Source organism: Methylomonas sp. MgM2, assembly GCF_054172045.1.
Map to the genome: position 1 here is coordinate 1 of NZ_JBSYXO010000036.1, position 42,233 is coordinate 42,233.

Genomic DNA, 42,233 nt, shown 5'->3' on the forward strand with positions numbered 1-42,233 from the left:
GCACCGGCCGGCCAGCTCTTCAAAGAGTTCGGCTTTACCGTCGAAAATGTCGTTGCCAATGTGGAAGCTGTGCTTTAGAAGGTGACAAGTTGAGGCTTGAGTATTCAAGCCTCAGTTCGGTTTTAACGACTCATAGGTGATAAACGTGAAAATAAATCAAATAATAAAAGCAGTCCTGGCTTCTTTAGTATTTGCCAGTTCTTCTGTGTTAGCGGCGTCAGACTACCCGGCTTCAGATTTTCAACCAAAAGTGGTTTTTAGTGATCCAAGCGCCCAAAACGCTGAGGCTTCGTCTACTTCCGCCTCTGCTGCGGCGAAAGTTGAAGAAGTTGACCCAAACTTTCCAGCGGCAAATTACCAGCCGAAAGTGCTTTTCAGCGATACTAAATACAAGCATAGTTCTGCTGCACCAAGTGCTCCTGGATTCAAAGGCTCCAAAGCATCATCCGCTTCTGAATCTTCGAGCGTTTCAGAATCGGCCCAAGCGGAAAAACCTGCGTCTTCCAATACGGCTTTGATAGGCTTAATCGTCCTGGCTGCCGCCGGATTCTTTGTGTTTAGCAAGAAATCAGGTGGAAAAGCCGGAGGTCAATCGGCGGCTGGGGAATATGTCGCGGCCGCAGGTGGTGCTACCGGTGTTGAAAAATATTTGGAAAAAATGGGCGGTAACAAAACGGGTGTGGCCAAGTATTTGGAAAAACAAACCGAAAATCCAAAGACTGGCGTTGCAAAATATATGGCTAAACAAATAATTAGAGATCGAGCAGCCGCTGAAGCTAGACAAACAGGGGTAGAAAAATATCTGCGCGACAAAGCCTGATTACCTTGTTGGCCGCTCTTATCTTAATCTCTAAGTTAGGAAAAGTGCCCAAGGTTTGTTTAATGTAGGTATTTAATCAGAGATCGCCACTATTTGCTCCCGATGGTCCGTATATATGGACGAAGGCTGCGATGAGTGGCGATTTTCGTTTACCTACTGCCGTTAAACGGACGATATAAGATTTTATCGTTACATCCAATTAGTACTGCAGAGATTGGCTGGCAGCTAATTTAGCAGAATCGAACAAGAACTTTAATTACAAACGAGGATATTTCCATGGCAAGAAATTTACTTGAGCAACTTCGCGAAATGACCGTAGTTGTTGCGGATACCGGCGACATCCAAGCGATTGAAACCTTCAAACCGCGCGATGCGACCACGAATCCATCCCTGATCACCGCTGCCGCACAAATGCCGCAATATCAAGGTATCGTTGACGATACGTTGAAAGGTGCTCGTGAGACTTTGGGTGCCGGTGCTTCGGCGGCCGAAGTCGCGTCATTGGCATTCGATCGCCTGGCGGTTTCCTTCGGCCTGAAGATTCTGGAAATCATCGAAGGCCGCGTTTCCACCGAGGTTGACGCACGTTTGTCCTACGACACCGAGAGTACTATCGCCAAGGCGCGTGACATCACCGCGCAGTATAAAGCGGCGGGCATCGACACCGAAAAACGTATTCTAATCAAGATCGCCGCCACTTGGGAAGGCATTCAAGCCGCAGCCGTTCTGGAAAAAGAAGGTATTCACTGCAACCTGACTTTGTTGTTCGGCATGCACCAAGCAATTGCTTGCGCCGAAAACGGTATTCAACTGATCTCGCCGTTTGTTGGCCGCATCTTGGACTGGTACAAGAAAGACACCGGGCGCGACTCCTATGCACCGCACGAAGATCCAGGCGTTCTGTCTGTTACCGAAGTGTACAACTACTATAAAAAATTCGGGTACAAAACCGAAGTCATGGGTGCCAGCTTCAGAAATATCGGCGAAATCACCGAGCTGGCCGGTTGCGATTTATTGACCATCGCGCCTTCTTTGTTGGCCGAGTTGCAATCAGTCGAAGGCGATTTGCCGCGTAAACTGGATCCCGCTAAAGCAGCGGCGTCTTCAATAGAAAAAATCACGGTCGATAAAGCGACATTCGACCGTATGCACGAAGAGAACCGCATGGCCAAGGAAAAATTGGCCGAGGGTATCGACGGCTTCGCGAAAGCGCTGGAAACACTGGAAAAATTACTGGCGGACCGTTTGGCGGCTTTGGAAGCCTAAAGACGCTCAAATCGCGCGCGGTTGACCGTGCGCGATGTTTTCACAATTCCCAAGGCCGCCGAATCGAGTACGCGGCCTTTGTTTATTATTGATAGGATAAGTTTCATGACAAAAATTTTAGATGCCGTAAAACCAGGCGTTGTCACCGGTGAAGATGTACAAAAAGTCTTTGCGATTTGCAAAGAAAACAATTTTGCGCTGCCGGCGGTCAACGTGATTAGCACCGATACCATTAATGCGGTGTTGGAAGCCGCTGCGAAAGCAAAATCGCCCGTCATCATTCAGTTTTCGAACGGCGGTGCGGCTTTCGTTGCCGGTAAAGGTTTGAAATTAGAGGGCCAAGGCTGCTCGATTGCCGGTGCCGTTTCCGGTGCTCACCACGTTCACCGAATGGCGGAACTGTACGGCGTGCCCGTCATCCTGCACACAGACCATGCAGCGAAAAAATTACTGCCTTGGGTGGACGGCATGTTGGATGAAGGCGAAAAATTCTTTGCGGACACCGGCAAGCCGTTGTTTAGCTCGCATATGTTGGATCTGTCCGAGGAAAGCCTGGAAGAGAACATCGAAATCTGCGGCAAATATTTAGCGCGTATGGCTAAAATGGGTATGACCCTGGAAATCGAACTGGGTTGCACCGGAGGCGAAGAAGACGGCGTCGACAATAGCGGTATGGACCACTCGGCGTTGTACACCCAACCGGAAGACGTGGCCTACGCTTACGAACACTTGAACAAAATCAGCCCCAACTTCACGATCGCAGCGTCTTTCGGCAACGTGCACGGCGTTTACTCACCAGGCAACGTCAAATTGACGCCAACAATTCTGGATAACTCGCAAAAATACGTATCCGAAAAATTCGGTCTCCCGTCTAAAGCGTTGACCTTCGTATTCCACGGCGGCTCCGGTTCTTCTGCTGAAGAAATCAAAGAATCCATCAGCTACGGCGTAGTGAAAATGAACATCGACACCGATACCCAATGGGCAACCTGGGAAGGCGTGATGAACTATTACAAGAAAAACGAAGGCTATTTGCAAAGCCAAATAGGCAACCCGGAAGGAGCCGACAAGCCGAATAAAAAATACTATGATCCGCGAGTATGGCAACGTGCCGGTCAAGAAGGCATGGTTGCCCGTTTACAACAGGCCTTTCAAGAGTTGAACGCAGTCAACTCCTTATAACGCACCAATAAGCACGGCAAAGACAATCATAGGTCTTTGCCGTCATTTCTTGGATTGTGTAATGTCAAAATATTGACGCATGTAAACCGTCCAAAGCGCTATTCGTTTCCCCCTTTCCTTTAAAGCTAACGTAATCGTTTGGCTGTTTCTTCTAATACAATGTTTTTTCGACTATTATCAATAACGCAGTTGATTGATGATCCCGAATAAAAGTTAGGCTTTGCTATTGGCCTAATTAGTGCTTTTAAATTATCAAAGGTAGAAAATGGCCGAAAATAAACCGGTGGAAAGCGAAAAAAAATCCTCGAAAAAACTTGTTCTGATTGTTGTTCTTGGTGTGCTGTTGTTGGCAGGTGCGGGTGCCGCCTACTACTTTTTAATGTATAAACCCGCCGAATCGAACCATGATGCGGAACGTAGCGAACAGATCGAGCAACAATCGGAAATTAGTAACGCCAAACAAGAGGAACAGGGCTTCTATTACGCGCTAGACGCGCCGTTGATGGTCAATTTCCCACCGGGTTCCAGCGCTAGAATCGTTAAAGTTGCCGTAACCGTATTGGTCAAAGACGAATCAAGTGTGGCTACCTTAAAAAAACATGAGCCTATGATACGCAATAACTTATTGATGACGATTAGTTCGATCGGCGCTGACAACATGAAAACTTTAGAAGGCAAACAGGAGTTGAGGGCAACGATGCTAACAGAAATAGGAAAAGTCATGGAAAAGATGGCTGGAGCGAATACCGCTAAAGACGTTTTTTTCACCGAATTCGTAATGCAATAAATGTCAACTGCAGACTTACTTTCGCAAGACGAAATTGACGCACTGCTCCATGGTGTCGATGATGGGGATATCGATACGGTTCCAGACGAGGATCAGGAGGAGGCAAGAGCGACCCGCTTATATGACTTTAATAGCCAAGAACGTATCGTACGCGGCCGGATGCCGACCTTGGAAATGGTCAATGAACGCTTCGCACGCTATTTTCGGATATCGTTATTTAACTTTCTTCGGCGGGCCGCCGAAATTTCGGTATCAGGCATTCAGGTGCAAAAATTTTCGGAGTTTATTCAGAGCCTGTTCGTTCCAACCAACTTGAATGTCATTCGTATGTCGCCGTTGCGAGGCCGTGCCCTGATCATCATGGAGCCGCGCCTGGTGTTTACCGCAGTCGATAACTTTTTTGGCGGCGGCGGTCAGTTTTATAACAAGGTGGAAGGACGCGAGTTTACGCCGACCGAAATGCGGATCATCCGCTTGATTTTGGATCTGGTTTTCAAAGACCTGGCCGAGGCGTGGAAGCCGGTGATGGATGTGAATTTCGATTACGTCAATTCGGAGGTCAACCCTCAATTCGCTAATATTGTAAGTCCGTCGGAAATCGTCGTAATCTCAACGATTCATGTAGAACTGGAGGGTGGCGGAGGCGATATTAACATGGCCTTGCCATACACGATGATAGAACCGATTCGGGAGTTATTGGATGCGGTGACTAGCGATAGAGGTGAAATTGATGGACGCTGGCAGGAATCGCTCAGAACCGAGATTATGCGCAGCCAGGTCACGTTGAGCAGCAATCTGATAGAGAAGGAAATGTTAATCAGCGATGTGATCGAATTAAAAAAGGGCGATGTAATCCCATTCGAGATGCCTGAAAGCGTGCTGTTGGATGTGGAAAATGTGCCCGTGTTTAGAGGCAAGCTCGGCTTGTCCGATGGAAATTACGCGATTGAGATCATTGAAAAAATCTCCTCCGAAAATCAGTGATAGTGTTGATAGATCAAAAATATGAGCGAAAATGACGAATTGAATGACGAATGGGCGGCAGCGATGAACGAGCAAGCCGGCGGCGAGGCGGATTGGGAGCAGGCGATGAAAGAACAGCAGGCCGGCACAGCGAAAAGTAGCGGCTACGAAGCGGCGGAGTTTCCGAATCTTGACGATCATCCTCAGAAGCCTCAAGGCAACGCCGATGAAGTCAAGTTGGACGTGATTCTGGATGTTCCGGTTACGATGTCGTTGGAAATTGGTAGGACAAAAATCAATATACGGAATTTGTTGCAGTTGAACCAAGGCTCCGTTGTCGAGTTGGATCGTTTTGCCGGCGAGCCCATGGATGTACTAGTCAACGGTACATTAGTGGCTCACGGAGAAGTGGTGGTCGTAAACGATAAATTCGGAATCCGCCTCACCGACATTATTAGTCCCTCCGAACGAGTTAGAAAATTGGGTTGATGTCGATAAATAGCCGATTTACGTTAATCATCGGGATTTTAGCTAACTTTGCCAGTTACGCGGGCGAAGAAAATCTGCAGCGGCAAACAAAGGCCGGCGTGGTTTCCTACGCCGATGTCCTGCAATGGATGCTCAGCTTGGGCGCCGTTTTGTTGATATTCGGGCTATTCGTTTGGATGCTACGCAAGGCAGGCCAATTTTCAATTCACGGTAAAAGCGACTTGGCCATTATTGCCGGTTTATCTTTAGGTATGCGGGAAAAATTGGTTCTGGTAAAAGTTGGAAAAAAACAACTATTGCTCGGCGTTACTCCGGGACGCGTCGACAAACTGATGGAGCTTGAGGGTGAGGAACGTCTGTTCCAGAGTCGGGCGGACATAAGCGGTGCCGGAACATTCGCAAACAGATTGCAGCAAGTCTTACAGAGTAAGGCGGATGTATAAGCGTACCGGGCTCAGGTCGATCTTAGCGTTGATGACCTTACTGGCGCCTGCAGAATTATGGGCGGCAGCGCCGGGAATAGAAGCCATCACCGTTACGACTAATCCCAAAGGCGGCGAGACTTATACGGTCACGATCCAAATTCTAGCTATCATGACGATGCTGACTTTATTGCCGGCATTGTTGTTAGCCATGACCTCGTTTACCCGCATCATGATTGTTCTGGGTTTGTTGAGACAAGCATTAGGCGCCCAGCAAGCGCCCAGCAACCAGGTCTTGCTGGGCTTATCGCTATTCTTGACTGTCTTTATTATGATGCCGGTTTTGGATAAGGTGAATGAAACAGCCGTTCAGCCTTATTTAGAGGAAAAAGTAGACGCAATCAACGCATTGCAACTCGCTTCCGAACCGTTCAGACAATTCATGTTAAGACAAACTCGCGAAAGCGATATCGAGATGTTTGTCAGAATTTCCGGCAAGGATAACATCGATAAGCCCGAAGACCTGCCGTTTTCATTATTGGTGCCGGCATACCTGACCAGTGAGTTGAAAACCGCATTTCAGATCGGATTCCTGATTTTCCTGCCTTTCCTGGTGATTGACTTAGTGGTAGCCAGCGTTCTGATGTCTATGGGGATGATGATGTTGTCCCCAATGATCGTATCGCTACCTTTCAAGATTATGCTGTTTGTTTTGGCCGACGGCTGGTCGCTAGTGCTGGAAATGCTGGCCGCAAGTTTTTACGTATAAGCAGAGAGCACCCAAATGACGCCGGATACCATCTCTATCATCGCTCAAGAAACGGTTTGGGTGGCTTTGAAATTGATGGGGCCGATATTATTGTCGTCGTTGGCGGTTGGTCTGGTGATATCGATGTTTCAAGCCGCAACCTCCATCCAGGAACAAACCCTGACGTTCATCCCGAAACTGGCTACGATTATTTTAGTGTTGATGATTGCCGGCCCGGGCATGCTGCAAATGCTGATCGATTATTTTCAGGATTTGGTGCGCGAAATTCCTAATTTAATAGGATGAATATTCAAGAAGACGAGTTGATTGCTTATCTCGCTTCATTCGTCTGGCCCTTCGTGCGAGTAAGCTCCATGTTCATAACTATCCCTGTTATTGGCGTACGTTCGGTTCCGGGGCGCATAAGGGTGATGTTGAGCCTATTAATTACTTTTGTGATATCACCCGTTTTACCGCAAATGCCCGTCGTCGATCTATTTAGCGCTGACGGGCTGATAGTGACCGCTCAGCAGCTGATATTGGGACTGTCGGCCGGCTTTATTTTGCAGATGGTGTTTTCCATCGTGTTAATGGCCGGCCAATTGATCGCTTATAGCATGGGCTTGGGATTCGGATCGTTGGTTGATCCGGTCACCGGTGTGCAAACGCCGGTGATCGCGCAGCTTTTTGTGATTGCGTCTAGCCTATTGTTTTTGGCCGTTGATGGACATCTGCTTTTGATCGAAATGTTGGCACAGAGTTTTACGACATTGCCGGTTTCGGCGGTTGGCTTGGATAAGGCCGGTCTATGGCGGTTGATTGCCTGGAGTAGCCAGATTTTCGCGGGCGGGGTGTTATTGGCTTTACCGATCATGGCGGCTCTTTTGTTCGTCAATATCAGCTTTGGGATTGCCTCTAAAGCCGCTCCTCAGCTGCAGCTTTTCGGTGTCGGTTTCCCGATAACCATCCTGTTGGGGATGGCGTTGATTTGGGTCGGGTTGGCGACGGTATTGGAAGGTTTTACCGAGATGTTACACGAAGGCTTCATGTTGATTAGTCAGCTGTTAAGGATCAGTTGATGGCGGAAGATACCGGTCAAGATAGAACCGAAGACCCTACCGCGAAACGGCTGGACGAATCGCGGAAAAAGGGTCAAGTGCCTCGCTCGAAAGAGCTCAATACTTTCGTGACTTTGATAGTCAGCGCTGCGTTGTTCGTTTTTACGGGGCAGTCGATGGTGAACGGTTTGCTGAAGATGATGAAACACCAGTTTGAACTGTCTCGTCCCGTCATATTCGATCCGGCAACGCCTGTAAACTATTTCAAATTAGCCGTGACCGAAGGATATATGGTCATTTTGCCGTTGATGATTGTCCTGTTAATCGCGGATTTATTAACGCCGATGCTGATGGGGGGCTGGAACTTTTCCAACGAAGCATTAGGGCCAAAATTCTCAAAGCTGAATCCGCTTGAAGGCATAAAAAGAATCGTCGGTATTCAAGGCGTCGTCGAACTGATCAAAGCCATTATAAAGGTGTTATTAATTGGCCTTGTCGCTTGGAATCTGTTTGATTTTTATCTTGATGATTTCATGAGTTTGAGTCGCTTGACTTCCGAGCGGGCGATCCATCGCGCCGGCGAGATCATTGTCATTTGCGTATTGGTGTTGAGTTCCACTTTCTTGCTGTTGGTGTTGATCGACGTACCTTACCAGTTATGGAATCATCATCGGCAGTTGAAAATGACTAAACAGGAAGTGCGCGATGAAATGAAAGAGTCCGAAGGTAGTCCCGAAGTCAAAAGTAAAATTCGACAAATGCAGATGCAGGCCTCGCAGAGACGGATGATGGAAGCAGTGCCCTCGGCCGATGTAATTGTGACCAATCCCAGCCATTTTGCCGTGGCCTTAAAATACGATCCAAACAGCAGCGGCGCGCCAATTTTGGTGGCGAAGGGGGTCGATTTGATCGCTGCCCAAATTCGTAATATCGCGTTGGCTAATAAAGTAACGCTGGTGGCGGCGCCTGCTTTGGCGAGGGCTTTATATTATTCAACCGAACTCAATCACGAGATTCCGCGAGGATTATTCTTAGCCGTGGCACAAATACTGGCCTATGTGTTCCAATTGCGGACGGCGACGCAGCAAGGCTGGGGTAAGCCGGCGCCGCCGATTGATATTCAAGTGCCCGATGAATTCAGGCAATAAGTTCGAGTCGAGCCGACCATGGATTTTGCAAAAATCGTAAATACATTGAAATCTTTGACGGGACTGGGTCTTGGCGCGCCTTTAGTCATCGTCATGCTGTTGGCGCTGTTGGTGTTGCCGTTGCCGGCGTTCATGCTGGACTTGTTTTTCACCTTCAATATCGCCTTTTCATTAATCATTCTATTGGTGGTTATCTATGCGATGAAACCTTTGGAATTTGCGGCGTTTCCGACGGTTATCCTGGTTGCTACCTTATTGCGGTTGGCGCTTAACGTCGCGTCGACCCGAGTCGTTTTAATGAAAGGACATGAAGGCGGGGATGCGGCAGGCAAGGTGATCGAGGCCTTTGGTTCATTCGTGATCGGCGGCAACTTTGCCGTGGGCATCGTCGTTTTTGCGATTTTGGTCGTCATCAATTTCGTAGTGGTTACCAAAGGCGCCGGGCGAGTCGCCGAGGTCAGCGCAAGGTTTACGCTGGACGCAATGCCGGGTAAACAAATGGCCATCGACGCCGACTTGAATTCCGGATTGATCAATCAGGACGAAGCTAGGGCGAGGCGTGAAGAAGTCGCGGCCGAGGCGGACTTTTATGGATCAATGGACGGTGCCAGTAAATTCGTGCGCGGCGACGCCGTGGCCGGCATCATCATTTTATTCGTCAATATGATAGGCGGTCTGGCGATCGGCGTCGGCCAGCACGACATGAGTTTTTCCGAGGCGACCAATGTTTACGTCTTGTTGACTATCGGTGACGGCTTGGTCGCGCAAATTCCGGCACTGCTGTTATCCGTGGCCTCGGCCATGGTGGTTACCCGGGTTCGGGGTAGCAAGCAGGATCTGGGCAATCAGGTTTCCAGTCAATTATTCGATGACCCTAAAGCCCTGATTGTCGCTGCAAGTGTGATGGGCCTGATTGGAATCATTCCGGGTATGCCGAATTTGGTGTTCATATTATTGGCGTCGGCCCTGGCCGGGGCCGCTTATCTGATCGATCGCAGACGTAAGCTTGAAGAAGAAAAAGCCCTGGAGATGGCGCGCGTCGTTACGCCGCAGCAACAGATGGCGAAAGCCGAAATCAAGGAATTGGGCTGGGATGACGTCATGCCGGTCGATACTATAGGTTTGGAAGTAGGATATCGTCTGATTCCATTGGTCGATAGGAACCAAGGCGGTCAGCTGATGACGCGTATAAAAGGGGTTAGAAAAAAACTTTCCCAAGAACTCGGTTTTCTGATTCCGTCGGTACACATCCGCGACAACTTGGATTTGTCGCCGACGGCTTATCGCATTTCGTTGATGGGCGTTACCGTCGGCGAAGCCGAAATCCTGCCGGACAAAGAAATGGCTATCAATCCCGGGCGCGTGTTCGGAAGCCTGCAAGGAGCCGCTTGTAAGGATCCCGCTTTTGGCCTGGATGCTGTCTGGATAGAGCCGTCCCAAAAAGACCACGCTCAAACGTTAGGCTACACAGTGGTCGATCCCGGTACAGTAGTTGCCACGCATCTGAGTCATATTTTACAAACAAATGCGCACGAGCTATTCGGTTATGAAGAGGCGCAGCAGTTAATGGACAATCTGGCTAAAGTAGCGCCTAAATTAGTGGAAGATCTGGTGCCTAAAACATTGCCATTGGGTATTGTGGTTAAGGTATTGCAGAATTTATTGCAAGAACGCGTTTCAATACGCGATATCCGGACGATCGCCGAAACTTTGGCGGAGTACGGCAGCAAGAGTCAAGATCCGGACATCTTAACCTCGGCAGTCAGAACAGCGCTCGGGCGATCAATTGTTCATGAAATCAACGGGATACAGACGGAGATTCCGGTGATCACACTTGATCCGAGTTTGGAACAGATATTGCACAGGTCCTTGCAGACGGCAAGTGAGGGCGGTGCAGGGTTGGAGCCGGGTTTGGCCGAACAAATGCATCAGTCATTGGAAGAGAGCGCACAACGCATGGAAATAGAAGGACAGGCACCGGTATTATTGGTTTCCTCTTTTATCAGACCCTGGTTGGCGCGCTTCGTCCGTCATTCGATTCCCGGCTTGCATGTGCTGGCATACAACGAGATACCACAGGATAGGCAAATCCGAGTAGTTTCCACTGTTGGCCAGAGTGCTTAACGATTAAAGAGGACAAGCGATGAAAATTAAACGCTTTTTTGCATCAGATATACGTCAGGCCATGCGTATGGTCAAAGAGGAGTTGGGCGCCGATGCCGTCATCATGTCCAATCGCGCAGTCGATGGCGGAGTCGAAATCGTCGCCGCGCGCGATTTCGACGAACAGCTTATTCATAAAAATCTGAAAAAGCAGCAAGAAGATGAGCTAATCGCAAAGCGTTTGAAAAAATACGATTTGCCCGAATTTGCCGGCGATAACAAGCCCGCCCATTTGCTGAGCAGCGCACGTAAGCGCGGTAATGAATCGGAAAGTCAGCTAAAACGCAACATGGATCAATATTTGGGTTATGCCGAAAAAGTGCAACTAGCCGCGTCGAACGTACAACAAATTACTGAAAAGTTGAAAACGGCGGAAAAAAAACCGGCATGGGCCGCTTCCGATGTCATGCGTAAGGCTGACCCCATGGGCATCAAGCCAGTGCCGGGAGCCGTCTCGCAGGATAAATTCATCGAGGAAATGCGCAAGGAAATGAAAGATATGCGGGCTATGTTAGATGAGAAATTATCTATCATTACCCATTTGCCGCGGTCCGACGAGCAACCGATGCGGCAAGAATTGTTCGATCGCTTAACAGACTGCGGGTTTTCCAGAGCCCTGGCTAATAAGATTACCAACCGATTAGGCAGCCACAAACAATTGGATGCCGCGTGGACGAAGGCGCAGGAAATGCTGGCCGGAGCGGTGCCCGTGGCGGACGATCATCTTATAGAGCATGGCGGGATTGCGGCATTGGTTGGTTCAACCGGGGTTGGTAAGACAACCACAATTGCCAAATTGGCCGCGCAATTTATCCTTAAACACGGTACCCGGGAAATCGCTTTGATCACCACGGACAATTATCGTATCGGAGCGCATGAGCAAATCAATACCTATGGCAAAATATTGGATGTACCCGTGCGTGTAGCCGGCGATGCAGACGAATTGCGTCGGCACATTGACAGTCTCTCCGAAAAGCGCTTGATTCTTATCGATACCGCCGGGATGAGCCAACGGGATCTCCGCCTGGCGGAACAATTGAAAACCTTGCAGCACGGTGATTTGCCGATTCAATCTTATTTGGTTATGTCCGCTACCACGCAATACAAAGCCGCTTTAGAAATTATGGATGCGTTCCGGATGCTTGAGCCACAAGCGACTATACTGACTAAATTTGACGAGGCGGCAAGCAAGGCCACGGCGTTGTCGGCATTAATCGAAAGACGCCTGCCATTATCGTTCGTTACCGACGGCCAACAAGTACCGGAAGATATTTATACGCCGGATGCCGAAACGCTAGTGCAGCAATGTATGTTAATAGATAGTGATGATCAGGGCCTCGAGTCCGTAAATTATGATAATTGGCTGGCGGAAAGTCATGCATAAATCGTTCGACCAGGCGGCTGGGATTAGGCAAATGAAACATATGAAACCGATTCGAGTGATCGCCGTGACCAGCGGCAAAGGCGGTGTAGGTAAAACCAACATATCGGTCAATATCGGGGTGGCGATGGCTAAAGCGGGGCGACGCGTAGCCATATTGGATGCCGATATGGGCTTGGCCAATGTCGATATTCTGTTGGGCATGTTCCCGGAATTCAATCTTTCCCATGTGTTAAGCGGCGAAAAGACCTTGAAGCAGATTATGATGACCGGGCCGGCCGGCTTAAAAATCATTCCCGCCTCTTCAGGTATTCAGCGCATGTCCGATTTGTCCAGCATCGAACAAGCCGGAGTGATAAGGGCTTTTAGCGAAATAGATAATGATTTGGACGTGCTGATCGTCGACACCGCGGCGGGTATTTCAAGCACCGTTGTAAACTTCGCGCGCGCTAGCCAGGAAATTATCGTGGTGGTTTGCGACGAACCCACCTCGTTGGCGGATGCTTACGCCTACATCAAATTATTGAATCGAGATTACGGGCTGAATAGCTTTCACGTCATTACCAACATGGTGCAGTCGGCCGAGCACGGGCAGGCCTTATTCAGTAAGTTGAATAAAGTCACTGACCGATATCTGGATGTGGCTTTACAGTTTGTCGGAGCGGTACCTATTGACGACTATCTGAAGAAATCCGTACAGAAGCAAACGCCGGTGGTCGAAGCGTTTCCTCAGAGTAAGTCGGCGTTGGCGATCAAGAACTTGGCGCGTAAAATCGATAATTGGCCTATCAAACATAAGGCCGGCGGGTATTTGGAATTCTTTATCGAACGTATGATTCAGTATAGCGCGCGGGAGGATGTGGCGTGAACGGAGCGGCAATGTACGCTGCGATGCAAGTTGGGAACACCGATGAGATGGTCGTCCAGCATGCGCCGTTGGTTAAACGCATTGCCTATCATTTAATCGGACGTTTGCCCGACACGGTACAAATAGAAGACTTGATTCAAGCCGGTATGCTTGGACTTTTGGAGGCCGTTAAACATTACGACGCCGGTCAAGGCGCTAGTTTTGAGACCTATGCCGGCATCCGCATACGCGGGGCGATGTTGGACGAATTGCGCCGTGCCGATTGGACGCCGCGCTCGGTACATAAAAAAGCGCGAATGGTCGCGGGTGCGATTCGCGAAGTTGAAAACCAACTGGGCCGCGACGCGAAGGATAGCGAAGTCGCGGTCCATTTGGGCATAGATCTGCAAGAATACCGTCAGATTCTGCAAGATGCGTTATCGTGTAAAACGTTTAGCGTCGAAGAATTGGTTCAGGGTGAAGACAGTGTCATTGACGAGATCCATGACGAAAGCCAACCGGAAAACCTACTCATTCAACAGGGTTTTCAGCAAGCATTGGCCAAAGCCATCGCCGAATTGCCCGAAAGAGAGCGCTTGGTGGTCTCGCTTTACTATGATGAAGAATTAAATTTACGTGAAATCGGTGAGGTGTTGGAAGTCAGTGAATCAAGAGTCAGTCAGATCTGTAGCCAGGCTATGTTGAGGCTCAGGGCAAGGCTTGCGGATTGGATAGACCGAAAAGATAATAGCGCAAAGGATTGATTTAAAAAGAATTATTTGAGCCGACATGGTTGTGGCGCTAAAATTAAAGACTTTGCAAGCAACATTAAATAATCTGGCTGGAGATTATCCTTGGATACAAACATGAAAATTCTGATTGTCGACGATTTTTCGACAATGCGGAGAATAATAAGAAATCTACTGAAAGATTTGGGATTTACCAATACCGTCGAAGCGGATGACGGTAAGACGGCATTGCCTATATTGCAAAAAGGCGGCATCGATTTTTTGATTACGGACTGGAACATGCCCGGCATGACCGGAATCGACTTGCTGAAAGCGGTCAGAGCCAATCCGGATTTGGCCGACATTCCGGTGTTGATGGTTACCGCGGAAGCGAAGCGTGAGCAGATCATATTGGCGGCACAAGCCGGTGTGAACGGTTATGTGATTAAACCTTTTACCGCCGCAACTCTGAAAGAAAAAATCGAAAAGATATTTGAACGTATCGCGGGCTGAGCAGGAGATTGAACGATGAGCGACGATCTTCTGAGATTGGCGAAAGATCTGGTCGTAGCGCTGGAAAACGGCGACCAAGCGGCTGCCGACGGAATACTGGATGAATTAGCGGGTTTTCGGGAAACGCAGTTGTTCAAGGAAATCGGGCGGCTGACTCGTCAGCTACATGACACCATGGTGAGTTTTAGCGTGGATGCCAGAATCGCCGCCATGACAGAACATGATATCCCGGATGCGAAAGAGCGCCTGCATTACGTCATTACGATGACCGAACAGGCGGCCGATCAAACGTTGACGGTAGTGGAAAACTTATTACCGATTTCGCAAACCCTGAACGAACAAGTGGAAAGACTATCGAGCAAGTGGGGGCGTTTTTTGGATCGTGAGATGCCGCTTGCCGAGTTTAAAGCAATGAGTGCGGAAATGACTGAATATTTCAAGCAGTCAAGGCGGGATTTGGTTCATGTTCAATCCGGTTTGAACGATATTTTGATGGCACAAGGTTTTCAAGATATTACCGGACAGATCATCCGCCGCGTGATCGAGCTGGTGCAAGAGCTGGAAGTCAGCATGGTCAAACTGATTAGTGTTTCAGGACGCAAAGCTGCGGCAAGCGAAGCCGGCGAAAAGCCCGGCGAATTACCCGGCCCCGTGGTTCCGGGGGTCGACGATAGGGAAGGCGACGTGGCCACCAGTCAAGTGGATGTTGACGATCTATTATCCAGCCTAGGGTTTTAGGGATATAGCATGGCAATTGATCTAGACGACGAAATATTGCAGGATTTCCTGGTCGAAGCGGGGGAGATTCTGGAGCAATTAAATGAACAATTAGTTCAGCTGGAACAATCGCCACAGGATTTTGATTTACTCAACGCGATCTTTCGGGGCTTTCACACCGTAAAAGGCGGCGCAGGTTTTTTGAGCATTAATGCTTTAGTCGAAATCTGTCATAGTGCCGAAGACGTGTTTAATACGCTGCGTCAAGGCGACCGGAAAGTTACGGCGGACTTAATGGATGTCATCTTGCAGGTGCTCGATATCGTCAACGACATGTTTATCGATGTCCGCGCCGGCCGGATGCCGGCCGCTGCGCCGGCCGATTTATTGGCTAGGGTAAAATCTTACGCGATTAGCGATGCCGGTGAGGCGGAGCACATGGATCAGCCCCCCTCGGTTGCGCCGGAGGAAAATGCGCCCGTTCCGGAAACAGAGTCGGCCCAAGATTTAGTGGCGCAAGAATTTGACGCCATGCTGGATGCAAACGAACTGCATGCTTCGACGGAAGCAGGTGCCGATTCTGATGACATCAGCGAACAGGAATTTGAAGATCTGCTGGATGCTTTGCATGGTAAGGGCGGATCGCCCACGCCTAAACATTCGCCCGCAGCCGGTGACGATTTGATCACCGAAGAAGAGTTTGAAAACCTGCTTGATGAACTCCACGGTAAGGGTAAGTTCAAAGCCCCGGTTGATTCAGGCAAGCAGCCGGCCGGTTCCGGAGATATTACCGAAGAAGAATTCGAGCAGCTGCTTGACGAATTGCACGGAAAGGGCAAATTTGACGGCAGCGTTGCCCGGAAATCGGCTGATCTTTCTTTAGGCCCCGCGGCTGCCGGCAACTCGCATCCGGAGCCGGAGCCGGTCGAACCGGTGAGGCCGACCATTAGCCGGGCGGTAGAGCCGGAGTTAAAGACTAGCCCGGACGAAGGCAAACGGAGAAGCGGAACCCAAGCCGGCCTCCATGATACCGTGGCGGAAAAAAACAAACCCGCCGTGCCGCAGGCGGACACAACGGTCCGTGTGGATACGCATATTCTTGACGATATTATGAATATGGTCGGCGAGTTGGTTTTGGTCCGCAACCGATTTCAGACTTTAAAGGCCAATTTGGAGGGCGACGAACAGATATCCAAAGCCATTTCCAATTTGGATGTCGTCACTGCGGATTTGCAGTTGGCGGTCATGAAAACGCGCATGCAGCCGATCAAAAAAGTCTTTGGGCGTTTCCCGAGAGTAGTGCGGGACTTGGCCAGAAACCTTAAGAAAGAAATTCGGCTGGAATTAATAGGAGAAGAAACCGATCTGGATAAAAACTTAGTTGAAGCCTTGGCCGATCCTCTGGTGCACTTGGTCAGAAATGCGGTCGATCATGGTATTGAGATGCCGGAGGAGCGTGCGGCAAAGGGTAAGCCGCGTGAAGGGGTAGTGGTGCTCAAAGCTTCTCAAGAGGGAGATCATATTCAGCTTTCTATTCAAGACGACGGCAAGGGCATGAACCCGGAAGTCTTGCGCCGCAAAGTCGTCGAAAAAGGTCTGATGGATGAGGAGACCGCCGCAAGACTGGATGACAAGGAATGCTACAACCTGATTTTCTTACCGGGTTTTTCCACCAAAGTCGAAATTTCCGATGTTTCAGGCCGAGGTGTCGGCATGGACGTTGTAAAAACCCGTATTACGCAAATGAATGGCGTGGTCGAAATCGACTCGGTGGAAGGCAAGGGCAGCAATATCATCATTAAAGTGCCGTTGACTTTAGCGATCATGCCGACTTTGATGGTGAAATTGGGCCGGCAAGCTTTCGCATTGCCGCTGGCCAGTGTGCTCGAGATCTTGGATCTGGACTTAAGCAAATCCAATAAGGTTGATAATCAGCTAGTGGTGATGGTTAGGAATCGGGCGTTGCCATTGTTTTACTTGAGCGAATGGTTGATTAATGACCCTAATTACACGCTGAATAAACAAACGACGCACAGTCATGTGGTGGTGGTAAACGCCGGCGGTCGTCAGGTCGGTTTCGTAGTGGATCAACTGATCGGACAGGAAGAAGTCGTGATTAAGGCTTTAGGGGCTCAACTACACGGATTAGAAGGATTGGCCGGTGCGACCATCACCGGCGACGGCAGAATTGCGCTGATCCTGGATGTGCCGGGTTTAATGAAAAAATATGCCAATTAATATAGTCTCGCGGATGCCGCTTGATAAACCATGGGCAAGCTACTGTCGTAGCGATTTGAAGCGCTTCCGTATTTAAAGTTTAGAGTTGATGGATATTTTAAGCATCATCGGAGTTCTAGTCGGTTTTTCCGCCGTAATCGGCGGAAACTTAATGGCGGGGGGCGAACTCGGTTCGCTAGTTAATTTTCACGCGGCCGTAATTGTGGTTGGCGGTACCTTGGGCGCGACCTTATTGCAATTTCCACCGAAGATCTTTTTCCGAAGTTTACGGATTGCGGTCTGGATTTTGAAGCCGGAAAATCTCCAAATGACTAAGCAAATCGAAAAAATAGTGCGTTGGAGCACGATAGCAAGAAAGGAAGGTTTATTGGGTTTGGAAAGCGTGATCGACCGGGAAATCGACGGTTTTGCCAAAAAGGGTTTGCAATTATTAGTTGACGGCAACGAGCCGGAAGTGATCCGCGATTGCTTGGAGGTCGAATTATCCACTAAAGAACATCTGGATATGCAAGCCGCTCGAGTTTTCGATGCGATGGGCGGATTTTCGCCGACGATAGGCATTATCGGTGCCGTCATCGGATTGATTCACGTGATGCAGAACTTGGCTAAGCCGGAACTTTTGGGCGCCGGAATCGCCACGGCGTTTGTGGCAACCATCTACGGCGTCGGTCTTGCCAACTTGTTGTTCATTCCGGTTGCCAATAAATTAAAAGGACATATTTTCCGCATATCTCATGCCAGGGAGATGGTGATTGAAGGGATATCCTCAATTGCCGAAGGCGAAAACCCGCGCAATATCGAGTTGAAGCTTTCCGGGTTTTTGTTGGATAAATAAACCCTATCCGTTATGGCCAGACGCAAAAGACGAGATATGCAGGAAGCAGAACATCAAGACCGCTGGATGGTGTCCTTTGCCGATTTCATTACCTTGTTGTTTGCCTTCTTCGTCGTGATGTACTCGATTTCTTCGGTTAATAAAGGTAAATACGAAACCTTTTCCGAATCGTTAGATAAGGCTTTGTTTCACGAACAAAAAGTCGTAAAAGAGGCCGAACCGATTCAAGTCGGCAGCATTCCAACCAGAGTTCAACCCATAGAGTTGCCCAATCTGATGACGGTTTCGGAAGAAGAGCATCAATTAAGCGAGGAAATCAAGGAAGAGAAACGCCGCTTGGATGAGGTGTCGGATGAGTTTCAGCGGGCGCTAAAGCCTTTTGTCGAGAGCCAACTGGTTGGCATTAACAAACACGATTTTTGGGTGGAACTGGAAATGAACAGCGAACTGCTTTTCGCCAGCGGCAGCGCGGAGATTTCTCCCAAAGCCATTCCGGTGTTGGAGAAGGTGGCCGAGGTGGTGCGGGATGTGCCCAATGTCATTAACGTCGAAGGTTATACCGACGATGTGCCGATTTCGACCGGCATCTATCCGTCGAATTGGGACTTGTCTTCAGCCCGGGCAACCAATGTGGTCAAGGAACTGGTGAGAAATAATATTCCGCCGACACGGCTATCCGCCGTCGGCTACGGCGAATTTCATCCGGCTGCCGATAACTCGACTGAAGAGGGCCGATTTAAGAATCGGCGAGTGGTTTTGGTGTTGATGTCGCAAGCGTTCGCGCGTTACGGCATGACCGATGTAGAGCGGGCTAGGGTACTGAAGTTGGCGCCGACCGAACAATAACTAGCCCTAAATAAACGAGTGCCTTAACTATCCGCACGAATATGAAAATATGGTCAGTGTCCAATCAGAAAGGTGGCGTGGGTAAAACCACATCGGTGGTGACCTTGGGCGGTCTTTTGTCGTCTTGGGGCTTTAACACCTTGTTGGTGGATCTGGATCCGCATGGCTCATTGACCAGCTATTTCAAAATGAATCCGGACGAAATCGAATTCGGCGTATACAACCTGTTCCGCGATACCAGCGAGAAAAAGAAGAATGTCGATCCGGAGATTTACATTACTCAAACTCAGTTCGATGGATTGGCGGTTTTGCCGGCGTCCACAGCGATAGCCACGCTGGACAGGCAAGTCGCCCAGATGGGCGGTATGGGGTTGGTAGTGGCTGCCGCATTGGCTAAGTTAAATGACCGGTATGATTATGTGATTATCGACAGCCCTCCGATGCTGGGCGTGCTGATGATCAATGCGTTGGCCGCCTGCGACCAATTAGTCGTTCCGGTTTTAGCGGAGTTTTTAGCCTTAAAAGGCTTGGAAAGGATGGTACATACCATCAATATGGTGTTTCATTCCCGCAAAACGGCTCCCCGCTACACGATAGTGCCTACCATGTACGATAAGCGTACTCGGGCCGCTCGGGAAAGCCTGTTGGCGTTACATCAGAAATATCCCGGAAATACTTGGAGATCCGTCATTCCGGTGGATACCAAAGTACGCGACGCTAGCCAGGAAGGCGTACCGCTACCGTTGTTCGATAAAAATGCCAAAGCCGTTGAAGCGTATTCGGAATTATTGGAACTATTGTTGCTTGAAAAAACCGGTGACAAGCAATTGGCAAACCCGGCATGAATCAGGAAAAATCAATTAAGCAAATTGTTCATCAACGATTGGCGCTCGACGTCTATTTGAGAACTTTATTAGATGAAGTCCCGGAGGCCGACGCTGATGAGCCGAATGGTCATGGCCAGCCGGTTGCCGGGCCAGCCTTGGATAATGATTTTTTGCTCTCGGCACCCAAACCGGTGCAGGAAGACCTATCGATATTGGAACTTCCGCAAACTGCGCTTGCTCCAGCCGAAAATCCGTCTAAACTACACGTTCCCTCTGTCATGCCCGATTGGGCTCTGACAGAGTTCCACGCGTTGTTTTTTAAAGTTGGGCATTTGATTTTGGCGACCCCGCTGGTCGAATTATCACGGACGATAAAGAACGACCGCAAACCGGGCAAGATGCCCGGCCAACCTTCTTGGTTTATGGGATTATTAAATGAGCATGATAGTCGGATCGGCGTGTTGGATACCGGACAACTCCTTTTTGGCAAGCATCGCGGCAGCCAACGGGATTTGGATAAGCAGCCGTTTAAAAGTATTCTGATTACGCAGGACAAGCGTTGGGGCTTGGCCTGCGACGAGGTGCTTTCCGTCGGTAAGTTAAGTCCGGAAAAAGTGAGATGGCGTACCAATCGACAAAAAAGACCCTGGCTGATTGGTACGGTCATAGAAGAATTGACTGCAATTGTCGACTTACAAGAACTAGTGCCACACCGAAGAATACGAACTTAAAGTTTATTGGAACGAATAACATGAGCGAAGATAAAAAGCCAAGCGATCCCATTATGCAATGGGTCACTTTTTGCTTGGGTGAAGAAAAGTACGGTATCAACGTCATGCAAGTACAGGAGGTACTGCGGGTCAGTGAAATTGCGCCCGTACCCGGAGCGCCGCCGTACGTATTAGGTATCATCAATTTGCGCGGTAACGTTGTCACTGTGATCGACACGCGCAATCGCTTCGGCTTGGCGTCAAAGGAACCGGAGGATGCTTCCCGCATCGTCATCATAGAGACCGACCGGCATATCATCGGCATATTGGTCGATAGCGTTGCCGAAGTTGTGGAAATGCGGGCTTCGGAGATTGAAACCGCTCCCAATGTCGGCAATGAAGAAAGCGCGAAATACATCCAGGGGGTAACCAGCCGGGATAACCAGTTATTGATTTTGGTGGATTTAAACAAGTTTCTCAGTGAAGACGAAAAAGCTGAGCTGGATATGTTTTAAATCGTTGCGATAAGACTTTTAAGATGGAAGAGCTCAAACCCATTGGTCCTACTCCTTATATACCCAACGTCAAAAAGATTGAACGCGACGAACAACGAAAGACTCGTCCGGATAAAGATAGGCGGCAGGCGAAAGACGACGCGTCTGATGCCGATGAGCGGGCCGATACCCCGCACACTGTTCGGCACATCGATGAAATTGTCTAATGAATGATGTTGCGTTGATCGCTATTGCCGCGGCGGCCTTGCTGTTTGTGATGACCGCCTCGGCACTGATTTACTTATGGCGCGCGCAGCAAAAGCTGAAACAAGACGTTCAGGCGTTGACGAAGAAATTGCAGGGCAGTATCGACGATGTCGCAGGACTTTGCTCGGCAGCCGTTTCGGTCGACCAGCGCTTGGCGATTAATGAATCGCGCCTGGAGGGGATGCTTGAAAACATCAACATGCCGCCAACACCGGCCGAATATGAAGAGGTTCCGGAACAGCCGCAGCCTCGGGGCTATGAATTGGCGATAGAAAAAATCCGCCGCGGCGCCGATGTCGACGACTTGGTAAAGAGTTGCGGACTAACGCATGATGAAGCCGTATTGCTAATTCGACTACACGGACGATAATCCATTTTTCCGCTCGCAGCCAGTCAAATTAATACCGATTCTAAGGATACGATGCAGTTGTCAACGGCAATGTTTGATAAATGGCAATCAGCCCCTATCGCTAGCCTTCTGGCCTTTATTCTGGTCTTACCCTCGTTTGAAATGCCGAAGATGGTATTTTTATGGCTGTTTATCGTGCTGGCCGGCGCGACTTTTTGGAATAATAGAAGCCAGGTTTGCTGGCGGGCGGACGACTCCCTATTAGTTATTTGGATGCTGAGCGGGGTGGTGGTCGCATTATTTTCCGGCATTCATGGTAATGAATGGGTCGGGGCCAAAGGAAACGCAATACTGATCTTGTTTTTTTTAGTTCTGAAGCACGTTACGCTAAGCGAAAATCTCGCAAAGATTGTTAGGTTAACCATTTTATGGTCGACTTTGTTCGCGGCCTGTGAGGGGCTATGGCAGCTTTTTGGGTCCAAACAGCGAGAGTTGTTGGAGTTGAATTCGGTCGGTCATGTCAATCATTCAGCGATTTACTTGGGGGTAAATTTCGCATTGGTATTGGCCATGGTTTTGGTACTGAGCAAATCGGAGTCCTTCAAACTAAGATTTTTCGTAGTCTTTTCCCTTTTATTTACGGTTGCTTGTATCATCCTGTCCAACAGCCGCGCTACCATTATGACTATGGCAGTCATTGCAGTGTCATATGGGTTGATCTGGCTGAAGCGTAGCAAATGGCCGCTTCTTGTCTTAGTCTCAAGCATACTTGCGGCGTCCGCGGCTTTGTATTTCGAAAATGCCCAAGTGGTGCAAAAGCACGTCCAACAGACCTCTCAAGGGCCATTCCTTGGCGAGCGCCAGGCCATTTGGAACAGTGGTTTGTTGGCTTGGCGTCAATTTCCAGTGTTTGGTATCGGAACTAGAAATTTTGGCCGGCTAAGTAAAGAGTTGCAATCGGACTGGCTGGTAAAAGAAGGAAAAAACTACGCCGAAGGCCAATATATGACCGCTTCTCATCCGCATAATTTTTATTTGTCATTGCTAGTCGAGCAAGGCATATTCGGCTTGACGATCACGTTGTCGGTCATGGGCAGAGTCGGCTATTTACTGTTTAAGAGTCGTCCGGAAGCCAGCGATTCAAATAGTTATTGGTGCGGCTGGCTTGCTGCGTTCGGAGCGGTTCAAGTGGTTTTGGTAAATGGCCTGCTGAATACCACTTTGCATCACGAGCATGGCTTATTGACATTGCTGTTGATTGGAATGTGGTGGGCGAATTTAGGTCAGCGCGCGCGGGGATAAGCCTATACTAATTCAAAACGTGCCGATAGGATGCGAGCTCCGTTCTTCAGGTTCAACCAATGAATGCCACCATCCCGGTTTGACTTGCTCATTCAATTAATCTTATTTTAAATCATGCAGTTATCCAGACCGTTTTTCAATAAGTGGCAAGCCCCCACTATGTTGAGCCTTTTGGCCTTCGTTTTGGTCTTGCCCATCTTTGAGATGCCGAAGACCGTTTTTTTGTGGCTTTTTATTGTATTTAGCGCTGTTTCGATATGGGCGCATAAAGCGAACTTTCGTTGGCAATTGGATGACGGCTTATTGCTTATCTGGATGGTCAGCGGTTTTGTCGTGGCCTTGTTCGCGGGCATCCATCACAAAGAATGGGGTGGCGCTACCGGCATTTTGACGCTGGCATTGTTTTTCCTGGTGATAAAAAACATATCACTCTCCGATAAGCTTAAGCGGATTATTACGCTAATCGTACTGGTTTCGACGCTTCTGGCGACGGTGGAGGGACTTTGGCAACTGCTTGTGATTAAACAACATAAAGCGTTGGAGTTACATTCCGTCGGACATGTCAATCACTCGGCGATCTATTTGGTGTTAAATTTTGCATTGGCGTTGGCCATGACACTGACGCTAAGGAAATCCGATGCCTTAGCCGCAAAAATCTTCGTGTGGTTTTGTTTATTGACGACAGCCGCGTGTATTGTCCTGTCCAATAGCCGGGCTTCGGCTTTAACCATGGTGGTTATTGCAATGTCATTCGGGCTGGTATGGCTCGGAAAGAGTAAGCGGCCGCTACTTGTAATCGCTTTAAGCATAGTGGCGGTTTTTTCAGGCTTGTATTTTGAAAATGCCAGAGTCGTAGAAAAACATCTAAGAAAAACATCGCACGGCGACATGATAGGCGAACGCCAGGCAATCTGGAACAGTAGCCTGCTGGCCTGGCGCCGTTTCCCCTGGTTTGGAGTGGGCATTAAAAACTTCGATCAGGCGACCGAAGAATTGCAAAGACAATGGCTGGCTGAAGAAGGAAAAACTTATCTGGAAGGCCGGTATCGACCGTACGCCCATGCCCATAACTTTTATTTGTCGGCACTAGCGGAGCAGGGCTTGTTCGGGTTCTCCGTCATTATGCTGATCATCGGGCGCATAGGCTTCTTGTTATATAAACATCGGCCTGGGCCGGTTGACGCCGACAGCTATTGGTGTTGTTGGATGGCGGCTTTGGGGGCGGTTGAAGTCGTGTTGGTCAACGGCCTATTCAACACGACTCTACACCATGAACATGGACTTTTGACCCTGTTGTTGATCGGTATATGGTGGTCCGGCTTGGATCAAAGGCGTCGGGTCTGAGCGCAAGCGTTTTTAAATATATGTTCCATCGCATCCAGCATGGCGCTTTCCGAGAAGTTTCCGGACGCGAATTCGGCGGCTTTTTGTCCCATTTGCCGGCGCTTTTCCGGATTTTGCAATAATTCGGATAGGGCTTGCCGTAATTCGGTCGTGTTTTCCGGACTGACGATCAGTGCGCTTTGCTCCGGCAGCACCGCTTCGTCGATGCTTCCGACCAAAGTGGTGACCGCGGGTATCCCGCAGGCTTGAGCCTGCATCAGCGCCTGCGGAACGCCTTCGTTGGCATAGGAAGGCAAGCAAAAAATGTCCAATGCTTGTAACCAGGTTTGCACATTGCTTTGCCGGCCGGCGAAAATCACCCGGCTTTCCAGATTCAGGCCTTTGACTTGTTCCTGCAAGGCGTCCCATTGCGGGCCGTCGCCGACGATCAGTAACTGCAAATTTTCCTTATCCGGCAGATTGGCAAAGGCTTCCAATAAATAACGGTGTCCCTTCCAGCTGCGCAAGGTGGCGATGATGCCGATAATGACTTTGTCGGTCGGCAGCCCTAATTCAAGGCGGGCAGCTTGTTTGTCGCCGGGTTTGAAACGCTGCAAGTCTATGCCGGTCCTGATCGAGGTGACATGGTCGGGCGGGTAACCGTTTGCGTTGATCAAGGTTCGGCGCAATTTTTCGCCGGTGGTGACGACGTGGCAACTGGCTTTGGTATAAAGCCAGCGAGCGAATATCGTGTTACCGATAGGCGCGGAAATATGCCGGGTGCGGACGACGGCCGGCGGATTGTTCATCAATCTTGCGGCGACGGCTGTCAGCCAGCTGTCGGTGGAACTATGCGTGTTGACCACATCGGGGCGATAGTCGCTTAACCAACGGTATAAAGCCAGCAAACCCGGCAGCCGGCGTTTGCCGATAGGCAGGGCTACCGCATCCAAGCCGCGCGCTTTTGCGATAGCGTATATTTCCGCATCGCCGGGGCATAGCAACGTCAGTTGATGGCCGCGTTCTTTTAGGCCCAAAGCTTCAGTTAAGATCCGCATTTCCTGACCGCCGAAACCCATGGAGGCTTCGGTATGCACTATTTTCATTATTTAGTCGCCTAACGATTGATATAAGTGAGTTAATGAGTCGCCGATAATGCGCCAGTCGTGGCGCTCCGCCGAGGTTCGGGCCGCCAGCCCCATGGCATTCGCCAGATGAGGCGCACCAAGCTGTTGCATGTAATCGGCGATTCGTTCGATGTCCCAGCTATCGCATACGAAACCGCCGCGGTCCTGAGTCAAAATGTCCGCGGCGCCCGACTTGGTACTGGTAATGACGGGTAAGCCGCAAGCCATCGCCTCCAGCACCGCGTTGGGAAAAGGATCGTACAGCGTCGGCAATACAAAAGCATCCGCTAGCGCGTAAAAGGGTTTGACGTCTGTCTGCGAGCCGAAGAACAAAACGCGTCCTTCAACATTCAATTTTTTCGACAACTTACGGTAATGCCGTTCCTGTTTGTCGTAGCCGACCACGGCTAGATAGCCCTTGGATAATTTGGCAAACGCTTCCATGGTTTGTTGCAGGCCTTTACGAAGATAGCCGGAGCCGACGAATAAATAGACGGTTGCGTCATCCGGGATATGGCGTTGCCTCCGATGCGCCGCGCGTTGCTGTTTCAATTCGGGATGAAAGGCTTGCGTATCGATTCCGTTCGGGATAACGCGAATTTTTTGCGCATCGATCCGGAAATGTTCGAGTATTTCGTCCTTGACCATTTGCGAATTGCAGATGACCGCGCGCAAACGCCGGCTTTCAAACATCTTGCGTTCCGCGAATTTAATATACAAATGATAGGGATTGGCCTGTAACAGTATGCGGCCCAATCCATTCAGTCGGCGCGACCTTTGTTTCAACCACTCGCGATGGACGCCATCGCCCGCCCGGTAAATATCGCAGCAGCATAAACGTTCATGGCTTTGTACCAGGTCGACGTCCAATTTCCGCGCTATTTTGCAGGCGGAAAACGCAAAGCCCATATCCCGGCTTAGCCGGCCCAAATAAATCGGGTTGCAGGGATGAAATGTGATGCCTTCTATCGGCTCCCAGCTACGGGCGATGAGATGCAAGGTCGTCTCACTCTGCCGGCTCAAGGCCGATAGCGCGCGGCTAACGAAGCGTTCGGCGCCGCCGTAAGGGTTGTAACGCTGTCTGATAATCGCGATTTTCAAGCCTCGGCTGCCTCCATCAGCGATAAAGCGGCTAGTACGACCTGTTCGGGTGTTATCGCTTGCAAACAATCGCTGATTTTGCCGTTGCCGCAGCCATCCATTCCGCAGGGGCGGCAAGAGAACGGGGCGGTTAATAAACGATGCGGCACTTGCCATGGATGCCAGGAAAGCTCGCCGCTAGGGCCGAATAAAGCGACGCAAGGGGTTTGCACGGCGGCGGCGATGTGCATGGCGACGGAATCGAGCCCGATAAAACAGCGGGACTTGGCAATCAATGCGGCCAGCTCCGGCAAGCTTAGTCGGCCGGAGAGGTCGACCGCCGAGTGCGGCGCTTGAATTTGCAAGATCTTTTGCACATAAGCGCGTTCGGCCGCGTCGGGACCGGAAACCAGCACTACCGGGATATTTCGTTCAGCCAATGCTTTCAATACCGAGGCAAAGCCTGCGACATTCCAGCTTTTGAACATCCAGCGCGAAGTTGGATGGATCACGACATACGATTTGGGTGTCAATTTTTCGGTTGCCAGCAAGTTTGCGATTCTTTGTTCGGCTTCGGGCGAAACAGGCATAAACAGCGGCGTGTGTTCCGGTTTCGGATAAAGCCCCAAACGCCGTAAGGCATCGAGATGAAGCTCGACGGTGTGGCGCGGTAATTGCGGTTGGCCGTATACGTGAGAAAAACTGTCGCGCCAGAATTTTCCGCGTTTCTGTGGATATTTAGGCGCCACGCTATAGAGCGGGCGCAGTAGGCGCGCCAGCCATGCGGCGCGCATGCGCTCGGTCAGGCCGATGATCAACTGATAGTTGCGGCGCTTTAATTTGCGAAATAATTGCCATTCCCGGCTTAGTTTTAGCAAAGCGCTTTTTTTCCAAGCTCGGTCTATCGTGAAAACGGTATCAAGGTTGGGATTGCCTTCGAGCATGGTTGCGGTGTCGGCATAGACTAAAGCATCGATTTCCAGATGAGGATGTTGCTGCTTGAGCGTCGAAAACACCGGCGATGTCAAAAGCACGTCGCCCAGATGCTGTAATTTGACGACCAGTACGCGCTGGACCCGAGAAAAATCCGCTTTATCCTTTAGGTAGCTTTCCATTATTTCGGTAGGAAACTTAATTTAAGATAACGATAATAAGTTTCCTCTCCCTTGCTGATGGCCGCAATCAAGCCGGCGGAACCATCCAAGAAGCCTGCGCGCAAGCAATACGCGCGGAAAAAGGTCCAACAGGCTCTGGCCAAGGCTTGGGCCAGACCGCCTTGCTTGTTTCTGCTTTGCGCTTGCCTGGCGCCTGCCGACGAATATTGATTGATCTTGTCGATTAATTGTTCGAGGCTGACGTAGCTGTAATGAATAATCGGTTCGCGTAGTTTTTCGACTTTTCCTCTTAGTAAGACATGTTCATGTACCAACACTTGGCTGAACTCGCCTGCTTCGCGTCTGAATAGGCGCAGTACGTAATCCGGCCACCAACCGCCGTGGCGCATGGCTTTGCCCAAGAAGTAAGCCTGGCGTGGAAACAAATAGCCGTCAGCGTTCGGATTTGCGACAGTTGCTTTGATTAGCCGTTGCAACGCAGGACTGATACGTTCGTCGGCATCCAGCGATAAAACCCAATCGCCGCCGGCCTGTTGCAAGGCTAGGTTTTTTTGAAAGCCAAAGCCCTGCCAGTCCCGGTTGACTATGACTTTTGCTCCCAATTCTTCACAGATAATCATTGTATCGTCCGTGCTGCCGGAATCGACAACGATGATTTCATCCGCCCAAGCGACCGACTCGAGACATGCCCGGATATTTTCCGCCTCGTTTAAGGTTATGATAATGACGCTAAGTTTCGAGTTTTGATTTTGCATGTGCGTTGGATTGGCTAGGCTCTCTGACGGCAGTCAGCGGCAACCTTCCCGAAGAATTCCCTGGGGTCGATCAGCAACTGGCCGTATAGAGTCGATTGGTGAGATTCTAGCGGATCAAAACTTATCTTGCTACTGAAAGCCGGCTGGAACGCTCTGTCCGATACGAATTCAATCGGAGTCACGCGCCGGCGCTTAAATTGATTAGGTGGAATTTTGGAAAAAGCGACTCATAAAAAAATGTCCAATACGATGGTGTACAAGCGCTTGATGCGTTACGTCGTCCCGTACTGGCGGATGTTCTTAATCAGCGCCATCGGTTTTGCGATTTATGCCGGTACGCAACCGGTCTTCGCGATGATTATTCAACACATCATCGATACTTTGAACAGCCAGGATAGAAAAGGTATTAGTTATTTGCCCTTGCTTTTTATCGGCCTGTTTCTGATTCGCGGTGTCGGCGCATTTTTTGGCAATTATTATCTGGCTCGCATTTCCGGTAACGTCATTCATAAACTGCGCTGTGAAATCTTTAATCACTATACGCGCCTGTCGGTGCAATATTTCGATGCCAACAACAGCGGCTACATGATTTCCCGCATCACCAATAATATCGGTGAAGTCACTCGGGCGACGACCGATTCGGTGCGGTCGTTCGTCCGAGAAGGCTTTACCGCGGTCGGCTTGCTGGGATATTTGACCTATACCAACTGGAAGTTATCGCTGGTTTTTCTGGGGATCGCGCCGGTCGTGGCCCTGATGGTCAAGTATGTCGGCGGGCGCATGAAGCGATTGAGCCGTAGAATGCAGGATACGGTCGGCGATATTACCCATGTCACGTCGGAAATGGTCATGGGGAACCGTATCGTTAAAGGCTTCGGCGGCGAAGCCTATGAGCGGCAGCGCTTCAAGGAATGCAGTCTGGAGAATCGCAAGCAGTATCGCAAATTGATCATGACCGTATCGATTAATAACCCATTGATGCAATTGATCATCGCGATAGCGCTTGCCGGCATGATGTATTTAGCCCTGATTTTGATGAAAGACGCCGGTGCCGGCGAGTTCGTGGCCTATCTGACCGCCGCCTTCATGTTGCCCAAACCGATACGGCAATTGAGCGATGCCAACGCCGAGATCGTTCGCGGTATCGCCGCCGCCGAATCGTTGTTTGAAGTGTTGGACGAGCCGGTGGAAGTCGATAGCGGCGATTTCGAGACCGGCCGTTGCAAGGGAAGAATAGAATTCAAGAATCTTAGCTTTCGCTATCCCGGCAGCGAAGTTTTCGCGTTAAAAAATATCGATTTAACCATAGAGCCGGGTACTACCGTCGCCCTGGTTGGCACCTCAGGCGGCGGTAAAACGACGTTGATCAATTTGCTGCCGCGTTTTTACGATTACACCGACGGCGAGATATTGATCGACGGCGTCGAATTAAAGCGTTACAAGCTGGATTTTTTGAGACGGCAAATTGCCTTGGTTACTCAGAATGTGACTCTGTTTAATACCACCGTCGCAAATAATATTGCCTACGGTACCTTGCAGAACGTTGAGCATAACCGTATTCGGCAGGCGGCGAAGGATGCTTACGCGATGGATTTTATCAATAAGATGCCTCAGGGTTTGGATACCGAGATCGGTGAAAATGGCGTCAAGCTGTCCGGCGGGCAGAGACAGCGCTTGGCATTAGCCCGGGCCCTGCTGAAAGATGCGCCTATCCTTATTCTAGACGAAGCGACCTCGGCTTTGGATACCGAGTCGGAGCGCTACATCCAGGCCGCTCTTAATGTCGTGATGAAAGGCCGCACGACCTTGGTCGTTGCTCATCGTTTATCCACGATCGAAAATGCCGATGTCATCCTAGTGATGGATCACGGAGCGATCGTGGAGCGAGGCACGCATAGCGAGCTATTGGCGCTCGGCGGGGCCTACGCCAAGTTACATAAAATGCAGTTTCACGATGAGGCTGGATCGTAATGGCGGACGCAAAAACCAAGCCGAAATCCAGCCGGTTTTATTTCAGGGCGGCAGTATTTTTTTATTGCGCGCTATTTTTTATTACAAATTCATTTCAAAAACGCAAGCGACCCGAGCGGCCCAAGCGCTTCTTGATTGCCCATCATTTGCTATTAGGCGACACTCTAATGCTAACGCCGATGCTGGCGTATTTGAGAAACGATTTCCCCGATGCCGTCATTTACTTTTTAGTATCGGAACAATACCTGTGCCTATACGAAAAGTCGCCGTACGAGGTTAGGGCGATTGGCTATAATCCGAAAAACGCAAGGTCTTATTTTCGCTTGCGAAAGCTCATTCAATCGGTCGATGTGGCTTTTATTCCCGGCGACAACCGGTTTTCCAGTTTGGCATATAGCCTAAAGGCGAGATGGATCGTGGCGTTTTGGGATTTGCCTAAGAATCGCTTAAAAAATCTATTCGTGGATCAATTCGTTGCCATGCCAACCGAGCCGCTTAGCTGGGAAGACATGAACGTACGGCTTGTTCGATCTAATGCCGGTAATGCCATAGGCAAGATCGATTACGACAAAAACGATTGGCCTGCCGCATCGTTTGACGACTACCAAAAGCCGGATAACTATATCGTTCTTCATGTTGGAGCGAGCAACCCATTGAGATATTGGCAGCCGGAAAAATGGCTGGAGTTGGCAAATCGGTTGGAGGCGCTGGGTTATGCAGTGGTTTGGACGGCGGGGCCGCAGGAAGGGGGAATAATCGAGCAAATCGACCCGAATAAGAAATATAAAGCGTACACCGGCCTGCACTTGAATCAGTTATGGGACTTGCTTGAGCATGCAAAATTGGCGATATGCCCCGATACGGGTGTTTCTCATATGGCAAAGCTAACTGATACTCCGGTTATCGTGTTGTTCGGCCAAGGTTCCAATGTATTGTTCGGTAAAGGCGAATTTTTCGAAAATCATGTTTTTTATAGAGCGGTCATTATTGATGACATGCCTTGCCGAAATCAGAATACCTTATTTAAAAGACCGATTCCTTGGGTTAGGCGATGCGGCAGAACCTTGAAAGATTGTCAAAATAATCTATGTATGCAGGCGATTTCGGTGGATATGGTTTTTCAGCCGGTACTTGAGTTTTTTAACGCAGAAAATATTAATGCTTAGAGACGAACATGAATTACAAGGGGCGTATAAAAAAGCCTGTAGATATCATCAAACAACCATGGCTGGATTTCGAACGCTACATATCCCTTTGTATATTCAGACTTTTTGAAAATAAGATTAGAAGTCGAAATTATCCAGAGAATATAAAAAAAATATTATTGATAAGACGCAACCGGCTGGGCGATGCCGTTAACGTGCTGCCGGTTGTTAGTGGGATCAAACTTTGCAATCCCGATATCGAAATACATGTCTTAGCCAATCACTATAATGCGGCTGTTTTCGAACATAGTCCGGATATTGATCAAGTGCATGTTATCGATGAAAGATGGTTTTTAGGAAAAGTTTCTTTGTTCATGCATCCGGTTCTATTGGGTTTGCGAAAAGAGAGCTTTGATTTGGTGGTAGGGCTCGGTGGTTATTCTTCGGCATTAGCCCAGCTGGTCGTATGGATAAAAGGCAAATATAACGTCGGTGTTCCGTCTAAAAAGGGAACTTTTTATGACTTTGCTTACGATTGCCGTGTTACCGAATTAAATACCGCTAATAAACATCACGTGGACGATATGGCGCATATTGCCAGAAGCGCCAAATTGGTTTTACCCGACCCGTTGCCTTATACCCGGATGGACGGCGATATGAACCGGCAAAACCATTTGGCTATTTGTCCGGAGGTTAAGCGTAAAGAAAGCCGTTATCCGGTTCAAAATTACGTCGGGCTTATCCGGGAGTTATTGTTGGCGAATGAGATTGATAAGGTAATACTGTTTGCCGCAAGCGAAAACAGCCCTTATCGCGAATTAGAAAATTACGGAGCGCATTGGTGCCCAACGCCTAATGTCGAGACATTTATAAAGGAAATATCGAAGTGCCGATGGACGATCAGTTCGGAAGGCGGCAGCGCACATATTGCCGGCGCATTGGGTTTGGGGGTTGTCGTTCTATCCGGCATGGGGCATCAAAGCTATTGGCGTCCTTATGCGAAATTCGTAAGGATTATGGAACAGAAAGGTGCTGCTGCCGATATCGAGGCCGGTGCAATCATTGCCGAGTTTCGGCGTTTAAAGTCGGAAATGGAACATTCCGAATAGTCGGGCTTTAAGTAAGGCCTGCCGTATTTCGCGTGCCGTCTTTTAAATTAAAAATGAACAGCTCCAAGGCTGTTTTTTGCCGCTCGATGCTATCGCACAAGGCGAATTGGGCTAATGCCCGCTCCAAGTTTTGCCGCGGTTTGCTGGTCTTGAAATAGCGGTTGCCGTTCAAGTAGTCGGTAAAAAAACGCAGTCCCAGTTCAAATGGAATTAACCAGATCGCCGCATAAAGATAGTCGTAATCTTTTGCGCGGAAAAAGTCGTCCGCCTTGTCTAAATAGTTTTCCAAGATGATGCGGCAGCGATACAGGTCGAATTGATTGCTTTGCCTATCGTGGCAACAAGAACGCAGACAATCGGCGATGTCGTAATGCAACAAACCCGGTTTAATGGTATCCAGATCGATCAGGCTGACAATCCGATCGGTTCCCGGTTGAAATAAAAAGTTGTTGAGTTTGGGGTCGCCGTGTATTAAATGTTCTTTAAGCTCGCCGCGGGCTTTAGCGCTTTCCAGGATATCGACATCATTTTGGCGAGACTCGATAAATGCCCGGCAACGTTGAAATTCGTCGTCGACTGCAACCTTAACGGGGCGTGCTAACAGCTGTTGATATTGAACCAAATAGGCAGGCGTGACGTGAAAGCCCGGCAAAGTATCGTGCAAATCCGACGTCGATAAACCGGAGCAGAGCCGGTGAAAGCCGGCAAGCGCCAAGCCGATCTGCGCCGCTTCCCCGTCGTGAGTGATACGGTTCCGGCTTTCCGCAGGATGAATGCGCTCCAACGCGCGCCAGAGTTGGCGATCTTGATCTCGGTATGAGGTCTCGCCTTGCCGGGTGGGGAGAATATCCGGAATACGCAAACACTGAGCATAGTCAGCGTTTTTCCGTAGATACCGTCCTAGTCTCGCCAGATTTTCTACGACCTGCTTCGGCTGCGAAAATACATTGGAATTAATGCGCTGCAGTACGAAACTGCTTGATGCGCTTTCGACCAGATAGGTATCGTTGATCAGGCCATTGCCGAGCGGAGTAATAACAAGATGCTCGGGGCCAACATTCGTAAATTGCGCCGCTATCTGTTGCAGTTTAGTGGTCAATGCCGGCCAGTTGTTCGCTGAGTGAATGCAAGGCGCGCCAACGGTGGCTGATGCTGTTCTTTTGATCCGGACTCAATTCGGCCGATGAGCATTGATACTCTTCGACCCAAAAGATAGGGTCATAGCCAAAGCCATTTTGTCCGATGGCCTGAGACAGAATGCGGCCCTCCCAGACGCCCTGAGCGATTAACGGTGTCGGGTCCTCGGCGTGACGCAAGTAGACCATCACGCAGACGAAACGGGCGGTGCGCAGCTCGGGCGGAATATCTTGCATAAGCCGTAACACTTTATTCAGATTCGCTTTGTCGGAGGCTTTATTGCCGGCATAACGGGCCGAAAGGATTCCCGGCGCGCCATTCAGTGCATCGACAACCAATCCCGAGTCGTCGGCAATCGCCGGTAGTTTGCAATGCAACGCGGCGTTACGCGCCTTGATGATGGCGTTCTCGACAAAAGTAGAGCCGGTTTCTTCAGGCTCCGGCACATTGAATTGAGATTGGGGCAAGATTTTATCATTTCGCAAGATCGCCTGAATTTCGCGGATCTTGCCGGGATTGCCGCTGGCTAAAACGATTGAAGTCATAACTGATCCGACGTGTTAAGAGGCGTTGCTGCGGGTATCCGTGCTTGTGGCGATATGTAAGGCTTCCCGTTGTTTTTCCAATAATTGGTTGATCCCGGATTCGGCAAGCTGGAGCATGGCGTTCAGCTCGTCCTTTCTAAAGGCGTGGCCTTCGGCGGTGCCTTGCACTTCTATAAAATTACCCGCCTCGTTCATGACAACGTTCATGTCGGTTTCCGCTTGGCTGTCTTCCGCGTAATCCAAATCAAGCACCGGCACGCCGCCGAAAATCCCTACCGAGACCGAAGCCACTTGGCCGTGCAACGGATTTTTCTTGATTTGATTAGTCTTCAACAAGTGGTTTACCGCAATCGATAGCGCGACGAAGCCGCCGGTAATGGATGCTGTGCGCGTACCGCCGTCGGCCTGCAGCACGTCGCAGTCGATGGTGATGGTATTTTCTCCCAAGGCTTTCATATCCATCGCGGCGCGGAGGGAGCGGCCGATTAGGCGCTGAATTTCCAGGGTTCGTCCGCCTTGCTTTCCTCTGCCGGCCTCCCTGTCCATGCGGCTATGAGTGGAGCGGGGCAGCATTCCGTATTCAGCGGTGACCCAGCCTTCACCACTGCCTTTTAAAAAACGAGGCACGCTATTGTCGACGCTGGCCGTGCACAACACGCGGGTATCGCCAAATTCGACCAATACCGAGCCTTCGGCGTGTTTGGTGTAATGGCTGGTAAAACGTATTTCGCGCAGTTGATCGGGATTGCGTCTGCTTGGTCTCATAATGCTCTCGTCTGATAAAAATCTGCGGCATTATACTTTTTTTGCCCGGCGGTTTTTTAACTATCGACCGAATATTTTAGAGAGATTTTTCTTTCTAGACTAAGCGGATAGGGCTTGTTCAAGCTCTACGACCGACTGAGGGCGTTTGTCGGGATATATTTCCATCGCCCAGTCAATTGCTTTTAATAAATACTCCGGAAACTTGCGCTTATAAGCTTTTACTGCGGGCGGTAAATTGTTTTGTATAACGCGGTCGGTCGCGGCCGGCGGTACCTTAAAATCCAGGCAAGCACGCATGCTGGCGCCAATCGCGTAAATATCCGTCCACGGGCCCAGGTTGCCGCGATTTTCGTATTGCTCGATCGGCGAAAAACCGGTGCTCAAGACCTTGGCGCGATGATTGTTAGGATGGCTGGGAAATCTTCGGATGGCACCAAAATCCAATAATAACGGGTCGTGGCCGCCGCGGATCAGGATATTGGCGGGTTTGATATCCAGATGAACCAGTTGATGGCTATGGATTACCTCGACGCCTTCCAGCAATAATTTGAATACCGTCAGCAAAAAGTCTTCGGTAATCGAAATGCTATTTTTGTGTAACACTCGATCCAGCGTCATGCCGTAATCGTAGGTCATGACCATATAAACCGTGTCGTTGGCCTGAAAAAAATTGATCACGTCCACGATGTTATGGTGTTTGAGTCTGGCTAATACCTTGGCTTCTTCAAAAAAAAGCGCACGGCCCCGCATAAACATCGCATGCGTTTGTTCGCTGTTGGGCACAACCACATTATTCCAAGTTCTGTGTGCCAGTTTTCGCGGAAGATATTCCTTGATCGCCACTTGAACTTGATCTTCCAGTTGTCTGGCGAGATACACGGAACTGAAGCCGCCATGCGCGAGCTCACGTTCGATCATGTAGTGATCTATAATGGTGCCCGATTGTAAATAATTCCACTGTTGTGGATACGTTTCCGGGTCGTAATATTCGGCCATGTTGTCGGTTGTACGGATTATCGCTGCGATTATAGGTGAAAAATGATTAGAAGCATGACTGCGTTTGCAGACGGCGAAATGAATGTTGATAACTTAACCATACTTTGTGAATTGCGTTCCGTGAACCATCGTTACGCCGATATCAATGTCAAATTGCCGGAGCGTCTACGTTTTGCCGAATCGGACATACGCCATTTGATCGCTGAAAAACTCAAGCGAGGTAAAATTGAATGCGTTTTAAGCTATAAAAAACTAGCAGCGAGTCAAAGTTTTAATATTAATCTGGTCACGGTGCGGAATTTATTGGCCGCCACCGCCGAAATCGAGGCCAATATGACTAATCCGCGGTCATTTTCGGCGCTGGATGTTTTGACATTTCCGGGTGTTCAGCAGGAAACCGAGATCGAAAAAGAGGCGTTACAAGCACAACTATTGAATTTAGTCGGACAGACCTTAAACAAAATGCTGGAAACCCGAGCGCGCGAAGGCGATCAATTAGCCGGCTTATTGATCGAGCGTTGCGAAAAAGTGTGCGAGTTAGTCGGAATCGCTAATAAGCGCATGCCCGAGGTGTTGAACAATGTGAGAGGCAAACTCATCGCCCGTATCACCGAGTTGGTCGCTGAACCTAATTTCGACCGATTGGAGCAGGAGTTGGTGTTGCTGGCGCAAAAATTGGACGTGGCCGAAGAGCTGGACCGCTTACAAGCGCACGTTAATGAAGTCAGGCGGGCTTTAAAGCAATCGGAGCCGATCGGTCGCCGCCTGGATTTCTTGATGCAGGAAATGAACCGGGAGGCCAATACCCTGGGCTCGAAATCTGCCGACAAAGAAATGACTCAAATCTCAATTGACCTTAAAGTGCTGATTGAACAGATGCGCGAACAAATCCAGAACATTGAGTGATGTTCGGCCGTTAATCGACGTTGACCTGCAAAACGGCGTGAAACTTTGGAGCTCAGTTTTGATCGCGCGGATACCTTTGCTCCAAATCATGTACGTAACGGCAGAGCATCCTAAGGCATCCATTGAACGATTTCGGTGCGCGGCGCTGGATGGTTGCGCTTAAGCGCTCGCCAGCGCTCGGCCATAAGATCATAATTCCGGCGATCCAAATAGGCGGCACGCCGGGCACGCCAAATTCGGTAGCAAGCCCGCCAATTAGCAAAAACCAACCGACGTCCTTCGGTATTTCGGCGAGAATTTCTCGGGCCTCCTTTTCCTCCAATTCCTTCAGCCCCATGCTGCCGGAGCGAATGGAGACCACCAACGCGGTCGAGCTATTTTCGGGGCTACGATGCGTTACGTTTTCCAACCGAGGTTTGTTGGTCTTCAGTAGTCTCGCGCTCATTAGTTAAAACTCCGATGCAAGATAGTAGCCGAAACCGCCGAATTATCTGAATTTACCGGATCATGGCGAATTAGAATGACATGTACGCATCATCCTAAATTCGGCAGTTGAAGCTATTTGAATGATGTAAATCGCTGTATTCATTGAGAACAACGGTTTTTTCACACTCACCAAAATGGTGACGCTTTCAACTGCTCCGCAGTTGAATTCAGTACTATAAAATCATATGGTTAGCAAATTTCAACCTAATTGAACTGCTCTTTTTAGGATCATCGACTCTGCTCGTTGAATTTTATGATTAGCCACCCTAAGGCCTGCGCTGCCCGCGAAAGTCATTCCTTCCATTTGTTGAAGCGATCACCTAAGTAACGGCCCTGCTGTGTCCTGAGCGTGTTTTCTCCACCGATTCCAAACAAGCGATCGCGACAGAATTTAGGGAGGTCGTCCCCGCTTGATCCGTGAACGAATCACAAATAAACAGCGCCTCTTTTAATCCTGATTCGCTTTTCGCTTCTTTCACATTGCGAAAATCGGCGAGTGTGGTATCGCGGATATTTCATGTAAGCGGCTCTCTAGGTCGATTTCCTTATACTCAGGGCGAAGATTCCTTCTTGCAAAGCAACTTGGCTCAGCCTAAAGTTCGGGCAAGCTTTAAACCGAATAAATTCAGAGACAACGTCTATTTCAAAAAAAACCGACCGATAGCGGGGGTACGGAATCGGTCGGGTTGCAAGTGCATACAAATTTGTATTCAAGTCTGCGGAGCATATCTTGACGGTTGAATATTAAAGTTTGATGACTTCATGCGCTCAAAAGAAGATGCGGCGATTGTCTTGGGTTGGCGGCCTTACAATTCTTTGGCGCCAGGCTAAAAAATTCAATGTTGACATTTTAGTTATTCACAAACCCGATATTCTTACCTTTCGGTGTTGTTATATTGAAATATTTGGTTTATTTGAAATGCTACAAAATTGTAAGTAATTGATTTATAAGTTGCTTTGTTGCTTGTCCAAGAGTGGTTCATTTTAACCAAATGGTCACAAAATTAATGAGTTAGCTTAAATAGAAATAGCTTTTCCACAAGGTTTTCCACAGATGCTGGGGATAACCTTTTTTAATATTTGTGACTCAATCGCTTAGCGGAAATAGTTAAATTCAATCTTTGAAATAGTGCTTGCTGAGCGTAATACGTTAGAGTGTTGTCGTATGAATAAACATCGTAAGCGTACATTCGTGAGCACCGGATTCCGGCAATTCATGCCGGAATGACAAGCACAATTGAGCGTAGGACTTTCTGCCAGGCGCTTAATCCCCGTGATCGGCGATTAAATGCTGGCAATATCGGGTAAACTAGGCCAGGTCTTGGTTGCGGCTGGGCAATGTCGCAACCGAGACCTGATCCCGTCAGGATGCATGACCCCGGCAGTGACCCCGTCATGTGGAAATGATCCAATTGCCGTCATTAGGACACATGAAATCACGAACGGTGGCCATGACCGTAATCAATTGGCTAACATGGCTGAACAAGCCAAAACCGCAATGATTGCTTCTGAGCTTAACGTCATTTCTGATCGAGGTTATTTCAGTAGTGTAGAAATCCGCAAATGCCATGAGCGTGGTATCACTGGGTAACACGAACGATACCCTTCACGATGTCCAGCGCGTCCTATCACCTTGTGCCATCTGCGCTCTGCTCAGAAGGCGGTTCAAACCATTGCTCTTTCGGCACCCATTTTTTTTCTTCTGGATCACTGTTATAGTGAGGCGACATGATCTGTACGCCATACTCGTTAAACACGTCTTGAATGTTAGCATGCAATGTTGTCAATACCCTGCCGCGGATTTCCGGGCGTTCCACCAGCGCACTTAGTTTATATTCAGCATAGTAATCAGACAGAGCCGTCTGTGCTACAAAAAGCTTGGGTTCAGAGAGTAGGCCGGGAGTACTTCTTGCAGCCTTCAGCAACATGCCGTGCACCTGGCGCCAAGGGGTGTCATAGCCTATCGTCACGGTCGTATTGATAACCACGCCGTCGCCCTCGATCAAGCGGGATGAATTCACCGTGATAGAGTTACCTATCATGGAATTGGGTATATTAATCTCTTCACCGCTAGCTGTTTTGATTTTGGTCGAAAAAACGCCTACCGTAGTCACCAAACCTTCGGTTTCACCAATTTTGACATATTCATTTTCACGTAATACGCGAGAGTAAATCATGATCAAGCCGCTGGCTGCCTGACCTACAAGGCCGGATCCCCCGATGGACAGCATGATGCCTACCAATACACTCAACCCCCTGAATGCCTCGGTCTCGCTGCCTGGGAAATAGGGATAGGCCATCGCAAAAGCAAACAGCCACAGCAATCCTTGAGAAAGTTTACGAGTGGGTTTAGCGGTTTCTTCTGCCATCCAGGTTACAGTCGTCTCGCCCGACTCGATTTTGGCAAAAAATGCTTTTATCAATTGTGATGCGAAACGGGTGAGCAAAACAATAATGAAAATAACCACCAAACCCGGCAACGCGTTTACGATAGCCAATAAGAGGTCGGTAACCGTATTAATCAGGTATCGGTGCAGTTGGTCACCCCATGGCCGGGTATAAGGGAATTGGCTCAAGCTAAAAGTTGCCCACTGATAGCCCGCCATGGCTACCAGTGTCCATTTGGCGAGAGTAATCAAAAACGTTAACGACGTCATGGCTTGTTCCGGATGTATGGGAACCGACAGTTTGTCTGCCCAAGCTTGAACCCATTTTCGGAAACGGCTAATGATCTTTCTTTCGCCCCAATAGATGAGACGGCAAACCACATAAAAAACAAAACTAGCGAAAAAGGCAAATCCGGCGCCTTTCATCATGTACTCATTGTTGCTTTGTTCGCGGGCATCATGCACCGCCGTCTTAAGATTTTTCGCGGCATTTTTGGCCACATCATCAATTGATTCGCCGGTAACCGGGTTTGCGTCGCCCTGTTTAATTTGAAACACTCGCAAACCATTCAACTCGACAAATCGGACGCCATTTGGGCCAGTACGCGTGGTAATTTTATCGTTACCGCCTTTTTCCATGGCCAGTTTAATACGGTTCAAAATACTTGCGGCTTGTTCTTCTTGCGTAAAACCCGCCACGTCCGACCGGATAGTAAAAATGTGACGATTCATGAATTCGACTGGAAACGCCTGAGGCGTATCTTGCTTTGTTTGGGCAGTAATAATGTCAAGATCGGTCGCTTTATTCTCTTCGGCTGAAACGGGTATTGCTTGGATAATGCCAAAAAGTAAGGATAGCGACAGCAACGTCGAGATAGACGTTAGCCTGCTTTTTTGGAAATTGGGTGATACTCCGTTAGCTAAATAAATAGCCTGATCGATTATGCAAGGAAAGGTTTGCATAAAAGATGAGCGAAATCTGTACTTAACCAGCCGTGTTAACGCGTCATTCATGGCCCCCCCCAATTTTTTTTGCTGAATATATCAGCAAAATGGCAGCTATTACCAAAGGTAATGGTTGCAGCACTAGCGAATAATCGGGGGTAATGCTTGACTGCAAGACCTGACCCTGGTGCTGTGTGCGGGGGACGTTGGCGCGCCCTTGACCACGGTACGGCATGCGCTGGATCGTCTCGATCTTGAGTTGAACGAGACCAAAACCCGCATTGTTGATATCAAACAAGAAAGTTTCAAATTCTTGGGTTTTGTCATCAGAGTGAGCAAGGGATTGAAGTCGGGTAAACGTTATTCGCACGTCTGCCCGGCCCCGCAATCACTTGCGAACATCAAAGACCGTATAACGCAATTGACCGCACGGGAACGTATGCCGATACCGTTGGAAGCTATTGTAGGAAGTCTGAATGCCAGCCTTCGCGGTTGGTCAGGCTACTTTCACTATCGCAATTCCAATGGTGTACTGGAAAAGGTGAAGGTGCATGCAGAAGAATGTCTGCGAAAGCACCTGATGAAGCGGCACAAGGTCAAGGATCGTGGAATCGGCCTCGGTCGATTCCCGAGCCAGCAGCTTTATGCAAAATATGGGTTATACAAGGTTCCGACAAAGGCCGGCTGGAAAACAGCGCATGCCTTGGCGTGAAGAACATCGGAAAGCCGTGTGCGTTAATAGCGCATGCACGGTTTGATGAGGGAGGGCAGGCGGCCAACTAAGGCATGGTTAATGAGGCACCGCCGGACGAAAGAGGCGGAAACAGATAGGCCAAGCCTACGGAATGCGGAATCCTGTTCTCTACTCTACCCCAGGGTTCTCTATCGCGCTGCGGTGCAACGCCCCAATATTAGCGCATCTTTTACTGCATTCCACTTGACACCTGGGCTCAGACTATTCCCAAGTTTGTCTAAAACCAAAGCCGTCAGCAAGGCGGGTCGTTAAGTCCCTTGTTAAGCAACATTGTTCTGGACGAACTGGACCAGGAATTGGAAAAGCGCGGACTGGCGTTTTGCCGGTTTGCCGATGACTGTAACATTTTCACCGGGTCGCAGAAAGCAGCGGAACGGGTGATGGACAAAGTCAGCCAATTCATCGAAAACAAGCTGAAACTGAAGGTGAACCGGGAGAAAAGCCACGTGGCTAAATCCGATGCGGTAAAATTCTTGGGCTTTACCGTGGTCGATGGGGCGATAGCGATTGGTTAACGACTGATTAACCCCATCTACCCCAGTTGCTTCAGTCCGTTAATATAGACGGTATCGACAGCCCAAGGCAGC

General features: G+C 49.3%; 42 protein-coding genes and 1 pseudogene. 33 read left to right on the forward strand and 10 right to left on the reverse strand.

Going from position 1 to position 42,233, the window contains the following annotated elements; translation table 11 throughout:
* Positions 1-145 precede the first annotated feature (145 nt).
* From ACW73I_RS19190 to ACW73I_RS19320, 27 genes are all read left to right on the forward strand, one after another.
* On the forward strand, positions 146-820 hold the full coding sequence (locus ACW73I_RS19190) for a hypothetical protein (protein ID WP_458031044.1): 675 nt from the start codon (positions 146-148) through the stop codon (positions 818-820).
* Between the two features lie 276 nt (positions 821-1,096).
* Positions 1,097-2,086 (forward strand): transaldolase, encoded by a 990-nt coding sequence (locus ACW73I_RS19195; RefSeq protein ID WP_458031045.1) that lies wholly within the window; start codon positions 1,097-1,099, stop codon positions 2,084-2,086.
* Between the two features lie 105 nt (positions 2,087-2,191).
* Complete coding sequence (gene fbaA / locus ACW73I_RS19200; protein ID WP_458031046.1) at positions 2,192-3,268, forward strand: class II fructose-bisphosphate aldolase; 1,077 nt, start codon at positions 2,192-2,194, stop codon at positions 3,266-3,268.
* Positions 3,269-3,533: 265 nt separating this feature from the next.
* Positions 3,534-4,055 (forward strand): flagellar basal body-associated FliL family protein, encoded by a 522-nt coding sequence (locus ACW73I_RS19205; protein WP_458031047.1) that lies wholly within the window; start codon positions 3,534-3,536, stop codon positions 4,053-4,055.
* Entirely contained in the window at positions 4,056-5,039 is a 984-nt protein-coding gene (gene fliM, locus ACW73I_RS19210; protein ID WP_458031048.1) for a flagellar motor switch protein FliM, read from the forward strand.
* Positions 5,040-5,060: 21 nt separating this feature from the next.
* Entirely contained in the window at positions 5,061-5,507 is a 447-nt protein-coding gene (gene fliN, locus ACW73I_RS19215) for a flagellar motor switch protein FliN (protein WP_458031049.1), read from the forward strand.
* Positions 5,507-5,950 (forward strand): flagellar biosynthetic protein FliO, encoded by a 444-nt coding sequence (gene fliO / locus ACW73I_RS19220; RefSeq protein WP_458031050.1) that lies wholly within the window; start codon positions 5,507-5,509, stop codon positions 5,948-5,950. Before fliN ends, fliO begins: the two co-directional genes overlap by 1 nt.
* A 31-nt stretch (positions 5,951-5,981) precedes the next feature.
* Entirely contained in the window at positions 5,982-6,698 is a 717-nt protein-coding gene (gene fliP, locus ACW73I_RS19225) for a flagellar type III secretion system pore protein FliP (RefSeq protein WP_458031098.1), read from the forward strand.
* Positions 6,699-6,713: 15 nt separating this feature from the next.
* A complete protein-coding gene (gene fliQ / locus ACW73I_RS19230; protein ID WP_458031052.1) occupies positions 6,714-6,983 on the forward strand; it encodes a flagellar biosynthesis protein FliQ in 270 nt (89 codons plus the stop codon).
* Positions 6,980-7,756 (forward strand): flagellar biosynthetic protein FliR, encoded by a 777-nt coding sequence (gene fliR, locus ACW73I_RS19235; protein WP_458031053.1) that lies wholly within the window; start codon positions 6,980-6,982, stop codon positions 7,754-7,756. The genes fliQ and fliR overlap by 4 nt, the downstream gene beginning before the upstream one ends.
* Positions 7,756-8,883: a flagellar biosynthesis protein FlhB gene (gene flhB, locus ACW73I_RS19240; protein ID WP_458031054.1), complete on the forward strand. Its 1,128-nt coding sequence runs from the start codon at positions 7,756-7,758 to the stop codon at positions 8,881-8,883. Before fliR ends, flhB begins: the two co-directional genes overlap by 1 nt.
* Positions 8,884-8,901: 18 nt before the next feature.
* Complete coding sequence (gene flhA, locus ACW73I_RS19245) at positions 8,902-11,007, forward strand: flagellar biosynthesis protein FlhA (RefSeq protein ID WP_458031055.1); 2,106 nt, start codon at positions 8,902-8,904, stop codon at positions 11,005-11,007.
* 19 nt (positions 11,008-11,026) lie between these two features.
* The gene (gene flhF, locus ACW73I_RS19250; protein ID WP_458031057.1) at positions 11,027-12,430 is read left to right on the forward strand and encodes a flagellar biosynthesis protein FlhF; all 1,404 of its coding nucleotides are present in this window, start codon (positions 11,027-11,029) and stop codon (positions 12,428-12,430) included.
* A gap of 31 nt (positions 12,431-12,461) precedes the next feature.
* Entirely contained in the window at positions 12,462-13,295 is an 834-nt protein-coding gene (locus ACW73I_RS19255; RefSeq protein ID WP_458031058.1) for a MinD/ParA family protein, read from the forward strand.
* Positions 13,296-13,306: 11 nt separating this feature from the next.
* Entirely contained in the window at positions 13,307-14,038 is a 732-nt protein-coding gene (locus ACW73I_RS19260; protein WP_458031059.1) for an RNA polymerase sigma factor FliA, read from the forward strand.
* Positions 14,039-14,140: 102 nt separating this feature from the next.
* Entirely contained in the window at positions 14,141-14,515 is a 375-nt protein-coding gene (gene cheY, locus ACW73I_RS19265; RefSeq protein ID WP_458031060.1) for a chemotaxis response regulator CheY, read from the forward strand.
* A gap of 15 nt (positions 14,516-14,530) precedes the next feature.
* Entirely contained in the window at positions 14,531-15,253 is a 723-nt protein-coding gene (locus ACW73I_RS19270) for a protein phosphatase CheZ (protein WP_458031061.1), read from the forward strand.
* Between the two features lie 9 nt (positions 15,254-15,262).
* Positions 15,263-17,470, forward strand: coding sequence for a chemotaxis protein CheA (locus ACW73I_RS19275; RefSeq protein WP_458031062.1), 2,208 nt, complete (start codon positions 15,263-15,265; stop codon positions 17,468-17,470).
* An 88-nt stretch (positions 17,471-17,558) separates the two neighbouring features.
* Entirely contained in the window at positions 17,559-18,305 is a 747-nt protein-coding gene (locus ACW73I_RS19280; RefSeq protein ID WP_458031063.1) for a flagellar motor protein, read from the forward strand.
* A gap of 12 nt (positions 18,306-18,317) precedes the next feature.
* Positions 18,318-19,151 (forward strand): flagellar motor protein MotD, encoded by an 834-nt coding sequence (gene motD, locus ACW73I_RS19285; RefSeq protein WP_458031064.1) that lies wholly within the window; start codon positions 18,318-18,320, stop codon positions 19,149-19,151.
* 41 nt (positions 19,152-19,192) lie between these two features.
* Complete coding sequence (locus ACW73I_RS19290) at positions 19,193-19,996, forward strand: ParA family protein (RefSeq protein WP_458031066.1); 804 nt, start codon at positions 19,193-19,195, stop codon at positions 19,994-19,996.
* Positions 19,993-20,709 (forward strand): chemotaxis protein CheW, encoded by a 717-nt coding sequence (locus tag ACW73I_RS19295; protein ID WP_458031067.1) that lies wholly within the window; start codon positions 19,993-19,995, stop codon positions 20,707-20,709. Before ACW73I_RS19290 ends, ACW73I_RS19295 begins: the two co-directional genes overlap by 4 nt.
* A gap of 20 nt (positions 20,710-20,729) precedes the next feature.
* The gene (locus ACW73I_RS19300; protein WP_458031069.1) at positions 20,730-21,203 is read left to right on the forward strand and encodes a chemotaxis protein CheW; all 474 of its coding nucleotides are present in this window, start codon (positions 20,730-20,732) and stop codon (positions 21,201-21,203) included.
* 23 nt (positions 21,204-21,226) lie between these two features.
* The gene (locus ACW73I_RS19305; protein ID WP_458031070.1) at positions 21,227-21,409 is read left to right on the forward strand and encodes a hypothetical protein; all 183 of its coding nucleotides are present in this window, start codon (positions 21,227-21,229) and stop codon (positions 21,407-21,409) included.
* A complete protein-coding gene (locus ACW73I_RS19310) occupies positions 21,409-21,819 on the forward strand; it encodes a DUF2802 domain-containing protein (RefSeq protein WP_458031071.1) in 411 nt (136 codons plus the stop codon). The genes ACW73I_RS19305 and ACW73I_RS19310 overlap by 1 nt, the downstream gene beginning before the upstream one ends.
* Before the next feature lie 51 nt (positions 21,820-21,870).
* Complete coding sequence (locus ACW73I_RS19315) at positions 21,871-23,100, forward strand: O-antigen ligase family protein (protein ID WP_458031073.1); 1,230 nt, start codon at positions 21,871-21,873, stop codon at positions 23,098-23,100.
* 204 nt (positions 23,101-23,304) lie between these two features.
* Positions 23,305-24,444 carry an O-antigen ligase family protein gene (locus ACW73I_RS19320; protein ID WP_458031075.1) on the forward strand — a complete coding sequence of 380 codons (1,140 nt, stop codon included), beginning with the start codon at positions 23,305-23,307 and terminating at the stop codon, positions 24,442-24,444.
* Here ACW73I_RS19320 and ACW73I_RS19325 read toward each other — a convergent pair.
* The 4 genes from ACW73I_RS19325 to ACW73I_RS19340 are packed head-to-tail and all read right to left on the reverse strand — an operon-like array spanning position 24,426 to position 28,500.
* Complete coding sequence (locus ACW73I_RS19325; protein ID WP_458031076.1) at positions 24,426-25,529, reverse strand: glycosyltransferase; 1,104 nt, start codon at positions 25,527-25,529, stop codon at positions 24,426-24,428. The two genes, ACW73I_RS19320 and ACW73I_RS19325, sit on opposite strands and share 19 nt — an antisense overlap.
* 3 nt (positions 25,530-25,532) lie before the next feature.
* Entirely contained in the window at positions 25,533-26,651 is a 1,119-nt protein-coding gene (locus ACW73I_RS19330) for a glycosyltransferase family 4 protein (RefSeq protein WP_458031078.1), read from the reverse strand.
* The gene (rfaQ, locus tag ACW73I_RS19335) at positions 26,648-27,745 is read right to left on the reverse strand and encodes a putative lipopolysaccharide heptosyltransferase III (protein WP_458031080.1); all 1,098 of its coding nucleotides are present in this window, start codon (positions 27,743-27,745) and stop codon (positions 26,648-26,650) included. The genes ACW73I_RS19330 and rfaQ overlap by 4 nt, the downstream gene beginning before the upstream one ends.
* Entirely contained in the window at positions 27,745-28,500 is a 756-nt protein-coding gene (locus ACW73I_RS19340) for a glycosyltransferase family 2 protein (protein WP_458031082.1), read from the reverse strand. The genes rfaQ and ACW73I_RS19340 overlap by 1 nt, the downstream gene beginning before the upstream one ends.
* A gap of 237 nt (positions 28,501-28,737) precedes the next feature.
* Between ACW73I_RS19340 and msbA the strand changes: the two genes are divergently transcribed.
* From msbA to ACW73I_RS19355, 3 genes are all read left to right on the forward strand, one after another.
* Positions 28,738-30,471: a lipid A export permease/ATP-binding protein MsbA gene (msbA, locus tag ACW73I_RS19345; RefSeq protein ID WP_458031083.1), complete on the forward strand. Its 1,734-nt coding sequence runs from the start codon at positions 28,738-28,740 to the stop codon at positions 30,469-30,471.
* Positions 30,471-31,637: a glycosyltransferase family 9 protein gene (locus ACW73I_RS19350; RefSeq protein WP_458031084.1), complete on the forward strand. Its 1,167-nt coding sequence runs from the start codon at positions 30,471-30,473 to the stop codon at positions 31,635-31,637. The genes msbA and ACW73I_RS19350 overlap by 1 nt, the downstream gene beginning before the upstream one ends.
* Positions 31,638-31,795: 158 nt before the next feature.
* Positions 31,796-32,725, forward strand: a complete 930-nt coding sequence (locus ACW73I_RS19355) for a glycosyltransferase family 9 protein (RefSeq protein WP_458031085.1) — start codon at positions 31,796-31,798, stop codon at positions 32,723-32,725.
* Between the two features lie 7 nt (positions 32,726-32,732).
* Here the strand turns inward: ACW73I_RS19355 and ACW73I_RS19360 are convergent, their stop codons facing one another.
* The 4 genes from ACW73I_RS19360 to ACW73I_RS19375 form a co-directional block, all read right to left on the reverse strand.
* Positions 32,733-33,824: a phosphotransferase enzyme family protein gene (locus tag ACW73I_RS19360; protein WP_458031086.1), complete on the reverse strand. Its 1,092-nt coding sequence runs from the start codon at positions 33,822-33,824 to the stop codon at positions 32,733-32,735.
* The gene (gene rdgB, locus ACW73I_RS19365) at positions 33,814-34,407 is read right to left on the reverse strand and encodes an RdgB/HAM1 family non-canonical purine NTP pyrophosphatase (RefSeq protein WP_458031087.1); all 594 of its coding nucleotides are present in this window, start codon (positions 34,405-34,407) and stop codon (positions 33,814-33,816) included. Before rdgB ends, ACW73I_RS19360 begins: the two co-directional genes overlap by 11 nt.
* 15 nt (positions 34,408-34,422) lie before the next feature.
* On the reverse strand, positions 34,423-35,172 hold the full coding sequence (gene rph / locus ACW73I_RS19370; protein ID WP_458031088.1) for a ribonuclease PH: 750 nt from the start codon (positions 35,170-35,172) through the stop codon (positions 34,423-34,425).
* A 99-nt stretch (positions 35,173-35,271) separates the two neighbouring features.
* Positions 35,272-36,168 carry a serine/threonine protein kinase gene (locus ACW73I_RS19375; protein ID WP_458031090.1) on the reverse strand — a complete coding sequence of 299 codons (897 nt, stop codon included), beginning with the start codon at positions 36,166-36,168 and terminating at the stop codon, positions 35,272-35,274.
* Positions 36,169-36,210: 42 nt separating this feature from the next.
* Between ACW73I_RS19375 and ACW73I_RS19380 the strand changes: the two genes are divergently transcribed.
* The gene (locus ACW73I_RS19380; protein ID WP_458031092.1) at positions 36,211-37,074 is read left to right on the forward strand and encodes a YicC/YloC family endoribonuclease; all 864 of its coding nucleotides are present in this window, start codon (positions 36,211-36,213) and stop codon (positions 37,072-37,074) included.
* A gap of 52 nt (positions 37,075-37,126) precedes the next feature.
* Here ACW73I_RS19380 and ACW73I_RS19385 read toward each other — a convergent pair whose 3' ends face one another.
* The gene (locus tag ACW73I_RS19385; RefSeq protein ID WP_458031094.1) at positions 37,127-37,519 is read right to left on the reverse strand and encodes a hypothetical protein; all 393 of its coding nucleotides are present in this window, start codon (positions 37,517-37,519) and stop codon (positions 37,127-37,129) included.
* 1,669 nt (positions 37,520-39,188) lie between these two features.
* Positions 39,189-40,961 carry a mechanosensitive ion channel family protein gene (locus ACW73I_RS19390; RefSeq protein WP_458031095.1) on the reverse strand — a complete coding sequence of 591 codons (1,773 nt, stop codon included), beginning with the start codon at positions 40,959-40,961 and terminating at the stop codon, positions 39,189-39,191.
* A gap of 148 nt (positions 40,962-41,109) precedes the next feature.
* Between ACW73I_RS19390 and ACW73I_RS19395 the strand changes: the two genes are divergently transcribed.
* Both ACW73I_RS19395 and ACW73I_RS19400 read left to right on the forward strand, forming a co-directional pair.
* Complete coding sequence (locus ACW73I_RS19395) at positions 41,110-41,604, forward strand: group II intron maturase-specific domain-containing protein (protein WP_458031097.1); 495 nt, start codon at positions 41,110-41,112, stop codon at positions 41,602-41,604.
* 290 nt (positions 41,605-41,894) lie between these two features.
* A pseudogene (locus ACW73I_RS19400) lies at positions 41,895-42,161 on the forward strand (reverse transcriptase domain-containing protein); the annotation flags it as partial.
* Positions 42,162-42,233 lie beyond the last annotated feature (72 nt).

What these genes read in the sequence shown, in the direction of transcription:
- ACW73I_RS19195 (WP_458031045.1), top strand. Translation starts at nt 1,097, where the DNA reads ATGGCAAGAAATTTACTTGAGCAACTTCGCGAAATGACCGTAGTTGTT.
- fbaA (WP_458031046.1), top strand. Translation starts at nt 2,192, where the DNA reads ATGACAAAAATTTTAGATGCCGTAAAACCAGGCGTTGTCACCGGTGAA.
- ACW73I_RS19205 (WP_458031047.1), top strand. Translation starts at nt 3,534, where the DNA reads ATGGCCGAAAATAAACCGGTGGAAAGCGAAAAAAAATCCTCGAAAAAA.
- fliM (WP_458031048.1), top strand. Translation starts at nt 4,056, where the DNA reads ATGTCAACTGCAGACTTACTTTCGCAAGACGAAATTGACGCACTGCTC.
- fliN (WP_458031049.1), top strand. Translation starts at nt 5,061, where the DNA reads ATGAGCGAAAATGACGAATTGAATGACGAATGGGCGGCAGCGATGAAC.
- fliO (WP_458031050.1), top strand. Translation starts at nt 5,507, where the DNA reads ATGTCGATAAATAGCCGATTTACGTTAATCATCGGGATTTTAGCTAAC.
- fliP (WP_458031098.1), top strand. Translation starts at nt 5,982, where the DNA reads ATGACCTTACTGGCGCCTGCAGAATTATGGGCGGCAGCGCCGGGAATA.
- fliQ (WP_458031052.1), top strand. Translation starts at nt 6,714, where the DNA reads ATGACGCCGGATACCATCTCTATCATCGCTCAAGAAACGGTTTGGGTG.
- fliR (WP_458031053.1), top strand. Translation starts at nt 6,980, where the DNA reads ATGAATATTCAAGAAGACGAGTTGATTGCTTATCTCGCTTCATTCGTC.
- flhB (WP_458031054.1), top strand. Translation starts at nt 7,756, where the DNA reads ATGGCGGAAGATACCGGTCAAGATAGAACCGAAGACCCTACCGCGAAA.
- flhA (WP_458031055.1), top strand. Translation starts at nt 8,902, where the DNA reads ATGGATTTTGCAAAAATCGTAAATACATTGAAATCTTTGACGGGACTG.
- flhF (WP_458031057.1), top strand. Translation starts at nt 11,027, where the DNA reads ATGAAAATTAAACGCTTTTTTGCATCAGATATACGTCAGGCCATGCGT.
- ACW73I_RS19255 (WP_458031058.1), top strand. Translation starts at nt 12,462, where the DNA reads ATGAAACATATGAAACCGATTCGAGTGATCGCCGTGACCAGCGGCAAA.
- ACW73I_RS19260 (WP_458031059.1), top strand. Translation starts at nt 13,307, where the DNA reads ATGTACGCTGCGATGCAAGTTGGGAACACCGATGAGATGGTCGTCCAG.
- cheY (WP_458031060.1), top strand. Translation starts at nt 14,141, where the DNA reads ATGAAAATTCTGATTGTCGACGATTTTTCGACAATGCGGAGAATAATA.
- ACW73I_RS19270 (WP_458031061.1), top strand. Translation starts at nt 14,531, where the DNA reads ATGAGCGACGATCTTCTGAGATTGGCGAAAGATCTGGTCGTAGCGCTG.
- ACW73I_RS19275 (WP_458031062.1), top strand. Translation starts at nt 15,263, where the DNA reads ATGGCAATTGATCTAGACGACGAAATATTGCAGGATTTCCTGGTCGAA.
- ACW73I_RS19280 (WP_458031063.1), top strand. Translation starts at nt 17,559, where the DNA reads ATGGATATTTTAAGCATCATCGGAGTTCTAGTCGGTTTTTCCGCCGTA.
- motD (WP_458031064.1), top strand. Translation starts at nt 18,318, where the DNA reads ATGGCCAGACGCAAAAGACGAGATATGCAGGAAGCAGAACATCAAGAC.
- ACW73I_RS19290 (WP_458031066.1), top strand. Translation starts at nt 19,193, where the DNA reads ATGAAAATATGGTCAGTGTCCAATCAGAAAGGTGGCGTGGGTAAAACC.
- ACW73I_RS19295 (WP_458031067.1), top strand. Translation starts at nt 19,993, where the DNA reads ATGAATCAGGAAAAATCAATTAAGCAAATTGTTCATCAACGATTGGCG.
- ACW73I_RS19300 (WP_458031069.1), top strand. Translation starts at nt 20,730, where the DNA reads ATGAGCGAAGATAAAAAGCCAAGCGATCCCATTATGCAATGGGTCACT.
- ACW73I_RS19305 (WP_458031070.1), top strand. Translation starts at nt 21,227, where the DNA reads ATGGAAGAGCTCAAACCCATTGGTCCTACTCCTTATATACCCAACGTC.
- ACW73I_RS19310 (WP_458031071.1), top strand. Translation starts at nt 21,409, where the DNA reads ATGAATGATGTTGCGTTGATCGCTATTGCCGCGGCGGCCTTGCTGTTT.
- ACW73I_RS19315 (WP_458031073.1), top strand. Translation starts at nt 21,871, where the DNA reads ATGCAGTTGTCAACGGCAATGTTTGATAAATGGCAATCAGCCCCTATC.
- ACW73I_RS19320 (WP_458031075.1), top strand. Translation starts at nt 23,305, where the DNA reads ATGCCGAAGACCGTTTTTTTGTGGCTTTTTATTGTATTTAGCGCTGTT.
- ACW73I_RS19325 (WP_458031076.1), bottom strand. Translation starts at nt 25,529, where the DNA reads ATGAAAATAGTGCATACCGAAGCCTCCATGGGTTTCGGCGGTCAGGAA.
- rfaQ (WP_458031080.1), bottom strand. Translation starts at nt 27,745, where the DNA reads ATGGAAAGCTACCTAAAGGATAAAGCGGATTTTTCTCGGGTCCAGCGC.
- ACW73I_RS19340 (WP_458031082.1), bottom strand. Translation starts at nt 28,500, where the DNA reads ATGCAAAATCAAAACTCGAAACTTAGCGTCATTATCATAACCTTAAAC.
- msbA (WP_458031083.1), top strand. Translation starts at nt 28,738, where the DNA reads ATGTCCAATACGATGGTGTACAAGCGCTTGATGCGTTACGTCGTCCCG.
- ACW73I_RS19350 (WP_458031084.1), top strand. Translation starts at nt 30,471, where the DNA reads ATGGCGGACGCAAAAACCAAGCCGAAATCCAGCCGGTTTTATTTCAGG.
- rdgB (WP_458031087.1), bottom strand. Translation starts at nt 34,407, where the DNA reads ATGACTTCAATCGTTTTAGCCAGCGGCAATCCCGGCAAGATCCGCGAA.
- rph (WP_458031088.1), bottom strand. Translation starts at nt 35,172, where the DNA reads ATGAGACCAAGCAGACGCAATCCCGATCAACTGCGCGAAATACGTTTT.
- ACW73I_RS19375 (WP_458031090.1), bottom strand. Translation starts at nt 36,168, where the DNA reads ATGGCCGAATATTACGACCCGGAAACGTATCCACAACAGTGGAATTAT.
- ACW73I_RS19380 (WP_458031092.1), top strand. Translation starts at nt 36,211, where the DNA reads ATGATTAGAAGCATGACTGCGTTTGCAGACGGCGAAATGAATGTTGAT.
- ACW73I_RS19385 (WP_458031094.1), bottom strand. Translation starts at nt 37,519, where the DNA reads ATGAGCGCGAGACTACTGAAGACCAACAAACCTCGGTTGGAAAACGTA.
- ACW73I_RS19390 (WP_458031095.1), bottom strand. Translation starts at nt 40,961, where the DNA reads ATGAATGACGCGTTAACACGGCTGGTTAAGTACAGATTTCGCTCATCT.